General features: G+C 71.9%; 48 protein-coding genes and 1 riboswitch (2 of these 49 cut by a window edge). Of the genes, 29 read left to right on the plus strand and 19 right to left on the minus strand.

What is annotated here, in order from left to right:
- The 3 genes in view from ACIP67_RS12730 to ACIP67_RS12740 are tightly spaced (at most 49 nt apart) and all read left to right on the plus strand, a layout consistent with a single transcriptional unit that may run on beyond the window.
- Window positions 1-159, plus strand: partial view of a bifunctional polysaccharide deacetylase/glycosyltransferase family 2 protein gene (locus ACIP67_RS12730; RefSeq protein ID WP_401691182.1) — the 3' portion only. Its footprint begins 2,178 nt before the window's first position; only the last 159 of its 2,337 coding nucleotides appear in the window; the start codon falls outside the window, past its left edge; the stop codon is at window positions 157-159.
- Entirely contained in the window at window positions 159-1,724 is a 1,566-nt protein-coding gene (locus tag ACIP67_RS12735) for an acyltransferase family protein (protein ID WP_401691184.1), read from the plus strand. Before ACIP67_RS12730 ends, ACIP67_RS12735 begins: the two co-directional genes overlap by 1 nt.
- 49 nt (window positions 1,725-1,773) lie before the next feature.
- Complete coding sequence (locus ACIP67_RS12740) at window positions 1,774-2,469, plus strand: demethylmenaquinone methyltransferase (RefSeq protein ID WP_389513068.1); 696 nt, start codon at window positions 1,774-1,776, stop codon at window positions 2,467-2,469.
- Here the strand turns inward: ACIP67_RS12740 and ACIP67_RS12745 are convergent.
- Window positions 2,456-2,800: a PASTA domain-containing protein gene (locus ACIP67_RS12745; RefSeq protein ID WP_401691187.1), complete on the minus strand. Its 345-nt coding sequence runs from the start codon at window positions 2,798-2,800 to the stop codon at window positions 2,456-2,458. The genes ACIP67_RS12740 and ACIP67_RS12745 overlap by 14 nt on opposite strands.
- Window positions 2,801-2,895: 95 nt before the next feature.
- Complete coding sequence (locus ACIP67_RS12750; RefSeq protein ID WP_401691189.1) at window positions 2,896-3,420, minus strand: GNAT family N-acetyltransferase; 525 nt, start codon at window positions 3,418-3,420, stop codon at window positions 2,896-2,898.
- A 98-nt stretch (window positions 3,421-3,518) separates the two neighbouring features.
- On the opposite strand from ACIP67_RS12750, the gene ACIP67_RS12755 reads away from it, so the two are divergent.
- The gene (locus tag ACIP67_RS12755; protein WP_389513074.1) at window positions 3,519-4,814 is read left to right on the plus strand and encodes a geranylgeranyl reductase family protein; all 1,296 of its coding nucleotides are present in this window, start codon (window positions 3,519-3,521) and stop codon (window positions 4,812-4,814) included.
- 147 nt (window positions 4,815-4,961) lie between these two features.
- Here ACIP67_RS12755 and ACIP67_RS12760 read toward each other — a convergent pair whose 3' ends face one another.
- Window positions 4,962-5,786, minus strand: coding sequence for a C40 family peptidase (locus ACIP67_RS12760; RefSeq protein WP_401691191.1), 825 nt, complete (start codon window positions 5,784-5,786; stop codon window positions 4,962-4,964).
- A 712-nt stretch (window positions 5,787-6,498) separates the two neighbouring features.
- Between ACIP67_RS12760 and ACIP67_RS12765 the strand changes: the two genes are divergently transcribed.
- The 14 genes from ACIP67_RS12765 (at window position 6,499) to nuoN (ending at window position 22,849) form a co-directional block, all read left to right on the plus strand.
- A complete protein-coding gene (locus ACIP67_RS12765) occupies window positions 6,499-6,858 on the plus strand; it encodes an NADH-quinone oxidoreductase subunit A (protein WP_030494815.1) in 360 nt (119 codons plus the stop codon).
- Between the two features lie 13 nt (window positions 6,859-6,871).
- On the plus strand, window positions 6,872-7,426 hold the full coding sequence (locus tag ACIP67_RS12770; RefSeq protein WP_055635348.1) for an NADH-quinone oxidoreductase subunit B family protein: 555 nt from the start codon (window positions 6,872-6,874) through the stop codon (window positions 7,424-7,426).
- A 242-nt stretch (window positions 7,427-7,668) separates the two neighbouring features.
- Window positions 7,669-8,421, plus strand: coding sequence for an NADH-quinone oxidoreductase subunit C (locus ACIP67_RS12775; protein WP_401691576.1), 753 nt, complete (start codon window positions 7,669-7,671; stop codon window positions 8,419-8,421).
- Window positions 8,418-9,740, plus strand: a complete 1,323-nt coding sequence (locus ACIP67_RS12780) for an NADH-quinone oxidoreductase subunit D (RefSeq protein WP_401691194.1) — start codon at window positions 8,418-8,420, stop codon at window positions 9,738-9,740. Before ACIP67_RS12775 ends, ACIP67_RS12780 begins: the two co-directional genes overlap by 4 nt.
- Window positions 9,737-10,609: an NADH-quinone oxidoreductase subunit NuoE gene (nuoE, locus tag ACIP67_RS12785; protein WP_401691196.1), complete on the plus strand. Its 873-nt coding sequence runs from the start codon at window positions 9,737-9,739 to the stop codon at window positions 10,607-10,609. Before ACIP67_RS12780 ends, nuoE begins: the two co-directional genes overlap by 4 nt.
- Window positions 10,606-11,955: an NADH-quinone oxidoreductase subunit NuoF gene (gene nuoF / locus ACIP67_RS12790; RefSeq protein ID WP_401691198.1), complete on the plus strand. Its 1,350-nt coding sequence runs from the start codon at window positions 10,606-10,608 to the stop codon at window positions 11,953-11,955. Before nuoE ends, nuoF begins: the two co-directional genes overlap by 4 nt.
- The gene (locus tag ACIP67_RS12795) at window positions 11,952-14,456 is read left to right on the plus strand and encodes an NADH-quinone oxidoreductase subunit G (RefSeq protein WP_401691200.1); all 2,505 of its coding nucleotides are present in this window, start codon (window positions 11,952-11,954) and stop codon (window positions 14,454-14,456) included. The genes nuoF and ACIP67_RS12795 overlap by 4 nt, the downstream gene beginning before the upstream one ends.
- On the plus strand, window positions 14,453-15,814 hold the full coding sequence (nuoH, locus tag ACIP67_RS12800) for an NADH-quinone oxidoreductase subunit NuoH (protein ID WP_401691202.1): 1,362 nt from the start codon (window positions 14,453-14,455) through the stop codon (window positions 15,812-15,814). The genes ACIP67_RS12795 and nuoH overlap by 4 nt, the downstream gene beginning before the upstream one ends.
- On the plus strand, window positions 15,807-16,448 hold the full coding sequence (gene nuoI, locus ACIP67_RS12805; protein WP_401691204.1) for an NADH-quinone oxidoreductase subunit NuoI: 642 nt from the start codon (window positions 15,807-15,809) through the stop codon (window positions 16,446-16,448). Before nuoH ends, nuoI begins: the two co-directional genes overlap by 8 nt.
- Entirely contained in the window at window positions 16,445-17,323 is an 879-nt protein-coding gene (locus ACIP67_RS12810) for an NADH-quinone oxidoreductase subunit J (RefSeq protein WP_401691205.1), read from the plus strand. Before nuoI ends, ACIP67_RS12810 begins: the two co-directional genes overlap by 4 nt.
- Window positions 17,320-17,619 (plus strand): NADH-quinone oxidoreductase subunit NuoK, encoded by a 300-nt coding sequence (gene nuoK / locus ACIP67_RS12815; RefSeq protein WP_003998919.1) that lies wholly within the window; start codon window positions 17,320-17,322, stop codon window positions 17,617-17,619. Before ACIP67_RS12810 ends, nuoK begins: the two co-directional genes overlap by 4 nt.
- Before the next feature lie 15 nt (window positions 17,620-17,634).
- A complete protein-coding gene (nuoL, locus tag ACIP67_RS12820) occupies window positions 17,635-19,626 on the plus strand; it encodes an NADH-quinone oxidoreductase subunit L (RefSeq protein ID WP_401691208.1) in 1,992 nt (663 codons plus the stop codon).
- A gap of 5 nt (window positions 19,627-19,631) precedes the next feature.
- On the plus strand, window positions 19,632-21,203 hold the full coding sequence (locus ACIP67_RS12825; protein WP_389513088.1) for an NADH-quinone oxidoreductase subunit M: 1,572 nt from the start codon (window positions 19,632-19,634) through the stop codon (window positions 21,201-21,203).
- Entirely contained in the window at window positions 21,200-22,849 is a 1,650-nt protein-coding gene (nuoN, locus tag ACIP67_RS12830; protein WP_401691210.1) for an NADH-quinone oxidoreductase subunit NuoN, read from the plus strand. Before ACIP67_RS12825 ends, nuoN begins: the two co-directional genes overlap by 4 nt.
- A 75-nt stretch (window positions 22,850-22,924) precedes the next feature.
- Here nuoN and ACIP67_RS12835 read toward each other — a convergent pair whose 3' ends face one another.
- A complete protein-coding gene (locus tag ACIP67_RS12835; RefSeq protein WP_401691212.1) occupies window positions 22,925-23,527 on the minus strand; it encodes a Uma2 family endonuclease in 603 nt (200 codons plus the stop codon).
- Window positions 23,528-23,727: 200 nt separating this feature from the next.
- Here ACIP67_RS12835 and recQ point away from each other — a divergent pair, with 200 nt between their 5' ends.
- Window positions 23,728-25,734 (plus strand): DNA helicase RecQ, encoded by a 2,007-nt coding sequence (gene recQ, locus ACIP67_RS12840; protein ID WP_401691214.1) that lies wholly within the window; start codon window positions 23,728-23,730, stop codon window positions 25,732-25,734.
- Window positions 25,735-25,898: 164 nt separating this feature from the next.
- Here the strand turns inward: recQ and ACIP67_RS12845 are convergent, their stop codons facing one another.
- The 8 genes from ACIP67_RS12845 to fahA form a co-directional block, all read right to left on the minus strand.
- A complete protein-coding gene (locus tag ACIP67_RS12845) occupies window positions 25,899-28,751 on the minus strand; it encodes a fumarate reductase/succinate dehydrogenase flavoprotein subunit (RefSeq protein WP_401691577.1) in 2,853 nt (950 codons plus the stop codon).
- A gap of 11 nt (window positions 28,752-28,762) precedes the next feature.
- Complete coding sequence (locus tag ACIP67_RS12850; protein ID WP_401691216.1) at window positions 28,763-29,608, minus strand: ATP-binding cassette domain-containing protein; 846 nt, start codon at window positions 29,606-29,608, stop codon at window positions 28,763-28,765.
- A complete protein-coding gene (locus ACIP67_RS12855; protein WP_401691218.1) occupies window positions 29,592-30,494 on the minus strand; it encodes an ABC transporter permease in 903 nt (300 codons plus the stop codon). The genes ACIP67_RS12850 and ACIP67_RS12855 overlap by 17 nt, the downstream gene beginning before the upstream one ends.
- Entirely contained in the window at window positions 30,491-31,831 is a 1,341-nt protein-coding gene (locus ACIP67_RS12860; protein WP_401691220.1) for an ABC transporter substrate-binding protein, read from the minus strand. The genes ACIP67_RS12855 and ACIP67_RS12860 overlap by 4 nt, the downstream gene beginning before the upstream one ends.
- Window positions 31,832-31,845: 14 nt before the next feature.
- Window positions 31,846-32,073, minus strand: a complete 228-nt coding sequence (locus ACIP67_RS12865) for a ferredoxin family protein (RefSeq protein WP_030790138.1) — start codon at window positions 32,071-32,073, stop codon at window positions 31,846-31,848.
- 121 nt (window positions 32,074-32,194) lie between these two features.
- Window positions 32,195-32,983, minus strand: a complete 789-nt coding sequence (locus ACIP67_RS12870) for a GntR family transcriptional regulator (protein ID WP_389513099.1) — start codon at window positions 32,981-32,983, stop codon at window positions 32,195-32,197.
- Window positions 32,984-33,142: 159 nt separating this feature from the next.
- Window positions 33,143-34,081 (minus strand): M56 family metallopeptidase, encoded by a 939-nt coding sequence (locus ACIP67_RS12875; protein ID WP_401691223.1) that lies wholly within the window; start codon window positions 34,079-34,081, stop codon window positions 33,143-33,145.
- 155 nt (window positions 34,082-34,236) lie between these two features.
- On the minus strand, window positions 34,237-35,448 hold the full coding sequence (fahA, locus tag ACIP67_RS12880) for a fumarylacetoacetase (RefSeq protein ID WP_401691579.1): 1,212 nt from the start codon (window positions 35,446-35,448) through the stop codon (window positions 34,237-34,239).
- Window positions 35,449-35,860: 412 nt separating this feature from the next.
- Here fahA and ACIP67_RS12885 point away from each other — a divergent pair, with 412 nt between their 5' ends.
- The 5 genes from ACIP67_RS12885 to ACIP67_RS12905 all read left to right on the plus strand — a co-directional run bounded on the left by ACIP67_RS12885 (window position 35,861) and on the right by ACIP67_RS12905 (window position 43,742).
- On the plus strand, window positions 35,861-37,264 hold the full coding sequence (locus tag ACIP67_RS12885; protein WP_401691225.1) for a DegT/DnrJ/EryC1/StrS family aminotransferase: 1,404 nt from the start codon (window positions 35,861-35,863) through the stop codon (window positions 37,262-37,264).
- A complete protein-coding gene (locus ACIP67_RS12890; protein WP_401691227.1) occupies window positions 37,257-39,935 on the plus strand; it encodes a lipopolysaccharide biosynthesis protein in 2,679 nt (892 codons plus the stop codon). Before ACIP67_RS12885 ends, ACIP67_RS12890 begins: the two co-directional genes overlap by 8 nt.
- A 227-nt stretch (window positions 39,936-40,162) precedes the next feature.
- A complete protein-coding gene (locus tag ACIP67_RS12895; protein WP_401691229.1) occupies window positions 40,163-42,073 on the plus strand; it encodes a glycosyltransferase in 1,911 nt (636 codons plus the stop codon).
- Window positions 42,070-42,495, plus strand: coding sequence for a hypothetical protein (locus tag ACIP67_RS12900; RefSeq protein ID WP_389513108.1), 426 nt, complete (start codon window positions 42,070-42,072; stop codon window positions 42,493-42,495). The genes ACIP67_RS12895 and ACIP67_RS12900 overlap by 4 nt, the downstream gene beginning before the upstream one ends.
- Entirely contained in the window at window positions 42,492-43,742 is a 1,251-nt protein-coding gene (locus tag ACIP67_RS12905) for a glycosyl hydrolase (RefSeq protein ID WP_401691231.1), read from the plus strand. Before ACIP67_RS12900 ends, ACIP67_RS12905 begins: the two co-directional genes overlap by 4 nt.
- A gap of 45 nt (window positions 43,743-43,787) precedes the next feature.
- Here the strand turns inward: ACIP67_RS12905 and ACIP67_RS12910 are convergent, their stop codons facing one another.
- The 3 genes from ACIP67_RS12910 to ACIP67_RS12920 all read right to left on the minus strand — a co-directional run bounded on the left by ACIP67_RS12910 (window position 43,788) and on the right by ACIP67_RS12920 (window position 47,516).
- On the minus strand, window positions 43,788-44,564 hold the full coding sequence (locus ACIP67_RS12910; RefSeq protein ID WP_401691233.1) for a polysaccharide deacetylase family protein: 777 nt from the start codon (window positions 44,562-44,564) through the stop codon (window positions 43,788-43,790).
- A 356-nt stretch (window positions 44,565-44,920) separates the two neighbouring features.
- Entirely contained in the window at window positions 44,921-46,252 is a 1,332-nt protein-coding gene (locus ACIP67_RS12915; protein WP_401691235.1) for a glycosyltransferase, read from the minus strand.
- A 190-nt stretch (window positions 46,253-46,442) separates the two neighbouring features.
- Window positions 46,443-47,516 (minus strand): GNAT family N-acetyltransferase, encoded by a 1,074-nt coding sequence (locus ACIP67_RS12920; RefSeq protein ID WP_401691237.1) that lies wholly within the window; start codon window positions 47,514-47,516, stop codon window positions 46,443-46,445.
- A gap of 248 nt (window positions 47,517-47,764) precedes the next feature.
- On the opposite strand from ACIP67_RS12920, the gene ACIP67_RS12925 reads away from it, so the two are divergent.
- Complete coding sequence (locus tag ACIP67_RS12925) at window positions 47,765-48,592, plus strand: HAD family hydrolase (RefSeq protein WP_401691239.1); 828 nt, start codon at window positions 47,765-47,767, stop codon at window positions 48,590-48,592.
- Window positions 48,593-48,645: 53 nt separating this feature from the next.
- Here ACIP67_RS12925 and ACIP67_RS12930 read toward each other — a convergent pair whose 3' ends face one another.
- A complete protein-coding gene (locus ACIP67_RS12930; RefSeq protein WP_401691241.1) occupies window positions 48,646-49,131 on the minus strand; it encodes a transglycosylase SLT domain-containing protein in 486 nt (161 codons plus the stop codon).
- A 5-nt stretch (window positions 49,132-49,136) separates the two neighbouring features.
- Window positions 49,137-49,315: riboswitch (cyclic di-AMP (ydaO/yuaA leader) on the minus strand.
- A 984-nt stretch (window positions 49,316-50,299) separates the two neighbouring features.
- Here ACIP67_RS12930 and ACIP67_RS12935 point away from each other — a divergent pair.
- The 4 genes from ACIP67_RS12935 (at window position 50,300) to ACIP67_RS12950 (ending at window position 54,949) form a co-directional block, all read left to right on the plus strand.
- Window positions 50,300-51,310, plus strand: a complete 1,011-nt coding sequence (locus ACIP67_RS12935) for a polyprenyl synthetase family protein (RefSeq protein ID WP_401691243.1) — start codon at window positions 50,300-50,302, stop codon at window positions 51,308-51,310.
- A 285-nt stretch (window positions 51,311-51,595) separates the two neighbouring features.
- A complete protein-coding gene (locus tag ACIP67_RS12940) occupies window positions 51,596-52,810 on the plus strand; it encodes an outer membrane lipoprotein carrier protein LolA (protein WP_401691244.1) in 1,215 nt (404 codons plus the stop codon).
- Between the two features lie 185 nt (window positions 52,811-52,995).
- The gene (locus tag ACIP67_RS12945; RefSeq protein ID WP_401691246.1) at window positions 52,996-54,063 is read left to right on the plus strand and encodes an ABC transporter ATP-binding protein; all 1,068 of its coding nucleotides are present in this window, start codon (window positions 52,996-52,998) and stop codon (window positions 54,061-54,063) included.
- Window positions 54,050-54,949 carry an ABC transporter permease gene (locus tag ACIP67_RS12950; protein WP_401691248.1) on the plus strand — a complete coding sequence of 300 codons (900 nt, stop codon included), beginning with the start codon at window positions 54,050-54,052 and terminating at the stop codon, window positions 54,947-54,949. The genes ACIP67_RS12945 and ACIP67_RS12950 overlap by 14 nt, the downstream gene beginning before the upstream one ends.
- Here ACIP67_RS12950 and ACIP67_RS12955 read toward each other — a convergent pair.
- The 3 genes from ACIP67_RS12955 to ACIP67_RS12965 all read right to left on the minus strand — a co-directional run.
- Window positions 54,939-55,616, minus strand: a complete 678-nt coding sequence (locus ACIP67_RS12955; protein WP_401691250.1) for a flavodoxin family protein — start codon at window positions 55,614-55,616, stop codon at window positions 54,939-54,941. The two genes, ACIP67_RS12950 and ACIP67_RS12955, sit on opposite strands and share 11 nt — an antisense overlap.
- 46 nt (window positions 55,617-55,662) lie before the next feature.
- Window positions 55,663-57,066 carry an amidase family protein gene (locus tag ACIP67_RS12960; protein ID WP_401691251.1) on the minus strand — a complete coding sequence of 468 codons (1,404 nt, stop codon included), beginning with the start codon at window positions 57,064-57,066 and terminating at the stop codon, window positions 55,663-55,665.
- 95 nt (window positions 57,067-57,161) lie between these two features.
- Window positions 57,162-57,671 carry the 3' portion of a DUF6668 family protein gene (locus tag ACIP67_RS12965; RefSeq protein WP_401691253.1) on the minus strand. Its footprint extends 21 nt past the window's final position, so the window shows 510 of its 531 coding nt (coding positions 22-531); the start codon falls outside the window, past its right edge; the stop codon is at window positions 57,162-57,164.

The following is a 57,671-nucleotide window of genomic DNA, read 5'->3' on the forward strand; positions in this document are numbered from 1 at the left end:
CGCTACCTGCTGATGATGCCGCTCCAGCAGCTCGCCTACCGCCAGATGATGTACCTCGTCCTCATCCACTCCTCCATCACCGCCCTCACCGGAGGCCGTCTGCGCTGGCAGAAGCTGAAGCGGACGGGCGAGGTGGGAACCCCGGCCGGGGTGAGCTGATGAGCTGGGAGCAGCAGGGCCAGGGACAGGGGCAGGGGTACGGCCAGGGCCACGGTCACGGCCAGGGCCAGGGCTACGGCCAGGGCCAGGGCTACGGCCAGGGCCAGGGCCAGGGCTACGGCCAAGGCCAAGGGGGCGGGCAGGAGGGCTGGCCGCAGCAGGGCTGGCCCGCCCAACCCCACCAGCAGCCGTACCCGCAGGGGTACGAGGGCGGCTACGGGTCCGGCTACGGGCAGCAGCAGTACACGCAGCAGCAGTACACGCAACAGCCGTACGCGGGGCAGGGGCAGCCGTATCCCCAGCAGTACGCGGGGCAGGGGCAGCCGCCGGTCCAGGCGCCGCCCCGGCCCCAGCCGGTGGAGCAGACGGCACCGCTGCCCGCGGTGGCGGTGGACGAGCCGGCGGCGGCGGACGACCCGGCCGGGACGGGCGAGTCCGCCGGGGCGGGCCGGACCGGTTCCGGCGGCGCCGCGGAGCCCGGCAGCCCCGCGGCCGCGGCGGAGGGGGAGAAGCCCTCGGGGGCGCCCAGGGCGGGCGTCCGCGACCGCTACTTCGACACCCTGCGCGCCCTGGCGCTGATCCGCGTCGTCACGTACCACACCTTCGGCTGGGCCTGGTGCGGCATGGTGTTCCCGTCGATGGGCATCATGTTCGGCCTGGCCGGCACCCTGATGGCGAAGTCCCTGGAGCGCCCCGCGCTCAAGGTGGTCAAGAGCCGCATGCGCCGGCTCCTGCCGCCGTTCTGGTTCTGGGGCGTCTTCGTGGTCGTCGCGATGATGATCCACGACTGGATGCCGGGCTGGCAGATCGTCTACTGGATCGTGCCGCTGGGGGACCCGCCGGGCAACGCCTGGGGCGAGCAGGCCTGGGAGATCCTCTGGTACCTGCGGACCTACCTCTGGTTCGTCCTGCTCTCCCCGCTCCTGCTCCGGGTGTTCCGCCTCGCTCCGATCCCGGTCCTGGTGCTGTCCCTCGTCCCGATCATGGTCCTGACCTTCGTCTGGGCCGGTCCCGACAACCGCGTCGGCACCGCCATGTGGGACCTGTCGACGTACCTCTTCTGCTGGATCCTCGGCTTCGCGCACCGCGACGGCGTCCTCCAGCGGATGAAGCCCGCCCTGGTGGTCGTCCTCTCGCTCGCCGCGATGGTCTACGGCGGGTGGTACGCCTTCGGGCACCAGGCCGAGTTCGGCACCTACGACCTCGACGAGATCCCGATCGCCCAGGCCTTCTGGTCGGCCGGTTTCGTGATGCTGCTGATGTGGGCGAAGGCGTACTTCGGCATCGACTTCGCCTGGCTCACCCGCTACCGGCGCACGAACCGGATCGTCACGGTCTTCAACGCGCGCGCCGTGACCATCTACCTCTGGCACGAGATCGCCCTGGTGCTGGCGGTTCCGCTGATCGACCAGTTCTGGAACGTACCCGCGTTCGAGAAGTACCTGCCGCTGAACAGCATGTGGTTCATGTTCGGCGTCGGCTGGGTGCTGATCGTGCTGTTCGTGCTGCTGTGCGGGTGGGTCGAGGACGTCGCGGGGAAGAAACGGCCGCGGATGCTGCCGTGAGGCGGCACCGGCCGGGCCGCGAGAACGGCGGGGCTGCAAGAATGGCGGGGTGACCCGCGCTTCCCTGAACAAGCAGCCGCACGAAGTCGCCTCGATGTTCGACGACGTGGCGGAACGGTACGACCTGACGAACGACGTCCTCTCGCTCGGTCAGGACAGGAGATGGCGCAAGGAGGTCGCCCGCGCGGTCGACGCCCGTCCCGCGCAGAAGGTCCTGGACCTGGCGGCCGGGACGGCCACCTCCTCCCTGCCGTTCGCCCGGACCGGCGCCTACGTCGTCCCCTGCGACTTCTCCCTCGGCATGCTCCAGGTCGGCAAGAAGAAGCACGCCTGGCTGCCGTTCACCGCGGGCGACGCGACGCGGCTGCCGTTCAAGGACGACACCTTCGACGCCGTCACGATCTCCTTCGGGCTGCGCAACGTGCAGGACTTCGACTCCGCCCTGCGCGAGATGCACCGGGTGACGCGGCCGGGCGGACGGGTCGTGATCTGCGAGTTCTCGCACCCGACCTGGGCGCCCTTCCGCACCGTCTACACCGAGTACCTGATGCGCGCCCTGCCGCCGGTGGCGCGCGCGGTCTCCTCGAACCCCGACGCCTACGTCTACCTCGCCGAGTCCATCCGCGCCTGGCCCGACCAGCCCGCCCTGGCCGAGCACCTGCGGAAGGCCGGCTGGTCGAAGGTCGCCTGGCGCAACCTGACCGGCGGCGTGGTGACCCTGCACCGGGGCTTCAAGGAGAGCTGACCGGCTCGAAGGCGTCTCCCGGCCGGTCCAGTTCGCGCTCCAGCCCGCCCCCGCCCGGTCTCGGCAGCCGGGGTTCGCGGACGCCCGCACCCCCGCCGCCCTCGCCGTCGGCGAAGTCGAACCACACGGTGACGACCGCCCCGCGCGGTACCTCGGCCCCGGGCGGCGGGTACTGCCGTACGACGTAGTCGACGACGGTGCGGTGGAAGTCGGGCCGGTCGGGCGCGGCCAGCAGCACCCCTTGGGCCGTGGCCGTCTCGCGCGCGTCCATGGCCATCAGGCCGACGAGTTTCGGCACGCGCACTTCGGGTGTTTTGGGCTGTATGAGCACAGATGTCACCCCCAGTGGTACGGGAAGGGTAGCCGTACGGCGGCGCCATCCGGAAGTGTTCGGTGCCTATCCGTAGTAATTTCCGCGGCTGTTGACTACACAGGGTAGTCATCGGTGAGGTCGAGCCGGTAGCAGTGCCCCTGCCGCCCGGTCCCCGGTGTCGTGAAGACCTCCGCCAGCCGCATACCGAGCCGCCGGGTGACCGCGATCGAACGGGCGTTGCGCGCGTCGACCATGGCCACCACACCCGGCACCCCGGCCGCCCGCACCCGCTCCAGCGTCATCCGCGCGGCGGCGGTGACATACCCCTGGCCCCAGTGGTCCCGGCCGAGCCGCCAGCCGATCTCGATCTCCCCCGTGGGTCCCCACTCCCGCTCCCAGGGCTGGGCGCCGGTGAAGCCGACGACCCGACCCGACGCGTCGAGCACGGTCCACAGGCAGAAACCGCGCTCGGCGTCGTGCCGGCGCTGGCGGGCGGTGAGCTCCTCGTAGACGGACAGCCCTGCGGGCCTGCCGCCGTGGAACTCCATGACGTCCGGGTGGGCGAAGGAGCGGTGCCAGGCCACCGCGTCCTCGTCCGTGGGGACCCGCAGCCGTACGACGGGGAGAACTCGGTTCACGGAGGCAGCCCTTCAGCCGGGTGATCAGTACCGCTGAATAGACTGCCCATGTCCAGTGCCGGCCAGCACACAGATGTCGAACTTGGGGAGATCCCGCCGTGACCGTCGAGACCGAGCCCCTCTCCGGAAACGCCGCCGACGTGATCGTCGTCGGGGCGGGCCCGGCCGGATCCACGACCGCCTACCACCTCGCCAAGGCCGGACTCGACGTACTCCTGCTGGAGAAGACCGAGTTCCCCCGCGAGAAGGTGTGCGGCGACGGTCTCACCCCGCGCGCGGTCAAACAGCTCGTGGCCATGGGCATCGACATCTCCGAGGAGGCCGGCTGGCTGCGCAACAAGGGCCTGCGCATCATCGGCGGCGGAGTCCGCCTCCAGCTGGACTGGCCGGATCTCGCCTCCTTCCCCGACTACGGACTCGTCCGCAAGCGCGACGACTTCGACGAACAGCTGGCGCGCCAGGCACAGAAGGCGGGCGCGCGGCTGTACGAGCGCTGCAACGTCGGCGCCCCGATCGTCGACGACCGCACCGGCCGCATCACCGGCGTGCGCGCCAAGCTGGGCGAGGAGAAGCGCGACGTCACCTTCCACGCCCCGCTGGTCGTCGCCGCCGACGGCAACTCCACCCGGCTGTCCCTCGCCATGGGCCTGCACCGTCGTGAGGACCGTCCGATGGGCGTCGCGGTCCGCACCTACTTCACCTCCCCGCGCCACGACGACGACTACCTGGAGTCCTGGCTGGAGCTGTGGGACCGGCGGGGACCGGGCGAGGACCGGCTCCTGCCGGGCTACGGCTGGATCTTCGGCATGGGCGACGGCACCTCCAACGTCGGCCTGGGCGTCCTCAACACCTCCGCCTCCTTCAAGGAGCTGGACTGGCGCGAGGTCCTCAAGGCCTGGTGCGCCTCCATGCCGGAGGACTGGGGCTACACCCCGGAGAACATGACCTGCCCCATCCGCGGCGCCGCCCTGCCCATGGCCTTCAACCGCAAGCCCCACTACACCAAGGGCCTGCTCCTCGTCGGCGACGCCGGCGGCCTGGTGAACCCCTTCAACGGCGAGGGCATCGCCTACGCCATGGAGTCCGGTCAGATCGCCGCCGACGTCATCGTCCAGGCGCACGCCCGCGCCACCCCCGGCCAGCGCGAACTGGCCCTCCAGCGCTATCCGCAGATCCTCAAGGACACCTACGGCGGCTACTACACGCTGGGCCGTGCCTTCGTGAAGCTCATCGGCAACCCGAAGGTCATGAAGATCGCGACCCAGCGCGGCCTGACCCACCCCCTGCTGATGAAGTTCACCCTGAAGATGCTGGCGAACCTGACCGACCCGACGGGCGGCGACGCGATGGACCGCATCATCAACGGCCTGAGCAAGGTGGCGCCCAAGGCGTGACCGGCTCGACCGGCTCGACCGGCTCGACCGGCGTGACCGGCTCGACCGGCGGGGGCGAGACCCCCCGCGGTCCTGAGGGAAGCCCGAAGGGCCGCTGCCCCCGAGCGGCAGCGGCCCTTCGTCCCGTGTGCCGGGCGCGGTGGCGTGTCAGAGCACGCGCACCGCACCGGACGCCGGGTAGCCGGAGAGGTCCTGGATGACGACGCCCTTGGACGGGTTGGCCGCGTCCAGGTACTGGCCGTCGCCGATGTACACGCCCACGTGGTACGCGGAACCCTTGCCGCCCCAGTAGAGGATGTCACCGACCTGGAGGTCGGACAGGGAGACATCGGTGCCGGCCATCGACTGGTCCTGCGAGACACGCGGCAGGTCGACGCCGACCTGCCGGAACGCGGCCTGCACGAGCGAGGAGCAGTCCCACGCGTTGGGCCCGGTGGCACCCATGACGTAGGCGTCGCCCACCTGCGCCTTGAGGAAGGCGATGACCGTCGCCACGCTGCCGCTGGCCGGGGCGGAGGCGGTCGTGGCGGAGGCGGTCAGGGTGGTCCGCTCCTCGGAGCGGGAGACGGCGGCCTCGGCGGCGGCCTTGCGGGCCTCCTCGGCGGCCTTCTTCTTCGCCTCGGCCTTCTTGGCGGCGGCGAGGTCCTTCTTGGCCTCCGCGGCCGCCGCGGCGGCGGCCGCGTCACGCTCGGCCTCCAGCTGGTAGTTCGCCGCGGCCTGCTGCGTGGCCTCGGCGGACTGCGCGACCTGGGCGGCCAGGTCTCCCGTCAGCACGGGCAGTTCGAGCGTCTGCGTCACCGGCTCGGCGGCGTTGGCCGATCCTGACGCCGTGGCGACGGCCAGCGTGCCGAGAACACCACTGGCGACTCCGGCCCGCATCGCGATCGTGGACGCGCTGCGGCGGGGCTTCCGGTGGCTGCGTATGTGAGCGGTGTGGGACATGAGTACAACCGGTACCAGGGGCTCCTTCATACCTACAAGAAACGTGTGCTGCGCCACAATTGCTCAACGGCACCCCTGAATACCTGGTCGGGCGCTCCTTATTGACGCCTTAGCGGGCAATGCGGACGCGGGTGCCCAAGCCTGTGATCATGGGCTTTCGCTGTTACGCCCGAATTGCCCCGCGCCTACCACCGGTTGGGACCGTTGGCCAAGCCCGGCTTTCGGGCGTCGTCTGTCGGTGTGGCGGAGGTCACGGAACGGTCGCCGATGCGCCGGCGTTCCGGGCGGGCGGGCCGCCGGGCTCCGCTCGTGAACGCGTGCACACGTCCACACCCGGCCCCTGGACTCCTTCCGGCGTGTGAACGCGCCCTCTATCAGGCACCCGCGTCCAACGCCAATTTGCATGCAAGGGAAGTTTCTTGATATTGAGACGCACCCCGCCGCCTGCGGTGACGAGCGTAAATGTCACCTCTTGTGATCACTCCGACGCTTCTTGTACGAAGATCACTGCTGATATGACTTCATGATCCATCGTCAGGTGGTGGAGATCACAAAGCTTGTGGAATACCCCGTGTCGCAGATCACAGAGCGGCAGGCATAGGATGCGAGGCAGTTGGGCTTGTGACCTGCTTCACATGTTCGCGATCTTCGCCGGGACGGGCGGGACTCGTGAGCCGGGTGGGGCGCGAGTGAGCCCACGCCATCGCCAGCAGTCAGTGCCGACTGAGAGGAGCGAGGAGCGGTGAACGCGTATGCGCCCATCCTCGTACTGGGAGCCCTCGGGGCAGGCTTTGCGATCTTCTCCGTGGTCATGGCCACGTTGATCGGGCCGAAGCGGTACAACCGCGCGAAGCTCGAGGCCTACGAGTGCGGAATCGAGCCGACCCCCACGCCGGCCGGCGGCGGGCGCTTCCCCATCAAGTACTACCTGACGGCGATGCTCTTCATCGTCTTCGACATCGAGATCGTCTTCCTCTACCCCTGGGCCGTCACCTTCGACGCCCTGGGGCTTTTCGGGCTCGTGGAGATGCTGCTCTTCGTGCTCACCGTCTTCGTCGCCTACGCGTACGTGTGGCGGCGCGGCGGCCTGGAATGGGACTGAGGGGCCTTTAGTCATGGGACTCGAAGAAAAGCTGCCGAGCGGCTTCCTGCTGACCACCGTCGAGCAGGCCGCGGGCTGGGTGCGCAAGGCGTCCGTCTTCCCCGCCACGTTCGGCCTCGCCTGCTGCGCCATCGAGATGATGACCACCGGCGCCGGCCGCTACGACCTGGCGCGCTTCGGCATGGAGGTCTTCCGCGGTTCGCCCCGCCAGGCGGACCTGATGATCGTCGCGGGCCGGGTCAGCCAGAAGATGGCGCCGGTGCTCCGGCAGGTCTACGACCAGATGCCGAACCCCAAGTGGGTGATCTCCATGGGCGTGTGCGCGTCCTCGGGCGGCATGTTCAACAACTACGCGATCGTCCAGGGCGTCGATCACATCGTCCCCGTCGACATCTACCTCCCCGGCTGTCCGCCGCGCCCGGAGATGCTGATGGACGCGATCCTCAAGCTCCACCACAAGATCCAGAACTCCAAGCTGGGCGTGAACGCCGAGGAGGCGGCCCGCGAGGCGGAGGAGGCGGCGCTCAAGGCCCTGCCCACGATCGAGATGAAGGGGCTGCTGCGGTGAGCGACGCGAACGGCACCCACGGCGGGAAAGCGGCGAACGGGCCCGGCGGATCGTCCGGCACCCCGGGCGGGTCGGGCACCCCGAGCGGGCCGGAGAAGACGGGCGGGTCGGGCGCGGCCGGCGGGTCGGGCAAGGCCGGCGGGCCGGAGACGGTGAACGGGTCGGGCAAGGCCGGCGGGCCGGAGACGGCGAACGGGTCGGGCAAGGCCGGCGGGCCGGAGAAGGCGAACGGGTCGGAGACGGTGAACGGGTCGGGCAAGGTGGACGGGGCGAACGGGGCGAATCCCGAGAAGGACCTCTCCGCCTCCAACCTCCCCGGCCAGCGCGGCGAGGGCGGTGAGGAGGTCCGCGTCCAGCGCGGCATGTTCGGCGCGAACAACGGCGGCGACACCTCCGGCTACGGCGGCCTGGTCCGCTCGGTCCGCCTCCCGGGACCGGCGAGCCGGCCCTACGGCGGCTGGTTCGACGAGGTCGCCGACGAACTGGAGGGCGCGCTGGAGGAGCAGGGTCTCCTCCCCGAGAACGCCATCGAGAAGACGGTCGTCGACCGCGGCGAACTGACCTTCCACATCGAACGCGAACACCTGCCGCGTGTCGCCCGCACCCTGCGCGACGACCCGGCCCTGCGTTTCGAGCTCTGCACCGGCGTCAGCGGCGTCCACTACCCGAACGACAAGGGCCGCGAGCTGCACGCCGTCTACCACCTGCGCTCGATCACCCACAACCGGCTGATCCGCCTCGAAGTCAGTGCCCCGGACACCGACCGGCACATCCCGTCCCTCGTCCCGGTCTACCCGACCAATGACTGGCACGAGCGCGAGACGTACGACTTCTTCGGCATCGTCTTCGACGGTCACCCGGCCCTGACGCGGATCATGATGCCGGACGACTGGCAGGGACATCCGCAGCGCAAGGACTACCCCCTCGGCGGCATCCCCGTCGAGTACAAGGGCGCCCAGATCCCGGCTCCGGACCAGCGGAGGTCGTACTCGTGAGCACTTCGCACGCCTCCCCTCGGGAGACCACCGAGGGCACCGTCTACACCGTCACCGGTGGTGACTGGGACGAGGTCGTCCAGTCCGCGTCCCGCGCCGACGACGAACGGATCGTCGTCAACATGGGTCCTCAGCACCCCTCCACCCATGGGGTGCTCCGCCTCATCCTGGAGATCGAGGGCGAGACCGTCACCGAGGCCCGCTGCGGCATCGGCTACCTCCACACCGGCATCGAGAAGAACCTCGAGTTCCGCACGTGGACGCAGGGCACCACGTTCGTGACGCGCATGGACTACCTGACGTCCTTCTTCAACGAGACCGCCTACTGCCTCGCCGTCGAGAAGCTCCTCGGCATCGAGGACCAGATCACCGAGCGAGCGAAGATCATCCGGGTGCTCCTGATGGAGCTGAACCGGATCTCCTCCCACCTGGTGTGCATCGCCACCGGCGGCATGGAACTCGGCGCCACCACGATCATGATCTACGGATTCCGCGATCGTGAACTGATCCTCGACATCTACGAGCTCATCACGGGCCTGCGGATGAACCACGCGTACATCCGCCCCGGCGGACTCGCCCAGGACCTGCCGCCCGGCGCGGTGGACCAGATCCGCGAGTTCGTGAAGAAGATGAAGAAGAACCTCCCGGAGTACGACAAGCTCGCCACCGGGAACCCCATCTTCAAGGCCCGCATGCAGGACATCGGCCACCTCGACCTGGCCGGCTGCATGGCCCTCGGCGCCACCGGCCCGATCCTGCGCTCCACCGGCCTGCCGCACGACCTGCGCAAGGCGCAGCCCTACTGCGACTACGAGACGTACGACTTCGACGTCCCGACCACGGACTCCTGCGACGCCTACGGCCGCTTCCTGATCCGGCTCGAGGAGATGCGCCAGTCCCTCGGGATCATCGAGCAGTGCCTGGACCGGCTCCAGCCCGGCCCGGTCATGGTCGGCGACAAGAAGATCGCCTGGCCGGCCCAGCTCGCCCTGGGCCCGGACGGCCTCGGCAACTCCCTCGACCACATCAAGAAGATCATGGGCACCTCCATGGAGGCCCTGATCCACCACTTCAAGCTGGTCACCGAGGGCTTCCGCGTCCCGCCGGGACAGGCGTACGCGGCCGTCGAGTCGCCCAAGGGCGAGCTCGGGGTGCACGTCGTGTCCGACGGCGGCACCCGCCCCTACCGGGTCCACTTCCGCGACCCGTCCTTCACCAACCTTCAGGCCATGGCGGCGATGTGCGAGGGCGGCCAGGTCGCCGACGTCATCGTCGCCGTCGCGTCCATCGACCCCGTGATGGGAGGCGTCGACCGGTGACCACCTCTTCTTCGGAGCGGGCCGTCAGCCTGGGCATGCCCGAGCTGCCCGCGCCCGCCTACCCGGACGACGTCCGGGCCCGGCTCGAGCGGGACGCGCGCGAGGTCGTCGCCCGCTACCCCGACTCCCGTTCCGCGCTCCTGCCGTTGCTGCACCTCGTGCAGTCGGAGGAGGGACACGTCACGCGCACCGGGATGCAGTTCTGCGCGGACGTGCTCGGACTGACCACCGCCGAGGTCACCGCGGTCGCCACCTTCTACACCATGTACCGGCGCCGGCCGAGCGGTGACTACCAGGTCGGGATCTGCACCAACACCCTCTGCGCGGTGATGGGCGGTGACGCGATCTTCGAGGAGCTCCAGGAGTACCTGGGTGTCGGCAACGGCGAGACCACCGACGACGGCAAGGTCACCCTGGAGCACATCGAGTGCAACGCGGCCTGCGACTTCGCGCCGGTCGTGATGGTCAACTGGGAGTTCTTCGACAACCAGACCGTGGAGAGCGCGAAACGCCTGGTCGACGACCTGCGGGAGGGACGTACCGTCTCGCCCACGCGCGGGGCGCCGCTGTGCACCTTCAAGGAGACCGCCCGGATCCTGGCGGGCTTCCCCGACGAGCGCGACGGCGCCGTGGAGGCGAGCGGCAGCGCGGGACCGGCGTCGCTGGTGGGCCTCCGCCTGGCCAGGGGAGAGACCGCACCCGCGCGCGTGGTCCACCCCCGCGACGGCGGACCGCACGACGAACCGCGCGACGGGGCCGTGCACGAGCCCTCGCCGAGCGCCCACCTCAGTTCGCACGACGCGCCGCAGGAAACGTCGGCCTCCGACCCCGCCCACCCGGCAGGGCCCACCGCCGAGGAGGGGGAGTGATGACCTTGGCACCCGAGCTGAAAGGCAGCAGCCCCGAGAAGCTGCTCGCACCCGTGCTGTCGGCCTTCTGGGACGAGGACCGGTCCTGGACTCTGGACGTCTACCGGAGGCACGAAGGGTACGAGGGGCTCCGCAAGGCGCTCGCCATGTCCCCGGACGACGTGATCGCGTACGTCAAGGACTCCGGTCTGCGCGGGCGCGGCGGCGCGGGGTTCCCGACCGGAATGAAATGGCAGTTCATTCCGCAGGGTGATGGAAAACCGCACTATCTAGTTGTCAACGCCGACGAATCGGAGCCGGGAACCTGCAAGGACATCCCGCTCCTGTTCGCGAACCCGCACAGCCTCATCGAGGGCATCGTCATCGCGTGTCACGCCATCAGGTCGTCTCATGCCTTCATCTATCTGCGGGGTGAAGTCGTCCCAGTTCTGCGGCGGTTGCACGAGGCCGTACGTGAGGCCTACGCGGCGGGCTACCTCGGCGAGAACATCCTGGGCAGCGGACTCGACCTCGAACTCACCGTGCACGCGGGCGCGGGCGCGTACATCTGCGGTGAGGAGACCGCGCTGCTCGACTCGCTCGAAGGCCGCCGTGGTCAACCGCGGCTCCGTCCTCCTTTCCCTGCTGTCGCGGGCCTCTACGCGTGCCCGACTGTGGTGAATAACGTCGAATCGATCGCGTCAGTTCCCGCGATCCTGAACAACGGCAAGGAATGGTTCAGGTCGATGGGCAGCGAGAAGTCCCCGGGCTTCACGCTCTACTCGCTCAGCGGCCATGTCGTCGGCCCCGGCCAGTACGAGGCCCCGCTCGGCATCACCCTCCGTCAGCTCCTGGAGATGAGCGGCGGCATGCGACCGGGCCACCGCCTCAAGTTCTGGACGCCGGGCGGCTCCTCCACCCCGATGTTCACCGACGAGCACCTCGACGTCCCCCTCGACTACGAAGGAGTGGGCGCCGCGGGTTCCATGCTCGGCACGAAAGCCCTCCAGTGCTTCGACGAGACGACCTGCGTCGTCCGCGCCGTCACCCGCTGGACCGAGTTCTACGCCCACGAGTCCTGCGGCAAGTGCACGCCGTGCCGCGAGGGCACGTACTGGCTGGTGCAACTGCTGCGGGACATCGAGGCCGGCAAGGGCGTCATGTCCGACCTCGACAAGCTGAACGACATCGCCGACAACATCAACGGCAAGTCCTTCTGCGCCCTCGGCGACGGTGCCGCCTCGCCGATCTTCTCCTCGCTCAAGTACTTCCGCGAGGAGTACGAGCAGCACATCACGGGCCGCGGCTGCCCGTTCGACCCGGCCAAGTCGACGGCCTGGGCCGACCGCACGGAGGTGAACGCATGACCGTGACCACCAGCGCGCCCGCGGGCGGGGGAGAGGCGGCGGTCCCGCCGGAGGACCTCGTCACGCTGACCATCGACGGCGCGGAGATCAGCGTGCCCAAGGGCACCCTGGTCATCCGGGCCGCCGAGCAGCTCGGCATCGAGATCCCGCGCTTCTGCGACCACCCCCTCCTCGATCCGGCCGGCGCCTGCCGCCAGTGCATCGTCGAGGTAGAGGGCCAGCGCAAGCCCATGGCATCCTGCACGATCACGTGCACGGACGGCATGGTGGTGAAGACCCACCTCACCTCGCCGGTCGCCGAGAAGGCCCAGCACGGCGTGATGGAGCTGCTCCTCATCAACCACCCGCTGGACTGCCCGGTCTGCGACAAGGGCGGCGAGTGCCCCCTGCAGAACCAGGCCATGTCGCACGGCAACGCCGAGTCCCGCTTCGAGGGCCGGAAACGGACCTACGAGAAGCCCGTCCCCATCTCCACGCAGGTCCTGCTCGACCGTGAGCGGTGCGTGCTGTGCGCCCGCTGCACCCGCTTCTCCAACCAGGTCGCGGGCGACCCGATGATCGAGCTGATCGAGCGGGGCGCGCTCCAGCAGGTCGGCACCGGTGAGGGCGACCCGTTCGAGTCCTACTTCTCCGGCAACACCATCCAGATCTGCCCGGTCGGCGCGCTGACCTCGGCGGCGTACCGCTTCCGCTCCCGGCCCTTCGACCTCGTCTCCTCGCCGTCGGTCTGCGAGCACTGCGCCGGCGGCTGCGCCACCCGCACCGACCACCGGCGCGGCAAGGTCATGCGGCGGCTCGCCGCCGACGACCCCGAGGTCAACGAGGAGTGGATCTGCGACAAGGGGCGGTTCGCGTTCCGGTACGCGCAGGCGCGGGACCGGCTCGAGACGCCGCTCGTGCGGGACGCCGAGGGCGCACTGGTACCGGCGTCCTGGCCGGAGGCGCTGCAGATCGCGGCTCAGGGACTGCTCGCCTCGCGCGGCCGGACCGGTGTCCTGACCGGCGGCCGGCTCACCGTCGAGGACGCCTACGCGTACAGCAAGTTCGCGCGCGTGGCGCTCGACACCAACGACATCGACTTCCGCGCGCGCGTGCACAGCGGCGAGGAGGCCGACTTCCTGGCGGCGAGCGTGGCCGGACACGGCCGCGACCTCGACGGTACGGGCGTCACGTACGCCTCGCTGGAGAAGGCGCCCGCCGTCCTGCTGGTCGGGTTCGAGTCCGAGGAGGAGGCACCGGGCGTCTTCCTGCGGCTGCGCAAGGCCTGGCGCAAGCGCGGACAGCAGGTGTTCTCGCTGGCCACGCACGCCACCCGAGGCCTGGAGAAGGCGGGCGGCACGCTGCTGCCGGCCGCCCCGGGCACCGAGACCGAGTGGCTGGACGCGCTGGCCGGCGGCGTCGGCCTGGAGGACGCCGGCAGCCGGGCCGCCGAGGCGCTGCGCGCCGAGGGCGCGGTCATCGTCGTGGGAGAGCGGCTGGCCTCCGTGGCCGGCGGGCTCACCGCCGCGGTACGGGCCGCGAACGCGACCGGCGCAGGGCTGGTGTGGATTCCGCGCCGGGCCGGGGAGCGGGGCGCGATCGAGGCCGGCGCGCTGCCGTCGCTGCTGCCGGGCGGACGCCCGGCCATCGACGCGCGCGCGCGGGACGAGGTCGCGGCCGCCTGGGGTCTTGCCGTGCTCCCGCCCCGCTACGGCCGTGACACCGGGCAGATGATCGAGGCCGCGGTGGAGGGTGAGCTGCAGGCGCTGCTCGTCGCGGGCGTCGAGGTCGCCGACCTGCCCGACCCGGCACGCGCGCGTGAGGCACTCGACGAGGTCGGCTTCGTGGTCTCGCTGGAGCTGCGGCCCAGCGAGGTCACCGAGCGCGCCGACGTCGTCCTGCCCGTGGCCGCGGTCGCCGAGAAGACGGGCGCCTTCCTCAACTGGGAGGGCCGGGTGCGTTTCTTCGAGGCCGCGCTCAAGCCCGACCAGATGACCCGCCGCCCGGCGCAGTCCGACGCGCGGGTGCTGCAGATGCTGGCCGACGCCATGGACGTCCACCTGGGCCTGCCGGACCTGCGGACCGCCCGCGCGGAGCTGGACCGGCTCGGCGCCTGGGCCGGGCCGCGGGCCGTCGAACCGGCGGAGAGCGCCGGCGTCCTGCCGCGGCCCGCCGCCGGTGAGGCCGTGCTCGCCGGGCACCGGCTGCTGCTCGATCAGGGGCTCCTCCAGCAGGGCGACGAGGCGCTCGCCGGGACCCGGCACGCCGCCCACGCGCGCGTGTCGGCCGCCACGGCCGCCGAAGCCGGCGTCGACGACGGCGGCGTTCTCGCCGTGACCGGTACCGCCGGCACGGTCGAACTGCCCCTGCGGATCACCGAGATGCCCGACCGCGTGGTGTGGCTCCCGCTGAACTCCGTGGGCGGGGGCGTCGCCTCCGACACCGGGGCCCGGCCCGGCTCCCTCGTCCGCATCGGCCCGGCGACGACCGCCGCGGCAGCCCCCCAGGAGGTGGAGGCATGAGCCCGTACCTCGCCGCGGAAGACCTCTCCATGTTCGGCCGCGACCCGTGGTGGCTGGTCGTGGTCAAGGCGGTCTTCTGCTTCGCCTTCCTGATGGTGACCGTGCTGTTCTCCATCGTCTGGGAGCGCAAGGTCGTGGCCTGGATGCAGCTGCGCATCGGCCCCAACCGGCACGGCCCCTGGGGCATGCTCCAGTCGCTCGCCGACGGCATCAAGCTGATGCTGAAGGAAGACGTCATCGTCAAACGCGCCGACAAGGTGGTGTACGTCCTCGCGCCGATCGTCGCGGCCGTCCCGGCCTTCATGGCGATCGCGGTGATCCCCTTCGGCCCGGCCGGCAACGAGATCTCGATCTTCGGCCAGCGCACCACGATGCAGCTCACGGACCTGCCGATCGCGATGCTCTACATCCTCGCGGTCGCCTCGGTCGGCATCTACGGCATCGTCCTCGCCGGCTGGAGCTCCGGATCCACCTACCCGCTGCTGGGCGGGCTGCGCTCCTGCGCGCAGATGATCTCCTACGAGATCGCGATGGGCGCCGCCTTCGCCTCGGTGTTCCTCTACTCCGGTTCCATGTCGACGTCGACGATCGTCGAGCAGCAGCAGGACCGCTGGTACATCCTCCTGCTGCCGGTCTCCTTCGTCCTCTACATCGTCACGATGGTCGGCGAGACCAACCGCGCCCCCTTCGACATGCCGGAGTCCGAGGGCGACCTGGTCGGCGGCTTCAACACCGAGTACTCGTCGATCAAGTTCGCGATGTTCATGCTCGCCGAGTACGTGAACATGGTGACGGTCTCGGCCGTGTCGGTGACGCTCTTCCTCGGCGGCTGGCGGGCCCCCTGGCCGGTCAGCACCTTCTGGGAGGGCGCGAACCACGGCTGGTGGCCGATGCTCTGGTTCACCGTCAAGGTCCAGCTGCTGCTGTTCTTCTTCATCTGGCTGCGCGGCACGCTCCCCCGCGTCCGTTACGACCAGCTGATGAAGCTCGGCTGGAAGGTACTCATCCCGGTCTCGGTGACGTGGCTGATGCTCGTCGCGACCGTGCGGACGCTGCGCAACGAGAACTACGACTTCGCCGACATCGCCCTCTACGTCGGCGGCGCCGTCCTGGTCCTGCTGCTGCTCTCCTTCGTCGCCGACATGTTCCGCGACCGCGGCAGGCCGGCCGAGGCCCCCGCCGAGCCGGCCGGCTTCGACCCGATGGCGGGCGGGTTCCCCGTTCCGCCGCTGCCCGGACAGGAGCTGCCGCCGGTACCGAGGCGCCGCCCGCGCCGGGAGCGGGAGCTGATTGTCAGTGGTGGGTCCGATACTCACAGTGACGGAACTCTGGATGGAAAGGAGGCGTCCGATGGCTGAGGAGCCCCAGGAGACCAAGCCCGGTTTCCAGAACCCGGTGGCCGGCTTCGGCGTGACCTTCAAGGCCATGTTCAAGAAGCGGCTGACCGAGCAGTACCCGGAGCAGAAGAAGACCACGGCTCCGCGGTTCCACGGACGGCATCAGCTCAACCGCCATCCGGACGGCCTGGAGAAGTGCGTCGGGTGCGAGCTGTGCGCCTGGGCCTGTCCCGCCGACGCCATCTACGTCGAGGGCGCGGACAACACCGAGGAGGAGCGCTACTCGCCGGGCGAGCGGTACGGCCGCGTCTACCAGATCAACTACGCCCGCTGCATCCTGTGCGGCCTGTGCATCGAGGCGTGCCCCACGCGCGCGCTCACGATGACCAACGAGTTCGAGCTCGCCGACTCCAGCCGCGCCAACCTGATCTACACCAAGGAGCAGCTGCTGGCCGGCCTCGAGGACGGCATGGTCGACACACCGCACGCCATCTACCCCGGGACGGACGAGCAGGACTACTACCGGGGCCTGGTGACGGAGGCCGCGCCCGGCACCGAGCGGCAGGTCGCCGTCTCCGAGGGCGAGGCGCCGCAGGAGGCCGCCTCGACCTTCGGTGAGGGCGAGCCCGCCGCGGGGGAGGTGATCGGCCGATGAGCGCGCAGCTCGCCGCCCACTCCTCCGTGCAGCTCGCCGCCTACTCCACCTCCACCGGCGAGGCCTTCCAGTTCTGGGTGCTCGGCACCGTCGCGGTGATCGGCGCCCTGGGCACCGTCTTCATGAAGAGGGCCGTGCACAGCGCGCTCTGCCTCGCCGCAACCATGATCGTCCTGGCGGTGTTCTACCTCGCCAACGGCGCCTACTTCCTGGGCATCGTGCAGATCGTGGTCTACACCGGCGCGATCATGATGCTGTTCCTGTTCGTGGTGATGCTCGTCGGCGTCACCGCGGCGGACTCCCTGAAGGAGACCATCAAGGGCCAGCGCTGGCTGGCCCTCCTGTGCGGCCTCGGCTTCGGCGTCCTGCTGGTCGCGGGCATCGCCAACGCCTCCCTGACGGAGTTCGACGGCCTCGCGGCGGCCAACGCCGGTGGCAACGTGGAGGGACTGGCGGCCCTCATCTTCACCAAGTACGTCTTCGCCTTCGAGATCACCGGCGCCCTGCTCATCACGGCCGCCGTCGGCGCCATGGTGCTCACCCACCGCGAGCGGACCGAGCGGGCCAGGACCCAGCGCGAACTGGCCGAACAGCGGGTGCGCGAGGGCAAGCACGTGCCGCCGCTGCCGGCCCCGGGTGTGTACGCGCGGCACAACGCCGTCGACATCGCGGGCCTGCTGCCCGACGGCACCCCGTCGGAGCTCACGGTCAGCAGGACGCTCCGTGAGCGCGGCCAGATCCGTGACGTGTCCGCCGAGGCGCTGAGCGACCTCAAGGCGCTGGAGCGGCGCGCGGAGGAACGCCTGGAGCGGTCCGCGATCGAGCCGCCGCACACCGGGCGGAACTCCCGTCGCACCGAGGAGGCGTCCCAGTGAACCCGGTCAACTACCTGTACCTCGCGGCCCTGTTGTTCACGATCGGCGCGACCGGCGTGCTGATCAGGCGCAACGCGATCGTCGTGTTCATGTGCATCGAGCTGATGCTCAACGCCTGCAACCTCACGCTCGTCGCCTTCTCCCGGATGCACGGCAATCTCGACGGCCAGATCATCGCCTTCTTCACGATGGTCGTCGCCGCCGCGGAGGTCGTGGTCGGACTCGCGATCATCGTGTCGCTGTTCCGTTCCCGCCACTCGGCCTCGGTCGACGACGCCAGCCTGATGAAGCTGTAAGGGGTCGGAAGAATCGTGGAGAACCTGATTGCGCTGCTGATCGCGGCGCCCCTGCTCGGAGCGGCCGTCCTGCTGGTCGGCGGCCGCCGGCTCGATGCCGTCGGCCACTGGATCGGCACCCTGCTCGCGGCCGTCTCCTTCGTGATCGGCCTCGTCCTCTTCGCCGGTCTGCTCGGCAGGGACGCCGACGACCGGACGCTGACGCAGTACCTGTTCAGCTGGATCCCGGTCGAGGGCTTCCAGGCGGACGTCACTTTCCGCCTCGACCAGTTGTCGATGACGTTCGTGCTGCTGATCACGGGCGTCGGCTCGCTGATCCACCTGTACTCGGTCGGGTACATGGAGCACGACGAGCGGCGCCGCCGCTTCTTCGGCTACCTCAACCTGTTCCTCGCGGCGATGCTGCTGCTCGTCCTCGCCGACAACTACCTGCTGCTGTACGTCGGCTGGGAGGGCGTCGGGCTCGCCTCCTACCTGCTCATCGGCTTCTGGCAGCACAAACCCAGCGCCGCCACCGCCGCGAAGAAGGCCTTCTTGGTCAACCGCGTCGGCGACATGGGTCTGTCGATCGCCATCATGCTGATGTTCACCACCTTCGGCACCTTCGCCTTCGGCCCGCTGCTCGGCACGCACGAGGAGGCGGGGCTCGCCGGTGACGCGTCCGAGGGCCGGCTCACCGCCATCGCCCTGATGCTGCTGCTCGCGGCCTGCGGCAAGTCCGCCCAGGTGCCGCTGCAGTCCTGGCTCGGGGACGCGATGGAGGGCCCGACCCCGGTCTCGGCCCTCATCCACGCGGCGACGATGGTGACCGCGGGCGTCTACCTGATCGTCCGTTCCGCGGCGATCTTCGACCTGGCGCCCGACGCGCAGCTCGTCGTCACCGTCGTCGGCGCGGTCACGCTGCTGTTCGGTGCCATCGTCGGTTGCGCGAAGGACGACATCAAGAAGGCGCTGGCCGGCTCGACCATGTCGCAGATCGGCTACATGGTGCTGGCCGCGGGCCTCGGCCCCATCGGCTACGTCTTCGCGATCATGCACCTGGTCACGCACGGCTTCTTCAAGGCCGGCCTGTTCCTCGGCGCCGGCTCGGTCATGCACGGCATGAACGACGAGGTCGACATGCGCAGGTACGGCGGCCTGAGGAAGTACATGCCGGTCACCTTCGTCACCTTCGGCCTCGGCTACCTCGCCATCATCGGCTTCCCGGGCCTGTCCGGCTTCTTCTCCAAGGACAAGATCATCGAGGCGGCGTTCGCCAAGGGCGGCACCGAGGGCTGGATCCTCGGCGGCTGCGCGCTGCTGGGCGCGGCCATCACCGCGTACTACATGACGCGCGTGATGCTGATGACGTTCTTCGGCGAGGAGCGCTGGAGGAACCGGCCCACGCGCTCGCCCGAGGCGCCGAGCGCGGAGCCCGCGGCCGCGCACCACGGCGAGACCGCTTCCGGTCACGCCGCTGCCGCCACGGCCGAACCGCACCCGCACGAGTCGCCCAAGATCATGACCGTCCCGATGATCGTGCTGGCCGTCGGATCGGTCTTCGGCGGCGCGTTCTTCAGCATCGGCGAGCGCTTCGTGCACTGGCTCGAGCCCGTCACCGGGTTCGAACACGGCCACCCGCCGGTCAGCGCCCTCACGATCACCCTGTCCACGGTGGCGGTGATGGTGATCGGGGTGGCCGTCGCCTACGGGCAGTACGGGCGCCGCCCGGTCCCCGCGGTCGCCCCGCGCGGGTCGCTCCTCACCCGGGCTGCCCGGCGCGACCTGCTCCAGGACGACTTCAACCACGTCGTCCTGGTCCGCGGCGGCGAGCACCTCACGCGGTCCCTGGTGTACGTCGACCACACCCTGGTGGACGGCGTCGTCAACGGCACGGCGGCCTCGGTCGGCGGCCTCTCCGGACGCATGCGCAAGCTGCAGAACGGCTTCGCGCGGTCGTACGCGGTCTCGATGTTCGGCGGTGCGGCGGTCCTCATCGCCGCGACCCTGCTGATGAGGGCGGTCTGATACCGATGTCCTTTCCTCTCCTGACAGCGACGGCGGCGCTCCCCGCCATCGGGGCGGTCGCCACGGCCGCCGTGCCGGCCGCGCGGCGCAACGCCGCCAAAGCGCTGGCGCTGCTGTTCTCGCTCGCCACACTGGTCCTGGCGATCGTCGTCCTGGTCCGCTTCGACCCGGACGGCGACCGCTACCAGCTCACCGAGTCCCACTCCTGGATCGCGGACTTCGGCGTCCGCTACGAACTGGGCGTGGACGGCATCGCGGTGGCGCTCATCGCGCTCACGGCACTGCTGATCCCGTTCATCGTCCTGGCGGGCTGGCACGACGCCGACCCGCTGGAGACGGGCAGCAAGCGGTGGCGCCCGACCCAGGGCTTCTTCGCGCTGATCCTCGCCGTCGAGGCGATGGTGATCCTCTCCTTCGAGGCCACCGACGTCTTCCTCTTCTACATCTTCTTCGAAGCCATGCTGATCCCGATGTACTTCCTCATCGGCGGCTTCGGGGACCGGGCCCACGAGCACGGCGAACAGGCGGCCGCCACCCAGCGGTCGTACGCGGCCGTGAAGTTCCTGCTCTACAACCTGGCCGGCGGGCTGATCATGCTGGCCGCGGTGATCGGGCTGTACGTGGTCGCCGGGAGCTTCTCGCTCACGGAGATCGCCGAGGCCCGGGCCAACGGTTCGCTCGACATGGCGACGACCACCGAACGCTGGCTGTTCCTCGGCTTCTTCTTCGCCTTCGCGGTGAAGGCGCCCCTGTGGCCGCTGCACACCTGGCTGCCCAACGCCATGGGGGAGTCCACCGCCCCGGTCGCCGTCCTCATCACGGCGGTCGTCGACAAGGTGGGCACCTTCGCGATGCTCCGCTTCTGCCTCCAGCTCTTCCCCGAGGCCAGCAAGTGGGCGACGCCCGCCATCCTCGTCCTCGCCCTGATCAGCATCATCTACGGGGCACTGCTCGCCGTCGGGCAGCGGGACATCAAGCGGCTGGTGGCGTACGCGTCCATCTCGCACTTCGGCTTCATCATCCTGGGCATCTTCGCGATGACCAGCCAGGGCCAGTCGGGCGCGACGCTCTACATGGTCAACCACGGCATCTCGACGGCCGCGCTGATGCTGGTCGCCGGCTTCCTGATCTCGCGGCGCGGCTCCCGGCTCATCGCCGACTACGGCGGGGTGCAGAAGGTCGCCCCGGTGCTCGCCGGCACCTTCCTGATCGGCGGCCTGGCGACGCTGTCGCTGCCCGGCCTCGCGCCGTTCGTGAGCGAGTTCCTCGTCCTGGTCGGCACGTTCGCGCGCTATCCGGTGATCGGCATCATCGCCACCTTCGGCATCGTCCTCGCCGCGCTGTACACCCTCGTCCTCTACCAGAGGACGATGACGGGCCCGGTGAAACCCGAGGTCTCGGCGATGCCGGACCTCCGCGCGCGGGAGCTGCTGGTGGTCGCCCCGCTGATCGTGCTGCTGATCTTCCTGGGCGTCTACCCGAAGCCCGTCACGGACATCGTCGACCCGGCGGTGCAGCAGACGCTGTCCGACGTACAGAAGAAGGACCCCCAGCCCGAGGTGGAGGCGGCCAAGTGAGCGCAACAGCCGTCCACAGCCTGTGGACAACAGCGGCCGATCCGATCACGAAGATCGACGCGCCGAAGATCGAATACGCGCAATTGTCACCCACCCTGATCGTCGTCGGCGCGGCGGTCGTCGGGGTGCTGGTCGAGGCGCTCGTACCGCGCAAGCACCGCTACCACGCCCAGCTCTTCGTGTCCGTCGTCGCCCTGGCCGCCGCGTTCGCCGCGGTGGTGGCGCTGGCCGCCGACGGGTACGGCACCACCAAGGCGCGCATCGCCGCGATGGGCGCAATCGCCGTCGACGGACCCGCCCTGTTCCTCCAGGGCACGATCCTGCTGGCCGCCCTGGTCGGCCTCTTCACCTTCGCCGAACGGCGGCTCGACCCGGTGGCGCACGGCAACCGTGTCGACTCCTTCGCCGCGCAGGCCGCGTCCGTGCCGGGCAGCGACAGCGAGAAGGCCGCGGTCAGGGCCGGTTTCACGACCACCGAGGTCTTCCCGCTGCTGCTGTTCGCGGTCGCCGGCATGCTGGTGTTCCCGTCGGCCAACGACCTGCTGACCCTTTTCATCGCCCTGGAGGTCTTCTCCCTGCCGCTGTACCTGCTGTGCGCCCTGGCCCGCCGCAAGCGGCTCATGTCGCAGGAGGCCGCGGTCAAGTACTTCCTGCTCGGCGCCTTCGCCTCCGCGTTCACCCTGTTCGGCATCGCCCTGCTCTACGGCTACGCCGGCTCGGTGTCGTACGCGACCATCGCGCAGGTCGTCGACGGCACGGTCACCGGCGTGACCCCGGCGCTCGCCGACACCATGGGCAACGACGCGCTGCTGCTCGTCGGCGCCGCGCTGATCGTCATGGGGCTGCTGTTCAAGGTGGGCGCGGTCCCGTTCCACATGTGGACGCCGGACGTCTACCAGGGCGCGCCGACCCCGGTCACCGGCTTCATGGCCGCCGCGACCAAGGTGGCCGCCTTCGGCGCGCTGCTGCGGATCCTGTACGTCGTGCTGCCCGGCCTGCGCTGGGACTGGCGGCCGGTCATGTGGGGTGTCGCGATCGTCACCATGCTGGGCGGTGCGATCGTCGCGATCACGCAGACCGACATCAAGCGGCTGCTGGCCTACTCGTCCATCGCGCACGCGGGATTCATCCTCGCGGGTGTCATCGCCACCACGCCGGACGGCGTCTCGTCCGTCCTCTTCTACCTCGGCGCGTACTCGTTCGTGACGATCGGGGCGTTCGCGGTGGTGACCCTGGTGCGGGACGCGGGCGGCGAGGCGACCCACCTGTCCAAGTGGGCGGGGCTCGGCCGTCGCTCACCGCTGGTGGCGGCCGTGTTCGCGGTGTTCCTGCTCGCCTTCGCCGGCATCCCGCTGACCTCCGGGTTCGCCGGGAAGTTCGCCGTGTTCAAGGCGGCGGCGGAGGGCGGCGCGGCACCGCTCGTCGTGGTCGGTGTGATCTCGTCGGCGATCGCGGCGTTCTTCTACATCCGCGTCATCGTGCTGATGTTCTTCAGCGAGCCGAGGCCCGAGGGCCCGACCGTCGCCGTGCCGTCGCCGCTGACGACGACGGCGATCGCGGTGGGCGTGGCGGTCACCCTGGTGCTGGGCGTGGCGCCGCAGTACTTCCTGGACCTGGCGGGACAGGCGGGGGTGTTCGTGCGCTGAGCGCCGTCCACGGCGCGGGCCGGCCCGGCACCCGTTCACGGGGTGCCGGGCCGGCCCGCGCGAGGGGCTGTACCGCTATTCGCTCTTCTCGCGCCGCACCTTGATCTGGGTGAGGTCGAGATCCAAGGAGAACGGGACGTCCATCTTCATCCGCTCCCGGAAGATTCCCACGCTGGTGTAGGTCCCCGTGGTCGGCTCCAGTTCGAAGGCGTGCACCGCGGCGCGGCCTTGTTCGTTCTCGACCCGCCAGTAGTGGGGGATCTTCGCCCGCGCGTACTTCAGCGGCTTGGTCTCACGGTCCCGGGAGACGGAGTCCGGGGAGACGACCTCGATCGCGAGCACGACGGCCTCGACAGGGAAGCGTGTCTGGTCAGGATCCTCGACGACATCCCCGCGCACCACGACCACGTCCGGCTCGGGGCGGTTCTGCGGGTCGAGGTCGACGGTGAACTCGCGGAACACCTCGAATTCCTCGGGCGCCAGGGACTGCAGCTGCCACTTGAAGTAGTCGATGGCGCGTTCGTGAAAAATCGTCTGCGGACTCACGAAGACGAGGCTCCCGTCGATCAGTTCCGTGTGCGGAGGGAGATCCGGAAGCCGGTCCAGGTCGTCGGCGGTCCAGCCCCCCTCGGGCGGGGTCGGCCAAACGGATGCGGACGCCTTCGGTGCGACGCTCATGAGTGCTCCCATGGGACGGAGTCTCGCCGGTGCCATCAGACTATCCGCCGGAAACGGGACAGGGCTCCCTCGAACGTGCGAACGACTGTCGTGTCCTTGACGCGCGTACACGGAGCCGCCCTGTGGATAACTCCGACGCTGTCGGTCCGGGCCCCTATCGTGGAGGCAGTGGTCGAAGGACGACGTACGGGGGCCATGCGATGGGCGGGACGGGCGGAATCAAGGAGATGACAGCGATCACCGGGACATTGGGGACGACAGACAGCGAGGCGCTGGCCACGCTGCACCGCGTCTTCGGCTACGACGCCTTCCGCGGCGAGCAGGAAGCGGTCATCGAGCACGTGGTGGCCGGCGGTGACGCCGTCGTCCTCATGCCGACCGGTGGCGGCAAGTCGCTGTGCTACCAGATCCCGGCCCTGGTCAGACCGGGTACGGGGATCGTCGTCTCGCCGCTGATCGCGCTGATGCAGGACCAGGTGGACGCCCTGCGGGCGCTCGGCGTGCGCGCCGGGTTCATGAACTCCACGCAGGGCTTCGACGAGCGGCGCGTGGTCGAGGCCGAGTTCCTGGCCGGTGAGCTGGACCTGCTGTACCTGGCGCCGGAGCGGCTGCGCCTGGACTCCACGCTGGACCTGCTCTCCCGCGGGAAGATCGCCGTCTTCGCCATCGACGAGGCGCACTGTGTCTCCCAGTGGGGCCACGACTTCCGCCCCGACTACCTCACCCTCTCCCTGCTCGGCGAGCGTTGGCCGGACGTCCCGCGGATCGCGCTCACGGCGACGGCCACGCACGCCACGCACCAGGAGATCACCCAGCGGCTGAACATGCCGGCGGCCCGGCACTTCGTGGCCAGCTTCGACCGGCCCAACATCCAGTACCGGATCGTGCCGAAGGCCGACCCGAAGAAGCAGCTGCTGAGCTTCCTGCGGGAGGAGCACGCGGGCGACGCGGGCATCGTGTACTGCCTCTCCCGCAATTCGGTGGAGAAGACCGCCGAGTTCCTCTCCCGCAACGGCATCGAGGCGGTGCCCTACCACGCCGGCCTGGACGCGGGCACGCGCGCGGCGCACCAGTCCCGGTTCCTGCGGGAGGAAGGCCTGGTCGTGGTGGCGACCATCGCCTTCGGCATGGGCATCGACAAGCCCGACGTGCGGTTCGTCGCCCACCTCGACCTGCCCAAGTCCATCGAGGGCTACTACCAGGAGACCGGCCGCGCGGGCCGCGACCGGCTGCCGTCGACGGCCTGGATGGCCTACGGCCTCAACGACGTCATACAACAGCGCAAGCTGATCCAGTCCGGAGAGGGCGACGAGGCGTTCCGGCGGCGGGCGGCGGCCCACCTGGACTCGATGCTGGCGCTGTGCGAGACGGCCCGGTGCCGCCGAGGGCAGCTCCTCGCCTACTTCGGCCAGGAGCCGGACCCGGCGGGCTGCGGCAACTGCGACACCTGCCTCACCCCGCCGGAGACCTGGGACGGCACGGTCGCGGCGCAGAAGGTGCTGTCGACCGTCGTACGGCTCCAGCGGGAGCGGGGGCAGAAGTTCGGCGCGGTGCAGATCGTCGACATCCTGCTGGGCAAGCGCACCGCCAAGGTGATCCAGTTCGACCACGACCAGCTGTCGGTGTTCGGCATCGGCGAGGAGCTGACCGAGGGCGAGTGGCGCGGCGTGGTGCGGCAGCTGCTGGCGCAGGGACTGCTCGCCGTCGAGGGGGAGTACGGCACGCTGGTGCTGACGGAGGCCAGCGGGGCGGTGCTGCGGCGCGAGCGGGAGGTGCCGCTGCGCAAGGAGCCGAAGAAGCCGACGACCGCGAAGACGGGCTCGTCCTCGTCCGGCCGCGGGGACCGCAAGGCCAGAACGACAGCCGCGGAGCTGCCCGAGGCACTGCTCCCCGCCTTCGAGGCCCTGCGCGCCTGGCGCGCGGAACAGGCCCGCGAGCAGGGCGTCCCGGCGTACGTCATCTTCCACGACGCCACGCTCCGGGAGATCGCCACGGTGTGGCCGGCGTCGGTGCGCGAGCTCGCCGGGGTCAGCGGAGTCGGCGAGAAGAAGCTGGCGACGTACGGGGAGGGCGTGGTCGCGGTGCTGGCGTCGCTGGACGGACCCTCCGGCCCGGCCCCGGGCGCCTCCCCGGCAGCGGAGGGCCCGGACGGACTGGAGGACTGGCCCGAGATGGAGGCGGAACCGGAGCCCGAGGACTGGATGTAGACGGCCGGACATCGTGACATGGCCCGGGCCGCGGCGGGCTGAGGGCGACGGCTCTCGGCCTCCGCAGCCCTCGGCCCTGCGCGGCCCTCGGCCCTCCGCAGCCCTCGGCCCTGCGCAGCCCTCGGCCTCCGTGGCTCTGGTGGTCCGCAGGCGGCCACGGCCCGTCAGTGGCCTCGTGCCGCGTACGCCCTGACGTCGGCGTCGGAGTCGGTCGTGGCCGTGGCGAGGGCCGCCCGGGCGCCCTCGGAGGCGCGGTGCCGGGTCAGGGCGAGGACGGCGGCCTTGCGGACGTCCGCGTTGGGATCGGCCAGTGCCTTGGAGAGTGCCGGGACCGCGGTGTCGGGGGAAGCGGCGGCCAGGGCCGTGGCGGACCCGGCGCGCACCTGCCACGCCGGGTCCGCCAGGGCGGTCACGGCGCGGGCGGCGAGCGGCGCCGGGCAGCCGACGGCGCCCAGCGCCCCGTAGGCGGCGGCGCGGACCAGGGCGTCGGCGTCGGTGGTGAGGGTGCTCAGCGCCGTGTGGACAGGGGTCACGTCGAAGGCGGTGCCCGTGTCCGTGCCGGGGCCGGTCGCGGAGGCGGCGTCCAGGTGTGCCGCGGTCACCGTGGCCAGCGCCTTGGCCACGGTGACGCGCACCTCGCGGTACGGGTCGGTGGATGCCGTGCGGGCCAGTTCGTCGGCGGCGCCCACGGAGACCAGGGCGCGGACGGCCTCGATGCGGACGGCGATGTCGGTGTCCGTGAGGGCGGCCGTGAACAGGTCGGCGTCGCCCAGGCGCAGGGCGCGCAGTACGTCGAGCGCGGCGGCGCGGACGACGGGGTCGGGCTCGACCAGCGCTGCGGCGAGGCCGTCGCGCAGGGCCGGCTCGGGCGGCAGGGTTTCGACCAGCTCGCGCAGTGAGGCCGCGGCGGCGGCACGCACCTCGGCGGCGGTGTCGCGCAGCGCTTCGGCGAGCGCGGGGCCGCTGCCCGGCGGCACGGTCTCCGTGAGGACGGTGACCGCCTCGCGCCGCACGGCGGGGGCCGGGTCGCTCAGGTAGGGCCGCAGGGCGTCGAGGCCGGGCTGCTCGTCGGCGAGGGCGACCAGGGCTAGCAGACGGGACGAGGACTGCTCGGCGGAGGGCTCTGACTCCGCAGGGAGGAGAGGGACGGAGCCGACGGGAACGCTCGCCTGGTCCGGTCCGGTCCCCGGAGCGGGGGACGCCACCGGCGCCACGTCGCGTGAGCCGGCCGTGGCCACGTTCTCGGCACGGACCTCGCCGAGACGCCGGGACGGACCGCCGACCGGGGTGAACTCGTCGACCGGAACCAGATAGGGAGCCACGGGGCGGGCCGTGAACTCCATCGCACCGGAGGGGGACTTGTGCAGATCGAGGTGGTGGAACCAGGACACGTCGTCACGGCGGGGGTGGTCGAGGCGGTCGTGGTAGAGACCCCAGCGGGACTCCGTGCGGGCCAGCGATGCCCGCGCGGCCATCTCCGCACAGTCACGGATGAAGGTGACCTCGGCGCAGCGCATCAGCTCGTGCGGGGTGGCGGCCCCCATCGCGGCGATGTCGTCCCGCATCCGCTCGAACGCCTCCAGGGCGAGGGAGAGACGGGCACCGGACTTCGGCGGCGCCACGTAGTCGTTGACGAAGCGGCGCAGCTTGTACTCGACCTGGGTCTGCGGCGGGCCGTCCGGGTTGCGCAGCGGCCGGTAGACCAGTTCGTGCGCCTCGCGCAGCTGATCCTGCGGCAACTCGCCCTCGTAGGGCTGGTACCGGGCGGCGTCCGCGCCCGCGAGGTCCCCGTACACGAACGCGCCGATCATGTAGTTGTGCGGCACGCACGCGAGGTCGCCGGCGGCGTACAGACGCGGGACGGTGGTGCGGGCGTGGTCGTCGACGCGGACGCCGGAGGCCGAGTGGCCGCCGCACAGACCGATCTCGGAGATGTGCATCTCGACGTCATGGGTGCGGTAGTCGTGGCCGCGGCCGGAGTGGAAGGTGCCGCGGGTGGGGCGCTCGGTCGAATGCAGGATCGACTCCAGCGCCGAGACCGATTCCTCGGGAAGATGGCTCAGCTTCAGGTAGACCGGGCCGCGGTCGGAGGCGACCTCCGCCGCGAACTCCGCCATCATCTGGCCCGACCAGTAGTCGGAGTCGACGAAGCGCTCGCCGTGCCGGTTGACCTGGTAGCCGCCGAAGGGATTGGCGACGTAGGCGCAGGCCGGGCCGTTGTAGTCCTTGATCAGCGGGTTGATCTGGAAGCACTCGATGCCGGTCAGCTCGGCGCCCGCGTGGTAGGCCATGGCGTAGCCGTCGCCCGCGTTGGTCGGGTTCTCGTACGTGCCGTAGAGGTAGCCGGAGGCGGGCAGGCCGAGCCGGCCGCAGGCGCCGGTGGCCAGGATCACCGCGCCCGCGCGGACGGTGACGAACCGCCCGGTGCGGGTGTGGAAGCCCGCCGCCCCCACGGCCCGCCGGTCGGGGCCCTCGCCCGCCGTCAGCACCCGCACCGGCATCACACGGTTCTCGATGCGGATCCGCTCCCGCATCTCGCGCCGCCGCAACTGCCGGTACAGCACCTTCTTCACGTCCTTGCCCTCCGGCATCGGCAGGACGTAGGAGCCGGAGCGGTGGACCTGGCGGACCGCGTACTCGCCGTGTTCGTCCTTCTCGAACTTCACGCCGTACGACTCCAGCCGCTGCACCATGGCGAAGCCGCGGGTCGCGGTCTGGCGGACGGTGGACTGGTCGACGATGCCGTCGTTGGCGCGGGTGATCTCGGCGACGTAGTCGTCGGGCTCGGCACGGCCGGGGACGACCGCGTTGTTGACGCCGTCCATGCCCATCGCGAGGGCGCCGGAGTGGCGGACGTGCGCCTTCTCCAGCAGCAGCACGTCCGCGCCGCGCTCGGCGGCCGTCAGAGCCGCCATCGTGCCGGCGGTGCCCCCGCCGATGACCAGGACGTCGCAGGTCAGCTCTTCGGCGTCGGTGAGCGCGGGGATCTGCACAGGGGTGTTGACGGGGGTGGCCACCAGGGTGCCTTTCACGTGCCGAGGGAGGTGAGGACGTCGCGGCGCAGGGCCACGCGGGCCGGGTCGTCGTGGGCGGCGCGGTCGCGCGGGCGGGGGACGTTCCGGACGGCGAGGAGGCCGTCCGCGCCGAGCAGGGCGACGCGGTCGCCGAGGAAGAGGGCCTCGTCGACGTCATGGGTGACGAAGACGACGGTGGCGCCCGTGCCGTGCAGCACTTCCACCAGCAGGTCCTGCATGCCGGCCCGGGTCTGGGCGTCGAGCGCGCCGAACGGTTCGTCCATGAGGACCGCGCGCGGCCCGGCGGCCAGGGCGCGGGCCAGCTGGGCGCGCTGGCGCTGTCCTCCGGAGACACGATGGGGCAACTGCCGGGCCACGTCGGCGAGTCCGACGCGGTCGAGCCAGGAGTCGGCCTGCCTGCGGCGTTCCGCGCGCGGCCGGCCCCGCACGGCGAGGGCCAGCTCGACGTTGGCGCGCAGGGTGCGCCAGGGCAGGAGTGCGTCCTCCTGGAAGACCAGCGCGCGGTCCGCCGCCGGTCCGGTGATCCGGTGGCCGTCCTGCTCCACCGTTCCGGCGAGGGCGGGCAGCAGACCGGCCAGGGTGCGCAGCAGGGTCGACTTGCCGCAGCCCGAGGGGCCGACGACGGTGAGGATCTCCCCCGGGACCACGTCGAGATCGACGCCGGTCAGGGCGGGGGCGTCCGGGCGGCCGAGTGCGGCGGCGCGCAAGGTGAGCCGGGTACCGCGGACCGGCGCGGGTGCGGCCGTGTCCGGGCCGGCCGGGAGGGGGCGGGTCTTCTCCGCGCCGGTGGCGGTCGCGCCGGACGTGCGGCGCCGGGACGTCTCAGACGAGGTGCTCATCGTGTGCCTCCTCGGCCTCGGATACGGGTACCCCGCCGACGGGGGAGGCAGCGGACGGTACCGGGGCCGCGGCCCGTGCGGCTCGCGGCCGGGCCACGGGAACGTACGAGGTGCGGGGCAGCCAGTGGGTGAGGCGGCGGCCCAGGAGTTCGACGGCCGTGGACGTCGCCCAGCCGAGGATGCCGATGGTGACCATGCCGACGAAGACGCCGGGGTAGTCGACGACCGTGTAGTCCTGCCAGGTGCGGTAGCCGACGCCGTACTGGCCGGAGATCATCTCTGCGGAGATCACGCAGATCCACGACACGCCGATGCCGACCGACAGGCCGCCGAATATCCCGGGCAGCGCGCCCGGCAGGACGACCGAGCGGAGGACGCGCCATCGGCCGCCGCCCAGGGTGAGGACCGCTTCCTCCCAGACGGGGGAGAGGGCGCGGACCGCGTGCCGGGTGGAGACCAGCACGGGGAAGAAGGCGGCGGCGAAGGTGATGAAGACGATGCCTTGTTCGTTGGAGGGGAAGAGGAGGATCGCCACGGGGACCAGGGCGATCGCCGGGATGGGGCGGATCACCTCCAGGAGCGGGCCGAGCAGGTCCTCGGCGAGCCGCGAGCGCGCCACGAGCACACCCACGGCCACGCCCAGGACGGCGGCCAGCAGGAATCCCGCGAGGATGCGGGTGACGCTGTCGGTGAGGTCCGTCCAGTAGTCGCCGCCGGTGAGCCGGTCGGCGAAGGCGCGGGTGACGTCGGTGACGGTGGGGAACTGCGAGAAGCGCAGCCAGAGGTCGATCTTCAGGCTGGTCACCAGTTGCCACAGGCCGAGGGCGGTGGCGAGGGAGAGCAGCCGTAGGGCGTAGCGGCCGAAGCGCGGCGCGGGCCGGGTCACGCGGCACGCTCCAGGGCTTCGGCGTACGAGACGACGCGGGCGCCGCCGTGGGCGTCGGTGTAGGCCTGCGCGGTCGCCGGGGCGACGAAGGGGAGCAGCGTCGAACCGTCCGCCACCCAGACCGCCTTGTCGGCGAACCAGAGGGTGCCGGTGTCGGCGTCGGGGACGTAGGCGGCGCGGATGCCGTCGGGGTGCGCGGCCACGTAGGCCAGCAGGTCGGCGGGTGAGGTGAAGGCCTGGGTCTCGGTGGCGCCCTTCGGCCAGACCTCGCTCCGGGCCGGTGGGGGCGTGGCGGCGAGCTGCTCGTCGTACGAGGAACCGAGGGCCTTCTTCACGTACTGGTCGTCGACGAAGGCGTCCACGTCGATGTCCCCGGTCAGTTTCGCCGCCTTCAGGATCGACACGTCCTTCTTCAGGGCGGCGACCAGCTGCGGCTTGACGGACGGGTCGAAGGTGGCGATGCCGTGGGCGCCGTTGTAGAGGTAGACGACCTCGGCGGGCAGGTCAGTGGCCTTCGCGACCTTCTCGGCCGCGGCGACGGGGTGTGCGGAGAGGTATGCGGTGGCCTCGGCCTGCGCCTTCAGGAACGCTTCCAGCACGGTCGGCCGTTTCTTCGCGAAGTCCTCGCGGGCGGTGACGCCGTGGAAGGTGGGCAGGTCGAGCTGGGCGCCGTCGTACAGGGCCTTCGCCTTGCCCTGGTGGACGAGCAGGCCGGGCCAGGCGACGAACTGGGAGAGGGCGTCCGCGCTGCCCGCCGAGAGTGCGGAGGCACCCACCGCGGGCTGCTGGTTGAGCTTCTCGATGCCCTTGTCCGGGTCGATGCCGGCGCGTTGCAGGGCCCGGACGAGGGTGCCGTCGGCGGCCGAGCCCACGCTGGTGGAGACCTTCTTGCCCTTGAGGTCGGTGAGGGAGGTCAGTTGGGAATCGGGGGCGGTGACGATGGTGTTGAGGCCGCCGCGCAGGTTGTAGCCGGTGACCGAGACCAGGTGGGTGGGGCGGCCGAGCTGCTTGCCGCGCGCCGCGTTGATGAGCAGGGGGAAGTCGCCCATCGAGCCGATGTCGATCTTGCCCGCGGTCATCTGGGCGGTGATGGGGGCGCCGGTGGCGAAGTCCTGCCACTGCACCTTGTAGGTGGTGCCGTCGTCGAGGGAGTTGAGCTGCTTCTCGAAGTAGCCGAGGGAGCGCAGGAGGGTTCCCGCGGTGACGGTGTTGATCGTCTTGGACTGGTAGCCGACGGTGACGGTGACCGTGGAGCCGTCACCGGCCTCGGCGTTGCCGCCGCAGGCGGTGAGGGGCAGCAGGAGGGTGGCGGCGGTGGCGGCCGCGATGCGTTTCATGGGGAGCGGACCTTTCACCGGAGCAGGTAGGGCATGTTGACCGTGACGGCTCCGGTGGGACAGCGGGCCGCGCACGGGCCGCAATACCAGCACTCGTCGACGTGCATGTACGCCTTGCCGTTGCTCTCGTCGATGGCGAGGGAGTCCAGCGGGCACATGTCCACGCAGAGGGTGCAGCCGTCGATGCACTTCGACTCGTCGATCGTCACGGGCACGTCGGCCCGCTGGGGCACCAAGGGCATGGCTGTCTCCAGGGAAATCGCGTGGGAAATTCCGCGAGGCGGTGAACCGGTCGGACCCTGCCGAACGATGAAGGGGTGGGACGCGAGGGAGCGAAGGGGGCGAGGGCCGGTGCGGTGGGTGTCAGCGGGAGCGGTGCAGCAGACCGCTCATGGAGATGCGGTCGCCGCGGAAGCGGATGAACTCCAGGTCCACGGGGCGGCCGTCGGCGAGGTGGGTGAGGCGTTCCAGCATCAGGACGGCCGCCCCGCGCGGGGCTTCCAGGACGGCAGCGGAGTGGGCGTCGGCGCTGACCGCCTCCAGGGTGATCTCCGCGTGCCCGAGGCGTTGGCCGGTGGCGGCTTCCAGGAGGCGGAAGACGTCGGTGTTCTCCAGGTCGGCGCCGAGCAGGTCGGCGCCGATGTCGAGCGGGATGTAGGTCAGGTCGAGAGACAGGGGGAGACCGCCCAGGCGGCGCAGACGTTCGATGTAGAGGACGTCGGCGCCGGGCGGGACGTGGAGGCGGTCGGCCACCGGAGCCGGCGCGGGCACGGGGGCCATGGTGCGGACCTCGTTGGTGACCTGGCCGTGTTCGTGCAGCGTCTCCGCGAGGCCCATCAGCCGGTCGAGACCGTGCGGGTACTTCTGGGCCACGACCACCGTGCCGACACCGGGCAGGCGTTCCACGAGCCCCTCCGCCCTCAGGAGGTCGAGCGCCTGGCGGACGGTGTTGCGGGAGGCGCGGTAGTCGGTGGCGAGGGCGGACTCGTGGGGCAGCGTGCCGGCCGGGAAGCCGCCCGTGAGGAGCTGGCGGCGGAGGAGGTCGGCGAGCTGGCGGGCCTGGTCCGCGCGCAGCCGGCGACGTGCGCGGTGGGCGGCGACGGTGGTCGCGCCCTGGCCGGCGTGGTCTCGGACGCGCTCGGTGGATGGCATGTTCTGGACCATACCGAGGGGGGTGAGGAAGTGGTGTTGCTGAAGTATTGCGCCACCTGACGAGGAGGCAGCAACCCTTCTGAGCTGCTGATTTCCGGTGCGCGCTGGAAAGATCTGCCACCCCGGTCCGGCGCCGGGCGAGGGCTGCCGACGGGGTGTTCAGGCCAGCGCCGTCAATCCCGGGGCGAAGGTGATCAGGAGGGGCAGCAGCGGGACCAGCGCGGCGACCGTCGTCGTCAGCGCGCGGTGCCGGCGGAGCAGCCTTGGGGGCGGCTGGAGGAGGCGGTCCACGCGTTCACCCAGGAGCCGGCGGCTCGACGCGCAGGACAGGACGCCCCGGTGCTGATTCAGCTCGATCAGGGCCAGGGCCGTCGTCAGATGGCCGCAGCGGCGGGACGCCGTGTCGTCGGCGGCGAGTTCGACCAGCCGGTGGGTCTGGTCGCAGAAGTGCGCGAACAGCGGAACGCGCGGGAAGCCGGTCGCCAGGGCCGTCGACAGGTGCAGCAGCCAGTCGTGGTGGGCCCGGGCGTGACCGCGTTCATGGGTGAGGACCGCGTCGAGTTGATGGGAGGTGAGGCGGTGCAGGGCACCGGTGGTCACGATCAGCTGGGGAGGGTTGCCGGGCATCCACCAGGCGTCCGGGTACTCGTCCTCCAGGACGAGCAGCGGGCCCCGGGCCGCGGGCAGGCCCGCGGGGAGGTCGGGGGCGCGCTCCCGCAGGTGGGCGCGGGCCGTGGTGCGCCGTCGGCGGGCCTCGGCCACTTCACGGGCGAGCATCGCGGTGGTCCAGGCCGCCCCGCAGGCCAGCAGCAGGGTGAGGGCGGTCGCCCACACCGGGGCGGTGGACAGGTCGTACGCCTCGGTCACCGCCGGCGGGGCGGGGGCGAAGACCTGGGCGCGGACGGTGTGGAAGACGGCGGCGGCACCCAGCACCAGGGCCGTCAGACAGCACAGCAGGACCGTGGCGACCAGGCACTGCCACACCCACAGGGCGACCACCGGCTCCCGCTCGGTCCACTCGGCGCGGGTGAGCGCACGTGGGGCCGGCACGGCGGCCGCCAGCGCGACGGCGCTCAGCAGGAGCAGGCAGAAGGTCATGCCACGGGCTCCGGATCCTGGTCGGAGGAGACGGGGAGAGGAGAAGGCGGACCGGACGGACGCGCTCCGGGTGCGCCCGCCCCGAGGGCGTGCGTACGGCGGGCCCGGTACGGGGACCGTGCCCGCCGCCAGTATGACGGCGACCGACGCCGGAGTCAGCCCGCGAGAACCCGCCCGCTCACCTCGCCCAGACCCACGCGCAGACCGTCCGGTCCCGGAGCCCAGGCCGACAGGGTCACCACGTCACCGTCCTCCAGGTACGTGCGCTTGCCGCCGGGCAGCTCCAAGGGGTGACGGCCGTTCCAGGTCAGCTCCAGCAAGGAGCCGCGCTGGTGTGCGGCCGGTCCGCTCACCGTGCCCGAACCGTACAGGTCACCGGTGCGTACGGAGGCGCCGTTGACCGTCAGATGGGCGAGTTGCTGGGCGGCCGTCCAGTACATGGTGGAGAAAGGGGGTTCGGAGACGATGTGACCGTTGACGGCGACGGAGATGCGCAGGTCGTAACCGGCGGGTTCGGTGGACGTGTCGTCCAGGTAGGGGAGCAGGGGATGGGTGCGCTCCGGGGGCGGGACCCGGGCCGCCTCCAGCGCCTCCAGCGGGGTGATCCACGCGGAGAGCGACGTGGCGAAGGACTTGGCGAGGAACGGGCCGAGCGGCACGTACTCCCAGGCCTGGATGTCGCGGGCCGACCAGTCGTTGAGGAGGCACAGTCCGAAGACGTGCTCGCGGAACTCGGCCAGCGGGACCGGCCGGCCGTGCCGCGACGGCACGCCCACCACGAAGCCGACCTCGGCCTCGATGTCGAGCCGTGCGGACGGGCCGAAGACGGGGGCGGCGTCGGCGGGTGCCTTGCGCTGGCCCGACGGGCGGACGACGTCCGTGCCGGAGACCACGACCGTGCCGGCCCGGCCGTGGTAACCGACGGGCAGGTGCTTCCAGTTGGGCAGGAGGGCGTCCCCGGCGTTCGGGCGGAAGATGGCGCCCGCGTTACGGGCGTGGTGTTCGGAGGAGTAGAAGTCGACGTAGTCGGCGACGTCGAACGGCAGGTGCAGGGTCACCGACGAGAGGGGGTGCAGGAGCGGGGCGAGGCTGTCGTGGCGGGAGGGGTCCGTGAGCCACTCCGTCAGCGAGTTCCGCACCTCGGACCACGCGCCGCGCCCCGCCGCCAGCAGGGGGTTGAGGGTCGGGCGGGTGAGGAGGGCGGCGTGCGGTGAGCCGCAGGCCCGGGCCGCCGCGCCCGCGTCCAGGACGTGCTCGCCGAGCCGGACGCCGATGGTCCGCCGCTCGGAGCCGGGGCGGGAGAAGACACCGTAGGGGAGGTTGTGCGGGCCGAAGGGGTCGTCCTCGGGAAGGCCGAAGGGGGGCAAGGGGGGCATCGGGTGCTGCCTCGCTTTCGTGCTCGCCGTGGATGCGCCGCGTGTGCGCCGCGCATGCGCCTTTGCGCACATGTGTTCGTCGTGGCCGGGGGCGCTACGGGTGGGTGTCCGCGGGTGTTCGACCGGCGGTCCGCGGGGTGGTGCGCGGGTGTGCCCGGCCGTCGATCACGTTACGGCTGACCTCGCAGGAGGGACACCGCGGCGCCGCGGAAGGGATGACGAAAGTGACACGGGAGGTGACGGATGAGGTGGCCGACTCGCAGCGCTCCGCTGTCACGCGGGAACGGGAAGTTGTCCACAGGCGGGACCGCAATCTTGACGGAGCGGTGCGAAAAGGGAGACTCTGGGCGGGTGCTGGAAGGCCTCGGGGAGGGGGCTTTCCCCTGGCACACCTGGGGGGCGGATGGCCATTGGGGAGGCCGGCCTCGGGTCGGCGCGGCGTGGTGCACGGCCGAAGCGGCTGGAAGCCACCATGCGCGGCAGACTCGGCCGGGAATGCGTGTACGTGCCGTCGTGCCGGTTCGGGCTGTTCGTGGCCTTGCGCCACTGGTGTCCGCCCGGTGGGCGGGTGCTGATGTCGCCCGTCAACGACGACGTGATCTTCTTCGTGGTGCTCGCCGCCGGTCTGCGGCCGGTGCAGGCACCGTTGAACCCGCTGGACGCGTCGATCGACGTCGACGCGGTGCCCGACGACGTGTGGGACTCGCTGTCCGCGGTGCTCACGACGAACCTCTACGGCAATCCGGACGACGCGCCGCGGCTGCGGGAGAAGTGCGACGCGAGGGGAATCCCCCTGTTCGAGGACGGTGCGCACGCCATCGGCAGCGAGGTGGGCGGCCGGCCGGTCGGAACCTGGGGGGACGCCTCCGTCTTCAGCTTGTCCAAGCACGTCGGGGCCAAGGCCGGGGGCTTCCTGACGTGTGCCGATCCCGGTCTGCGCGAGGCCCTGGAGAAGACCGGCGAGGACCTGCTGCTGCCCGGGCGGCTCGGCGCCGAACTCGCCTTCGCCTTCCGCCCGTACGCGGAGGCGGCCGTGCGGGGGCTGCGGCTGCGGAGTGCCGCATGGGCCGCCATGCGGCTGCTCGGGCTGATGGAGCGCGAGGAGATCAGGATGCCGTTGCGCGCGGACGAGCTGGCGCGGGCGGTCGACACGGCACCGGACCTCACCGCGCACGACTCCTGGGTCCGCGTCGACATGCACGACTACCGGCTGCGATCCGGGCCGGTGCGCCTCGGCCGTATCGAAAGGAAGCTGGACCGTCTGGACGAGGTGCTGGACACCTGCCGGGCGGGAACGCGGTTGCTGCGGTCGACGCCTTGGGCGAGACCGGTGCCGCCGCCGGACGCCCGGCAGGCCCCCGGGGCCCCGGCCGACGCGCCGACCAGCCATCACCCCGGCACCGGCGCTGGTGCCGGCACCGGCACGGGAACCGGCGCTCGGACCGGTGCGGCGACCGGCTCACGGAGCGGTGCCGCGACCGGTCCCCGGACCGGCTCTCCGGCCGACGGTGCGCAGGGCGTCCAACCGCTCTTCCGGGTCCCTCTGTTCGTCGCCGACCGGGATGCCGCGATCGCGGCACTCGCCCGGCGGGGCATCGTCGTCGGGTACCTCTATGACCCGCCCCTGGACGACTACGCGGGGGCGGCGTTCACCGACCCCTCGCCCGATCCCGCCGGGGCCCGCTGGTTCGCGCGGCACGCGCTGCCCGTGGATCCGCTGCGGGCACGCCGGGTCATCGACGTGCTCCAGGAGTCCGGCGTCCGGCCGGCCGAGGCACCGGGAGGGCTGGAGCCGACGCGTGGCTGACACACGGGCCGGGACACAGGCCGGAACACACACGGAGGCGGAGGCCGGGAGCCGGAGCGGCCCGGCGGCCGGCGGACGGACGGGGGTCCAGGCGCACGAGCCCGTCGCACCGCCCGCCGGCCGGCCGGGCCCCGCCGGGGGCGCGGCCGGTCCCACGCCGGAGGCGAGCGACCGCGGCTCCGACTCCCTCTTCAGGAACGCCTACTTCCTCATGCTCAGCACCGGCGTCTCCGCCGTGCTCGGCCTGGGGTTCTGGCTGGTGGCCGCCCGCTACTACTCCGAGGAGGCCGTCGGGCAGGGCTCCGCCGCGATCGCCGGCATGCGACTGCTCGCCAGCATCACGGCGACGACGATGATCGGCGCCGTCGTCCGCTTCGTTCCCCGCGCGGGACGGGCGACGGGCCCCCTGGTGTGGCGGGCGTACGCGGCGAGTTCGGTGGTCGTGGCGATCGCCGCGGCGGTCTTCCTGCTCACCCTCGACCTGTGGGGGGCGTCGTACGCGCCGCTCGGTACTCCGCTCGCGGGGGCGGCGTTCGTCGTCGCCTGCGTGGCGTGGGCGTTGCTCACCCTCCAGGACGGCGTGCTGACCGGACTGCGCAGATCGGGATGGGTGCCGGTCGGCAACGCGGTGTTCTCCCTCGGCAAGCTCGTCCTGCTGGTCGTGTTCGCCGGCGCGCTGCCGGTGCTCGGCATCTTCGTGTCCTGGGCCGTCGCCATCGCGTTCTCGACACTGCCGCTCGGCTGGCTGATCTTCCGCAGACTCATCCCGCGCCAGGCCGCCGCCGACCGTGACCTGGAGCCGCCGCGGCTGAGGGAGATGGGCCGTTTCCTGGCGGGCGACTCACTGGGCGCGCTGTTCAGCCTGGCGATGATCAACCTGCTGCCGGTGATGGTCGCGGTCCGCTTCAGCGCCGCCGAGAACGGCTACTTCTACGTGGCGTACACCGTCGGCGGGACGATGGAGTTCATGGCCATCAACATGGCCTCCTCCCTCACCGCGCACGCCTCGCACGACCCGCGCCACCTCGCCGACGGCGTGCGCGGGGCACTGCGCCGCATGACGTTGCTGCTCGTGCCGGTGGTGCTCGTCCTGGTGGTGTTCGCGCCGCAGATCCTGCTGCCGTTCAACGCGGACTACGCCGAGCACGGCACCACCGTGCTGCGGCTGCTGGCCGCCGGGGCGCTGCCGCGGGTCGTGGTGGAGCTGTACATCGGAGTGCTGCGCGTGCAGGGCCGCACCGGTGTGCTGGCCGCGCTCCAGGGCGCCATGTGCACGTTGGTGCTGGGCAGCGCGGCCGTGCTGTTCACTCCGGCCGGCATCGCCGGCGCGGGCTGGGCGGTGCTGCTGAGCATGTCGCTGATCGCCGTCGTCTCGGTGATCGGCCTGCGGGCCGCACTGCGCACGCCCGTCCCCGTCGCCGCCGGTCCGTCCGTGCTCCTCGCCGACCGGGCCGCTCCCGCCCTCGCCCCGGTCGACGGGCCCGTCGGGGACGGCGCCCGGCCCGCCCGGCTGAACGCCACCGCCGGATACGGCACGAGCTGGGCGCGCCGGGCGGCGTACGACCGCGGAGTCTCCGACGAGGACACCGTCGCGCTGTTCATAGGACGTCCCGGCTACGAGCGGGAAGCGCTGGAGGCGGACACACTCGCCGTGATCGTCCGGTCCCGCCAGGGAGCCGCCGAGCCCGCCGGAAGCACCGGAAGCACCGGGAGCACCGGGAGCACCGGGAGCACCGGGAGCACCGGAAGCACCGGGAGCACCGGGGCGGCGCGCACGCCGGAGCCCGGCTACGAGGGCGAGGGCATCTGGTCCGAGCGCGGCCAGCGGTGGCTGCGTGCCGGGCTATGGAGCCTGCTCGCTGCCACCGCCGTCGTCTTCTGGACGGCGCTGCGGCACCTGCCGTGGCTCGGCGGCTGGATCGACGACGGTCTGGCCGCGCCGATGAGCGGGGCCGGGATGCTCGGCCGGCTGCCCGCCGCGGCGATCGTCGCCGGGCTCCTGCTGTTCGTGCTGTTCGTCGCCGCCGTGACCCTGAGCGTGCGGCGCGACCCCTGGCTTCCCGGGACCACCCTGGGGGTGATCGCGCTCGCCCTGTACTCCGTTCCCGTCGCCCTCGGCCGGGAACCGAGGGCACTGGGTGGGACGTTCTACCGGGAAACGGCCGCCTTCTTCGCCGAGACACTGGCCCTGCCCGGGCCCGAACCGCTGCTGCGCTGGGTGCCGCCCGTCTGCCAGTTGCTGTGCCTGATCCTCCTGTGGCTGCTGCTCGACCGGGTGGGCGACCGCTTCGGTGACCGGCTGGGCGGATGGCTGCCGTGGGCGGCGCGCTGGGGGATCGTCTATCTCACCGCCGTGGGGGGCTGGGCGGGGAGAGAAGCGCTCGCCCCCGTCGCACCGCCGCTGCTCCTTCTGCTGTTCCTGCTCGTCCTGCTCCTGTCCGTCCGCTGGGCCGAGCCACCGGCCGATGAACTGACCGATGCACTGACCGATGAACTGACCGATGAGCTGACCGGGGCACCGGCCGCACCGGCCGAGGCCGCGTACCGTCCGCGCCACCCGTCGTCCGGGAACGCCCACCCGCACCAGCCGCCGTCCGACAGTACCCGTCCGACCCGACCGCCCGTGCACACCCGTCCCACCGACCGGAACCGAGACCCGTCCAGCGACTGATCAAGCTCAGAGCCGAACGCCAGGGGGGAACCGTCGTGCGTCCGCCAACCACTCCACGGGGCAGATCAGAACCGGAGCCCGTACCGGGCCCGGGAACCGGCGGGGCCTCCGCGTCCCAGCCGGAGCCCGCCTCGGCAACCGCAACAGCGACCGCGACCGCCACCGTTACGGACGTCGCTGCTCCGGTACGCGGTGAGTCCGGTGAGTCCGGTGAGCCCGGTGAGTCCGTGAGCGACCTCTCCGACCTCCCTCCCGCCCGCCCCTGGTGGAACACCGTGTTCCATCCGGGTGTCGCCCTGCTCGTCGCCCTCGCGCTGTGGGTCTGGGCGGTGACCCACACCGACGTTTCCGACCTCGACGACTTCGGCCTGGTCACCGCAGTGCACCCCACGTTCTGGGCGGGGCTGGCCGTACTCACCGCCGGCTTCTGGCTCACCGTGCGCGGCCCGCGCCGCCACCCCGCCTGGGCACCGGCGTACGTGCTCGGTCTGCTGGTGATGGAGCGCGCCACCCAGGCCGTGCTCTACCCGACGCCGCTGTACGCGTGGGCGTGGAAGCACGACGCGATCATCGACCACCTGCTGACGGCCGGCCGGCTGCAGAGCGAGGACGTCCTCGGCGACCTGGCCGTATACGACCAGTGGCCCGGCTTCTTCGCAGCCCAGGCCACGCTGGTCGAACTGCTCGGCGTGGACTCCGCCGCGCAGTTCATGGCCTGGTGGCCGCTGGTCTCCAGCCTGATGCTGCTGCTTCCGCTGCTGCTGCTCTACCGCACGTTCACCGACGACCGGCGCCTGATCTGGACCGCGCTCTGGCTCTTCTACGTCGCGAACTGGGTGGGCCAGGACTACTTCTCCCCGCAGTCCGTGGCCTTCGCCCTGCACCTCGGCGTGCTCGCCGTCGTCCTGCGCCGCTACGGCCGTTCCGGCCGCACGGTGGCGCAGCAGCGTCAGGCGGTGTGGACGGTGCTGCTGACCGTGCTGGTCGTCGCCGTCGTCATCTCGCACCAGCTCACCCCGGGCATGCTGATCGTCTCGCTGGCCGCCCTGTTCCTCGTCCGCCACTACCGGGACAAGGTCCCGCTGATCACCACCGTGGTGATCTTCCTTGCCTGGTGTCTGACGGCCGCGCTGCCCTTCCTCTCCGCGACGATGCCCGAGATGATCCGCTCGATCGGCGACATCGGGCACAACGTCTCCACCGGTTACGGTGCCACCCCGACCGGCACGGGCGCGGTGACGACCTCCTGGGCGGCCCGGCTGCTGTCGGCGTCGGTGCTGCTGCTCGCCGTCGTGGGAGTGTTGCGCCAGCCGGTGCTGCGTCACCGCGCGATGCCGCTGCTGCTGCTCGCCGCCGCACCGCTGCCGATGCTCGGCGCGAGCAGCTACGGCAGCGAGATGATCTTCCGGGTCCTGATGTTCATGCTGCCCGGCGCCGCCTTCTTCGCCGCGGCGGCGCTGCTGCCGCAGGTGCGCACCCTGACGGCGATGGAGAACAGCCGACAGGCCGGCCCAGGCCACGACTCACGCCACGGTTCCGGCCCCGGCCCTATCCAGGGCCAGGTCCAGGGTCAGGGTCAGGGCCAGGTCCAGGGTCAGGGCCAGGGCCAGGGCCGGGGTCAGGGCCGGGGCCGGGGCGAGCGGCGCGAGCCCCGCCGCTACGTCTGGCTGCCGCTGCTCGCCCTCCTCGCCGGCACTCTCGCCTTCGTACCGAGCTACTCCGGCAAGGACCGCATCAGTTACTTCCCGCCCGCCGAAGTGGATCTGGTCCGGCAGGTGTTCGACCAGGCGCCGGACGGCTCCCTGATCGTCGCGCCCGACCGTAACTATCCGCTCGCCTTCGACCAGTACTGGAGAGTGGACCACTACTGGTTCCTCGACGACTCCCGCGAGCACGTCGACCGGATCGTGCGCGACCCGGCCGCCACCCTGGCCCGCGACATGTCCGCCGTGGAATCGTCCGGCCGCGCCTATCTCCTCTTCACCCGCGGTCAGTTCGCGGACGCCGAGATGAACGGGTTCCTCACCGAGGGGCAACTGGACCGCATCGAGGAGTCGATCGCGGCGTCACCCCTGTTCGAGCGGGTGGCCGCCAACGACGCCGGGACGGCGTACGCGCTGAAGGAGGCGGGCCGGTGACCCCGCAGGAGCTCGTCGTCCGGATGCTGCCCCCGTTCGGCGGCTGGCTCGCCCTGTCCGCCCTCGCGCTGCCCGGCGGCTCCCCGCTCAGGGGCGCCGCGATGATCGCCTTCCTGGCGGCGGGCCCGGGCGCCGCCCTGCTCAGAATCTGCGGACCCGCGCTGGCCACGGCCCCCGCCGCCGGCCCGGTCGAACTCCGTGACCCGACCTTCGAACACCACTCCGACCTGCTGGAACGGCTGATGCTGACCGTCTTCGTGAGCGTGGCCGTCGTGCTGCTCGCCGCGACGGTCTTCATCGCCACACATGCCTTCAGCGCGCAGCGCGTCCTGCTCACGCTCACGCTGCTGACCACGGTCGCCGCGTTCTGCCCGCGGCTGCGCGCCTCCCCGCCGAGGACCGGGAAGGGTTCTGCTCTGTGAGGTCGCCCCACCCTTCAGATGACGGCCGCCCGTCCGGTGACGGCCGCCGTCCACACCGCCACCGCCACCGGCGTCCGCGCCGCTTCCCCGTCCCCCGCAGGTCCGCCGGGCCCCACGCGTCCGCTGCCCGGCGATCCGCTGATCCCGCCCCCTCGGGCGGCCCCGCTCCCCGCCCCCGCTACCTCCGCCTGCTCGCGGTCGCCACGGCGCTGTGCGCCGTTCTGACCGCCTGCCTGGTCCTGCGAGACGCCTCCGGCCCGTGGGACGCCGGCTCCGACCGGGACCAGGCTTCCGGGTCCCGGCCCTCGGCCGTCGGCGGGGAGTGCGCCCCGACGGCGCTGCTGGAACCGCCCTGCGGCGCCTGGTTCGGCGCGTTCGTGCCGCACGACAAGAGCAATCTCTCCGAGAAGGTCCGCGACTACGAGGAGCGCGTCGGCCGCACCCTCGACATCGTGTACACGTACCACGACATGTCCCTCGTCGAAGGCGACCGGCTGGAGGGCCAGTTGCTCACGGCGCAGGAGCAGCGGGTCGCCGCGGACGACCACCTGCTGCTGCTGTCCTGGGAGAGCAAGTGGTGGGGTGGCACGGACGCCCAGCAGCCCACCTGGAAGCAGATAGCCGACGGCGACCTCGACGCGTCCGTCATCGACGTCCAGGCCCGGCGCGTCAAGGAGTTCGGCAGGAAGGTGTTCCTCTCCTTCGACCTGGAGATGGACACCCGCACCCCGGCCAACGGCACCCCGGAGGACTACGTCCGGGCCTACCGGCACATCCACGACCGGTTCCGGACCCTGGGCGTGACCAACGTGGTGTGGACCTGGATCACCACCGGCTACCTGGAACACGCCGACGTGATCAAACGGATGTACCCCGGCGACGACTACGTCGACTGGGTCGCCTACAACCAGTACAACTACTTCCGCTGTCACCAGGCGGGCTGGCTGACCTTCGCCCAGACCCAGCAGGCCACGCACGACTGGATCCGCGAGAACATCTCCGACGACAAGCCGCTGATGCTGTCCGAGTTCGGCACCGCGAACGACCCGTCCCGCCCGGGCCGCCAGGCGGAGTGGTACGCGCAGGTGCCGTCGGTCCTCAAGGGGCTGACGGGGGTCAAGGCGGCGCTCCAGTGGAACTACCGCGACCCCGGTCCGCACTGCGATCTGGCGCTGGCCGACGACCAGGCGTGGGACAGCCTGCGCAAGGCGGTCTCCGACCCCTATCTCAACCAGCCCTTGGGGTAGGGAGGCGACGCGGAACCGGAGACCGCCTGCCGAACGGACCGGGACTCAGCCCGCGAACACGGGCCCACGCGCCACGGCGCGGGCCCGCCGGTACCACCGCCACGCGACCGTCTTCGCGCCGTCCCGGTAGGGCGCGACCCGCGCCCCCTCGCCCGCCAGCCAGGCCTCCACGTCGGCCACGGTGTGGCCGCGGCGCACGATGAGCCGGGCGATGCGGTACCGCTCGTCCCGGTCGGAGCTGAGCGCGTGCCGAACGGCGGTGGCGGTCTCGTAGCCGGCGGCGGCCGCGGTACGGCGCACCCGCCCGCTGTTGTAGCCGTGCGGGTAGGCGAGATGGCGGACGCCGTGCCCGAGCGCGTCCTCCAGGACGGCCCGCGAGTCGCGTAGTTCACGCACGAGGTCCCGGGGCGGCAGGGTGTCGAGCTGGGCGTGCGTGACGGTGTGGCTGCCGACCTCCATGCCGCATCGCTCGAGGTCCGCCGCCTGCTCCAGGCGCATCATCGGGGCGGGCGGCAGGAGACTGCGGCCGCCCTGGGAGATGGCGCCGGTGGTCAGGTAGGCGGTGGCGGACAGGCCCCGCCCGGCCAGCGTCTCGGCGGTCGGCCCCGGCAGGTCGGCGAAGCCGTCGTCGAAGGTCAGCAGCACCGGCCGGGCGGGCAGCGGCGCCCGCCCGGCGAGATGGTCGGCGAGCGCGCTGACCGTGACGGGTGTACGGCCGCTGTCCACGACGGCGTCGAGATGCGCCGCGAACTGCCGCGGAGTGACGGTGAACTCCGCGATCCAGTCCGGCGGGTCCTCCATCACGGCGTGGTAGAGGAACACGGGGATGCTCCCCCCGGAGACCGGGAAGCCCGCGCCGGCTCCCGAGCCGTTCGCGCCGGCTCCCGAGCCGTTCGCGCCGGCTCCCGAGCCGTTCGCGCCGGCTCCCGAGCCGTTCGCCCCGGCTCCCGAGCCACTCTCCCCGGTCCCCGAGCCGTTCGCCCCGGCTCCCGAGCCGTTCGCCCCGGCTCCCGAGCCACTCTCCCCGGTCCCCGAGCCACTAGCCCCGGCTCCCAAGCCGTTCGCCCGGGCCCCCGAGCCATTCGCCCAGGCTCCCGAGCCATTCGCCCAGGCCCCCGAGCCGTTCGCCCCGGCCCCGTTACGGCCTATGCCACTTCTGCCGCCGCCCTCGGCCCCCGTCATCGTGACTCCCGGGAGGCGAGAGCCGCCCGCAGAGCCCGCCGGGCCCGCAGGTAGCCGACGGGCCCGTAGAGCATCCCCCGGCGCTGCAACCGGGACAGCCGGCCCGGCCAGGGATGGCTGCGGTCGTCATGGGCGCCGGGTGTACGGGTGCCGTCGGTGTCCGCCTCACGGGTCACGGTCAGGGCGCGGGCGTGGGCGAGGCCGCGGGGCAGCCGGGCCAGGAACGCGGGGAGGAGACCGGGGCGGTTGACGAGGACGGCGGTGAGGTAGGCGGTGAGGCCGGCGCCGTAGCCGTAGGCCTGGGTCTCCAGGTCCCGCCAGGTCTCCCGGTGGTGGTGCCAGACCAGGGCCTGCGGGGCGTAGTGCAGACGGTGGCCCTGGGCGAGGACGCGGACGAACCCGTAGAGGTCGTCGCCCCCGCGCGCGGGCGTGCCGGCGCCGGTGGCCGGGTCGAAGCCGCCGACCGCACGCAGTACGGAGCGGCGGAACGCCATGTTGGCGCCGGAGCCGAACCGGCCCGCCGTGAACGGGAACAGCGACTCGTCGGCGGGCGGGTCGGCCGGGTCGTACGTACGGGCCGTGAAGCCCTTGGCGAAGCCGCCGTGGCTCTCCAGCAGCACCTGGGCGGGGGTGCGCAGCCGGGCCGGCAGGATCAGGCCGGTGACGCAGCCGAGTTCGGGGCCGGCGGTGAAGGGCGCGGTGAGTTCGGTCAGCCAGCGCGGGTCGGCGACCACGTCGTCGTCGGTGAAGGCGATCACCTCGCCGCGCGCGGCCTCGACGCCCCGGTTGTGCGCGACGGCCAGACCGGGCACCGGCTCGGTGACGTACCGCACGCGTTCGGCGTACTTGCGTTCGATCAAGTCCCGGGTCGTGCCGGTCACGGGTGCGTTGTCCACGACGACGATCTCGAAGTCGGGGTGGTCCTGGGCGAGCATCGAGTCGAGCGCGTGGGCGAGCTGCCCGGCACGTTCGCGGGTGGCGATCACGACACTGGTGTACGGCACGGAAGGCGCCGCTCCCGCGCTCGCGGACCGCTCGGCCTCCGCGGCGCCGTTCCCGTTCCCCACCCGCTCCGGGGCGATCCGCTCCCGGGCCAGGCCGGCGAGGACCGTCTTCGGGTCGGCGCCCTCGGGGACCCGTCCCAGGAGCGTGCCGACCGGCCGGCCGTCCCTCCTGACCAGCAGGAACACCTCGCCGTGGGTGACGGGAGGGCTACCGGGACCGGGCCTGAGGGTGGCTCCGGGGCCCTCCAGATCCAGCTCGGCGATCTGTACCGGCCCGATGTCGAGGAACCGCCGGATCTCCTGCTCCACGTGTGCGCGGGACATGAACCCCCCTGCTCTCATGAGCCTTCCCCTGTCATGAAGTCCCCTGCCCTCACGGGCACCTCTCGCGATGGGCCCGCGCCGAACCGGCGTCCGCCCCGCGCCGAACCGGCGTCCGCCCCGCGCCGAACCGGTGTCAGCCCCGCGCCGAACCGGTGTCAGCCCCGCGCCGAACCGGCGTCCGCCCCGCCCGTCACGATCGCCGCAACCGGCGCAACCGCCCCGCGCCCTTCAGCGCCCGCGCCGCCGTCGCCGCCAGCCTCGGCCGGGCCCGTACGAAGTGGTGCGCGCGGCGGGAGGGCTCACGGCTGAGCCAGTGGAACGCGGCGCCCACTCCCGGACGCGTCCACGCCCCCTCGTACACGGGCAGCTCGCCCGTCTTCAGCGAGTCCTTGTACTCGGCCGCGCCCCGCCCCAGATCGAGCAGGCCGATGCCCTCCGCGGCCGACGCCTCGGCCATCCGCAGATGCAGCACCAGCCCCGGCGAGAACTTCGCGAACTCCGGGTCGTAGGCCGGGAACCAGCAGGCCAGGACGGTCGCCGAACGCAGTCCGAAGTGCGCGGCGACGGGCCGCTCACCGGCGTAGAGCACGGACAGCGTGCCGGAGCACTCCGGGGCGCGCGTCTCGGCGAGGGCGTCCACGAGCCGGGTGATCCACTCCTGCGCGAACCGGTCCCGGCGGCCGGTCCTGCGGTACTGCGCCGACTTCCACGCCATGAGCGTGCGCAGTGCGGCCGGGTCGCGCTCGTCGAACACGAACCGCAGCGGCCCGGTCTGGCGGCCCAGCCTGCGTTCCTTCGCGAGCGTCGTCTTCAGGAACTTCGGCGACTGCGCGCGCAGCACGGACTCGTAGGTCTCGTACCCCTTCTCCACGTCGATGACGTAGGAGGCGTACTCGGCGGCCACCTGCGGCAGGAACAGCCCCTGTTCGGCCTCCAGGTTGTCGAAGGCGAAGCTCGACAGGGAACACGCCCGCATCAGTTCGTCCGCGTTCAGCCCGAGGCCCGGGCTCAGTACGGCTCCCTGGGCGTCCGACACGCCGTACGCGAGGGCCTGGCCGCGGCCGAGCCGGCCCCGCTCGTGGGGCAGGAAACCGACCGGCTCGCGCCCCTCGTACACCACCGCCACCCGCGCGCGGGGCCGCACCCGGCCCACGGCGTCGGTGAACTCCGGCTCCATGAACGGATTGCGCGGGACCGTGGACGCGGCGCGCAGCGCGCGCCACCGCTCCCGATCCCCCTCGCCGAGCTCCTCCGGCCCGAGCACACGAACACGTCCACTGCTCAACCTGACCCCCCGATCAAGTCCCCCCTGGACTCTTGGACGGTACCGCTCCAGGCAGTTCGGGCGGTAGGTAGCGGAGCATGTTGTTGCCAATCGGTGCAGAGGCCTTTAACCGCCCTGTACCCGGCGTTGCGTGTGAAAGCCGTTTCCGGCCTCCTTGCCCCGTCCTCCCGCGGATCGGCCTCAGGGGAAGGTGAGTTGGGGACGGCCGGGATCCGTATTCTCTGATCATGGCCGCACCCTTCGCAGATGCCGCGCGCTGCGCCGCGTACTCCCTCATCGCCACCGACCTGGACGGAACGCTGCTCCGCGGCGACGACACCTTCTCCGACCGGTCCCTCGACGCGCTCGCGCGGGTGGCGGCCGCCGGCGCCCGCCACCTGGTGGTGACGGGCCGCCCGGCACCCCGGGTCCGGCCGCTGCTGGCGAACCTGCACAGCCGGGGACTCGCGGTGTGCGGCCAGGGTGCACAGTTGTACGACGCCGGCGCGGACCGCCTGCTGTGGTCGGTCACCTTGGACCGGGACCTGGCGGAGACCGCGCTCGGGAAGATCGAGGCCGAGGTCGGCGAGGTGTACGCGGCCGTCGACCAGGACGGTGTCGACGGGCTGACGCTCATCGAGCCGGGCTACCGGATGCCCCACCCGACCCTGCCGGCCCTGCGCGTCGGGTCGCGCGACGACCTGTGGTGCGAGCCGGTCAGCAAGGTGCTGTTGCGCCACCCCACCCTGTCCGACGACGAGTTGGCGGCGACGGCCCGCTCGGTGGTCGGTTCGCTCGCGACCGTCACCATGTCCGGGCCGGGCACGGTGGAGCTCCAGCCGTGCGGCATCACCAAGGCGACGGGGCTGGCGCTGGCCGCCGAACACCTCGGGCTGAGGCCCGAGGACACACTGGCCTTCGGTGACATGCCCAACGACATCCCGATGTTCGACTGGGCGGCGCGCGGTGTCGCGATGGCCAACGCCCACCCCGAGCTGAAGGCGGTGGCCGACGAGGTGACGACGTCGAACGAGGACGACGGCGTGGCCGTCGTCCTCGAAAGACTCTTCCCCTAGGGCGAGTCCCGCGGGGTGTGTCCCGCAGGGTGTGTCCTGAGCCTGGGTGCAGGTCAGTACGCGCCGAACACGTTGTCGATGGAGCCGTAGCGCGCGGCCGCGTAGTTGCAGGCCGCGGTGATGTTGGCGACCGGGTCGTACGGGTCGTACGAGGTGCCGGGCACGTGGTACGCGGCGAAGGTCGGGTCGATGACCTGGAGCAGCCCCTTGGAGGGGGTGCCCTTGGCCGCGTTGGAGTCCCAGAGGTTGATGGCCTTCGGGTTGCCCGACGACTCGCGGAGGATGTTGCGGTGGATGCCGTTGTACGTGCCCGGGATGCCGCGCTCGGCCATGATCGCGAGCGACTCGCGGATCCAGCCGTCGAGGTTGTCGGGGTACCCGGCGACCGTGGTGACCGACGTCGTGGTGACCGACGTCGGGGCGGCGGCGGAGGCGCTGGTGGCGGCCATGAACGGAAGGGAGAGCACGGCGGCGCCGGTGCAGACGGCGGCGACGGTGCGGGCGAGACGGGTGCGGCGGGGCTGGGCGGCAGCAGACATGGCGGAATTCCTCTCCGGCGCCTGCGGGGTGAGCTGTCGGGTTCGGGCGGGGAGGTGCCCGGCCGGCCGCCGTACGGGTACGGCGGCACGACTTCACCCCTAGCCGGGGCCGTTACGTGCGTGACGTACGGCCCGGCGTCTACCTGGGTCCCCCGCTCCTGCCGTGCGTGAGTGTTCGTCGATGGGTGGTGAAGGGCGGCGGCAGGATTCGGCGTCCGCCCGACTTGTGGCGGGAACGTATGCGAGAGCACATGTCCGGAACAAGTGGCGGAGTCACACCACACCCCTATTGACCATGATCCGCTCGGTATGGGGTGCTTGATCCTTTGCTGTCGTGAAACGTCAACTGGCTTGGCGCAAAGCGGAATCACAGGGTTCGGTGTGGGGGGTGGGGTGGGGGTGGGGAGTGAGCCAACTCACCCGTCATCGCAATAGGTGCCAAACGGACAATGAGCCCCAAGTCCTTTGTAAAAGGGCGTGTTGTGGAGGGGTGGGGGCTGTCCGGCTCCGAACCGGTCGCGGCAGGAGCGGTACCTCGGGAGGCGGTCGGTGAGCCGGCGACGGGGGCAGCGGACTGGGTGTGTCGTGCGGCGCGGCCAGGGCGGCGCGGCCAGGGCGGCGCGGCCAGGGCGGCGCGGTCGGGGTGACGCGGTCGGTACGGCCAGGCCGGCGGCGGCCGCGATCGCCGGGCTGGTGAAGGGCGCCGCGAAGCAGGCGACCGGGACAGACGGCGACCCTGCCGGTCGTCGGCGTCGACGGTGGGGTGGGCCTTCGTGCGCCTTCGTCCGGTCGGGTGAAGGCCCCCGGTCAAGCGAGGGCTCCCGGCCGGGGAGGCGGCGGCCGGGGACGGCGTCGTCGCGCGGAGGGAAGGCCGGTCGGCGGATTCGACGCCTACCCCTGCGCGCTGGACATGAATCACTGCTTCCCGGTCAGTCGATGAATGTCCGTTCGTATCGGCTGATCGGAAACATACCGGTCGTGATCGGAAGCCGCCCGGGCTCATCCGGGCTCCTCTCGTCGTCTCCCGGTCGAGCGACGTGCGGGGCCGGGTGACGTGGGGGCTTATCAGTGATCGAAACGTGACCGGATACGCTGACTCGAGTGATGGCAGCGACCTATCGACAAACCGTGTAACCGCCAGTAGACACCAGCAGACAGGAGACCCCTCGTGACCGTCGTCGGGCCGTTCGGGCTGAGCGTGCGGGACCAGGCTCTGGAAGCCGATGTCCAGGCCGGATTGACGGCTGTCGAGGAAGGCTTGCTCGAGGCCACCAAGAGCGAGGTTCCCTTCATCACGGAAGCCGCCCAGCACCTGGTGCGGGCGGGCGGAAAGCGGTTCCGGCCCCTGCTCGTGATGCTCGCGGCGCAGTTCGGCGACCCGTACGCACCGGGGATCGTGCCGTCGGCCGTGGTGGTGGAGCTCACCCACCTGGCCACGCTGTACCACGACGACGTGATGGACGAGGCGACCGTACGGCGCGGGGTGCCGAGCGCGAACACACGCTGGGGGAACTCGGTCGCCGTCCTCACCGGGGACTTCCTCTTCGCCCGGGCCTCGCACATCCTCGCCGACCTCGGGCCCGAGGCGGTCCGGGTGCAGGCGGAGGCGTTCGAGCGGCTGGTCACGGGGCAGATCCTGGAGACGGCGGGGCCGACGGACGGGCGGGACCCGGTCGAGCACTACCTCGACGTGCTGGGCGGCAAGACCGGCTCGCTGGTGGCCGTCTCGTGCCGGTTCGGCGCGATGATGTCGGGCGCCGACGAGACGGTCGTGGACGTGCTGACGCAGTACGGCGAGCGGCTGGGAGTCGCCTTCCAGCTCGCGGACGACGTCCTGGACATCGCGTCGGACTCCCACGAGTCGGGCAAGACGCCGGGCACGGACCTGCGGGAAGGGATTCCGACGCTGCCCGTGCTGCGGCTGCGGGAGCGGGCGGAGCGCCTGGCGCTGCCCGAGGACGTGGCGCTCTGCGAGCTGCTGGACTCCGACCTGAGCGACGACGCACGGCACGCGGAGGCGCTGGCCGCCCTGCGCGCCCACTCCGCGCTGGAGCAGGCCCGCGCGGACACCGTGCGGTACGCGAAGGAGGCACGGGCCGTGCTGGCGCCGCTGCGGGAGTGCGGGGCCAAGAAGGCGCTGATGGAGCTGTGCGACGCGGTGGTGCACCGGGCCGGGTGAGGTGCCCTCGCCCCAACCCGTCCCGCCTCGCCCCGCCCCATCCCGTCCCATGCTGTTTCGTCGCGCCCACCCACCCCTACGGGTCATCGTCGGCCACCCGCCCCCGTGTCATACCGCAGGCGTAGACGGAGTTGAGTCCTCGGGTTGACGTATGTGGTGGGCCGATTTGGTCAGATGGAGACCACGGAGAACCCCAATCCTCACCGATTCGGGTGAGAATGGCGGCTTGGGGTGGGGTCGTTCGCGACATGACCAGCCGCCGCCGACGACGGAGGTAAGGCACACATGGCACCGTACGCATCCGACGACAGCACACGCGCCGGGGAGACCGACGACGACCCGCGCGTCGGACGGCGCAAGGCCGTTCGGTACGTCGTTCCGGTCACCGTGGCGGGTGTCGCGGCGGCGACGATCGGGCTCGTCCCGGCGTTGGCCGACTCGGGCGACCCCGACCTGCCGAAGATCAGCGCGCAGCAGCTCATAGAGAAGATCGCCGCGTCCGACGTGCAGCAGCTCTCCGGCACCGTGAAGATCAGCACCGATCTGGGCCTGCCCGACCTGGGCGGCCTGGAGACCGGGCTGCTCTCCGGGGCCACCGGGGAGAGCGGCGGCTCGTCCGCCGACCCCTCGGCCAAGCTCACCGAACTCGCCTCCGGTACGCACACCCTGCGCGTCGCCGCCGACGGCCCGGACCGGCAGAAGCTCTCCCTCCTGGAGAACGCCGCCGAGTACAGCGTCATCCACAACGGCACGGACGTGTGGGCGTACGACAGCGCCTCCGACGAGGTCTACCACTCGACCGTCGAGAAGAACGCGAAGGACGACGGCACGCCCGTGCCCGCCACGCCCGGGGAGCTCACCGAGGAAGCCCTGAAGGCGGTGGACGACACCACCTCGGTGACCGTCGACGGGACCGTCCAGGTCGCCGGCCGCGACGCCTACAAGCTGGTCGTCAAGCCGAAGCAGTCCGGCTCGACCGTCGGCGCGATCAGCGTGGCCGTGGACGCCGAGACCGGGCTGCCGCTGAAGTTCACGCTCACCCCGAGCGGGGGCGGCGCGGCCGTCGTCGACGCCGGCTTCACCCAGGTCAGCTTCGCCCGGCCGGCCGCCTCCACCTTCGAGTTCACCCCGCCCGAGGGCGCGAAGGTGACCGAGGGGGAGGCCGCCGACCCGGCCGAGGCGCCCGAGGACTCCGGCGTCCCCTCCGAGGAGGAACTGGGCGAGGACCTGGCCGGCCTCGATGTCCTCGGCGACGGCTGGACGTCCGTGGCCACCTTCGACACCGGCGGCACGGGTGCCGCCTCCGCCGGGGACCTGCCCGACGCGGGCGCTCTCAGCGGCTTCCTGGGCTCCTTCGGCGACAAGGTCACCGGCAAGTTCGGCTCCGGGACCGTCTTCTCCACCCGTCTGATCAACGCCCTGGTCACGGACGACGGCGAGGTCTACGTCGGTGCCGTCACCAAGGACGCCCTGGTCAAGGCGGCCGATTCGGCACGGTGAGCGGCCGACTCGGGCCGGTGAGCGGCCGACGCGGCCGGTCACCGGCCTGACGGCCACCAGTGGACAGCGGATCGGGGGAGCCGATGGACGGCGACGCGGCGGAGGCGCCCGGAACGGTGCCCGGGACGGCGCCAGGAGTGGACCCCGGGACGGTGCCAGGAATGGACCCCGGGACGGTGCCAGGAATGGACCCCGGGACGGTGCCAGGAGTGGACCCCGGGACGGTGCGCGGGGCGGAGCCTGGAACGGTGCCCGGAACGGTGCCGGGAGTGGCGCCCGGCGCGGCGCCCGGCGCGGCGCAGGGCGCGGTGCCGGGCGCGGGCGACCCCGTCATCCACACCCGCGCCCTCACCAAGCGCTACCGCGGCGGGCAACTCGCCGTCGACGGCCTCGACCTGGCCGTCCCGGCGGGCAGCGTCTTCGGCTTCCTCGGCCCGAACGGCTCCGGCAAGACCACCACGATCCGCATGCTGATGGGCCTCGTCGAACCGACCTCCGGCACGGCCCGGGTGCTCGGGCGGCCCATGCCACGGGCCGCCCGCACCGTCCTTCCGCACGTCGGCGCCCTCATCGAGGGCCCGGCCCTCTACGGCTTCCTCTCCGGCCGCGACAACCTCCTGCGCTACGACGCCGCCGACCCGACCGCCGATCCGCGCACCCGACGCCCGCGCGTGGCGGCGGCACTGGACCGGGTGGGGCTGACGGCCGCCGCCGGCAAGAAGGCGAAGGCGTACTCGCTCGGCATGAAACAGCGGCTGGGCCTCGCCGCGGCGCTGCTCCAGCCCCGCCGCCTGCTCGTCCTCGACGAGCCGACCAACGGCCTCGACCCGCAGGGCATGCGCGAGATCCGCGTCCTCGTCCGCGAGCTGGCCGCCGACGGCACCACCGTCTTCCTCTCCTCCCACCTCCTCGACGAGATCGAGCAGGTCTGCACACACGCGGCCGTGATGGCGCGCGGACGCCTCCTCGTCCAGGGCCCGGTGGCCGACCTGGCGGCCCGGGCGCGCGGCCGGCTCGTCGTGACCACCCCGGATCCGGCGGACGCGGCCCGCGTGCTGAAGGAACAGGGGGCGGGTGACGTCGTCGTCACCGAGGACCGGGTGACGGGCGAGCCCGGCGGCCTGGAACTCTCCGACCTGAACGCCGCGTTGGTGACGGCAGGCGTCCGGGTGCGCGGCTTCGGCGTGGAGCGGGCCTCGCTGGAGGAGGCGTTCGTGGCACTCACGGGGGAGGGTTTCGATGTCGCGGGCTGAAACGGCCGCGGCGGTGCGGGCCGAAGGCGTCCGAGGGGCACGCCCGTTGTGGGCCCTCGGCCTCTTCCGCAGCGAGCTGACCGTCACCCTCCGCCGCTGGCGCCCCCTCGCCCTGCTGGCCGTACTGGCGGCCGTGCCGGTCCTGGTCGGGATCGCCGTGAAGATCGAGACGGGGGACGGCGCCACGGCCGGGCGGCGGGGCGGCGGCGGTGAGACGCCGGCCTTCATGGCGCAGATCACCAACAACGGCCTGTTCCTGGTGTTCACCGCGCTGGCCGCCACGCTCCCGTTCTTCCTGCCGATGGCCGTGGGGGTCGTCGCCGGCGACGCGCTCGCCGGTGAGGCGAACGCCGGCACCCTGCGCTACCTCCTGGTCGCCCCCGCCGGCCGCACCCGCCTCCTGCTCGCCAAGTACGCGACGGCGGCGGCCTTCTGCCTGCTGGCCACCTTCGTCGTCACGGTGTCGGCGCTCGCGGTCGGCGCGCTGCTGTTCCCGCTCGGCGACCTCACGACGATCTCCGGCACCCGCATCTCCCTCGCCGACGGCCTGACGCGGGCCCTGCTGATCGCGCTGGTCGTCGCCGTCTCCCTGCTCGGCGTGGCCGCGCTCGGCCTGTTCGTCTCCACGCTCACCGACAGCGGCATCGCGGCGATGGCGACGACCGTGGGGCTGCTGATCACCGTTCAGATCCTCGACCAGATTCCCCAACTGCACGCGGTCCAGCCGTACCTGTTCTCCCACTACTGGCTGTCCTTCGCCGACCTGATGCGCGACCCCGTCTACTGGGAGGAACTGCGCAGGAACCTCGGACTGCAGGGCCTGTACGTGGCCGTCTTCGGCTCGGCGGCGTGGGCGCGGTTCACGACGAGGGACGTCACCGCGTAGTCGGGACCGTCCCCGGCTCGGTTTCTGCCTCGGTCTCCGTACCGGTCTCGGTCTCCGTACCGGTCCCGGTCTCCGTACCGGTCCCGGTCTCGTAGGGGAAGCGCGCCAGGGGCGCCTCCCGGGCGAAGAACGTCTTGGCGCGCGCGAGCGCCTTCGTGTCGTTCAGGACGTCACCGGGCTTGCTGCCGTTGCCGAGCAGCACTCCGCCGAACCGCATCCCCATGTACGCGGCCGAGTTGTGCAGCGCGCCGACCAGCGGGTCGGCGACCACCTGCTCCTCGTGGGCCAGCGCGGTGACCCCCCACAGGGTGCGGCCGGCGAGCGTCGCCTTGAAGTCCAGGCCGGGGGTGCGCAGCCAGCCTGACCAGTAGTCCAGGTAGCGCTTGGTGTGGCCGGAGAGTGTGTACCAGTACAGGGGCGAGGCGATCACGATGTCCGTCGCCGCGAGCGTGGCGTCGAGCAGCAGGCCAGCGTTGCCCTCGGTGGGGCGGACGTGGTCCTCGTCGTGACGCAGGTCCTCGAAGTCGGGCAGCGGGTGCTCGGCGAGTGCGAGCCACCGCTGTCCGACGTCGGCGGGCAGTTGTTCGGCAGCCCGGCGGGCCAGCAGTTCGGTGTTGCCGGCGCTACGGGCACTGCCCAGCAGGAACAGGAAACGGCGGGTGCTCACGGTCTTCCCCCAGGTGCTAGGCGTGCAGCAATAAAACGCCTGTGCATTATATGCGCATGCAATCATACTGCCAGGGCTGATCGGGCGACGCCCCTTCGCCGAGGCCGCCGCCGGGCACCAGGACCCCGGTCGCCGCCTCCGCGCGCGCCGCCAGGGAGAGCAGCAGCACCTCCCGTCCGTGCGGCGCCACGGCCTGGAGTCCCGCCGGGCAGCCGTCCGGTCCGATCCCCGCCGGGAGGCTGAGCGCCGGATGCCCACTGAGGTTGAACGCCCAGGTGAGAGCCGTCGAGTAGCGCGCTCCCGGGCCTTCGTGGCCGTGCGGCGGATGGGGGGTCGTGGGGGTCAGCAGCAGGTCGGCCCGGGCGAAGAACGCGTCCAGCCGGGAGTCGTTGACCCTCCGAACGGCCTCGGCGGAACCGCCGTCACCTCCGCTGCCGGCACCCGCACCCGCACCGCCGCCTGCGCCTGCGCCTGCGCCTGCGCCTGTCGCACGGAGCGCCAGCCACGCCGGGCCGGGGTCCTCCAGCCGCAGCGGCACCTCGGCGCGCAGCAGCCGTACGGCACCGGCGTCCGCGAGGCGAACGGCGGCGGCGCGGGCCAGCGCCACGGGCTCCGGGTCCGGACCGGCGAAGCCGAGGTCGGGGGAGAAGACCGCGGTGGGCGGATCGGCGACGGTCGGACGGGCATCGGTCGGACGGGCGACGGGCGGATCGGCGACGGTCGGACGGGCATCGGCCGGACGGGCGACGGTCGGACGGGCGTCGGTCGGCTCGGCGTCGGTCGGCTCGGGGGTGGACGGATCGGTGACGGGCGCATCGGTGACGGGCGGATCGGACCGGGATGCGTCGAGCGCACCGGACGCTCCCGCCGCCCCGGCCATCACCCGCCAGTAGGCCTCCGCGTCCGCCGCGTACCGCGCGAGCACGCCGGGCGCCGCCAGCCCCGTACGGTCGGCCGACGGGAGGCTGCCCCCGGTGACCTTCAGGCCGAGGATCCCGCACCACGCCGCCGGTATCCGCACCGATCCCGCCCCGTCACTGCCGGTCGCCAGCGGCACCAGGCCGGCCGCGACCGCCGCCGCGGAACCGGCCGAGGAGCCACCCGGCGTGCGGTCGGCACGCCAGGGGTTGACGGTACGGCCGTGCGCTCCGAGCCCCCAGGTCTGCCATGCGGTTCCCGGCCCGGGCACGGCCGTCGCGCCCACCGGCACGCATCCGGCGTCGGTCAACGGCCCCGCCGCCCGCAGCCCGTAACGGCCCTTGACGCCGATCGGCACCCCGGCCAGCGGCAGCCGCTCACCCGCGGCGACCCGCGCGTCGACCTCGGCCGCCGCCGCCATCGCCGCCTCCTCCCACACCTCGACGAAGGCGCACACCGCACGGTCGGCCCGCCGGATCCGCTCCAACGCCCCGGCGACGGCGTCGACGGCCCGCAGCCGCCCCGCCCGCACGGCGTCGGCGATCCCGACGGCGGGAGGCAGCGGAGGGAACGCCGGAGGGAACGCCGGAGGGAACGGCGGCGGGGTCGGCGGCGGACCGGGCGGGGTCAACGGGCCCGCCGGATGGTCGTGCCGGTGAGGCGGCACAGCGGCTCGCTCTCGCGGGGCGGTTCCCCGGACAGGTCGCCGAGGCGCCAGGACGGAACCCAGGGCACGCGGTACACGTCGATGGCCGACTCGATCGGCCGGATCCGCTGGGCGAGCGGCCGGGGCAGGCGGCCCGGGGCGTCCGCGACCAGGACAACCGCCTCCAGGTCGAGCCCGGCCGGCGCCTCCGCGCGCCGGAAGACCTCCAAGGCCCGCAGGGCGGACTCGATGCCGGTCGCGTGCGTCCGGGCGACCAGCAGGACGGAGGAGGGCGCGTCGGGGCCCGGCCAGTCGCGTCCGCAGTCGTGACCGCCGTAGACGGCGGCGAGCGTCGAGGTTCCGGCCCCGCCGTGGGCGGCGAGCCACGAGAAGCGCCGGGGAGTGGCGGTCGGGGCGGCCACGGACTCGTACGGCCCCGGCGCCGGCCCCGGCGCGGCCACCGGTCCGCGGATCCAGATCTCCGGTCCGCG

It is taken from the genome of Streptomyces sp. NPDC088812 (assembly GCF_044750285.1).
Classification (GTDB): Bacteria; Actinomycetota; Actinomycetes; order Streptomycetales; family Streptomycetaceae; genus Streptomyces.

What these genes read in the sequence shown, in the direction of transcription:
- ACIP67_RS12735 (WP_401691184.1), top strand. Translation starts at nt 159, where the DNA reads ATGAGCTGGGAGCAGCAGGGCCAGGGACAGGGGCAGGGGTACGGCCAG.
- ACIP67_RS12760 (WP_401691191.1), bottom strand. Translation starts at nt 5,786, where the DNA reads ATGAAGGAGCCCCTGGTACCGGTTGTACTCATGTCCCACACCGCTCAC.
- ACIP67_RS12770 (WP_055635348.1), top strand. Translation starts at nt 6,872, where the DNA reads ATGGGACTCGAAGAAAAGCTGCCGAGCGGCTTCCTGCTGACCACCGTC.
- ACIP67_RS12795 (WP_401691200.1), top strand. Translation starts at nt 11,952, where the DNA reads ATGACCGTGACCACCAGCGCGCCCGCGGGCGGGGGAGAGGCGGCGGTC.
- nuoH (WP_401691202.1), top strand. Translation starts at nt 14,453, where the DNA reads ATGAGCCCGTACCTCGCCGCGGAAGACCTCTCCATGTTCGGCCGCGAC.
- nuoI (WP_401691204.1), top strand. Translation starts at nt 15,807, where the DNA reads ATGGCTGAGGAGCCCCAGGAGACCAAGCCCGGTTTCCAGAACCCGGTG.
- ACIP67_RS12810 (WP_401691205.1), top strand. Translation starts at nt 16,445, where the DNA reads ATGAGCGCGCAGCTCGCCGCCCACTCCTCCGTGCAGCTCGCCGCCTAC.
- ACIP67_RS12825 (WP_389513088.1), top strand. Translation starts at nt 19,632, where the DNA reads ATGTCCTTTCCTCTCCTGACAGCGACGGCGGCGCTCCCCGCCATCGGG.
- ACIP67_RS12835 (WP_401691212.1), bottom strand. Translation starts at nt 23,527, where the DNA reads ATGAGCGTCGCACCGAAGGCGTCCGCATCCGTTTGGCCGACCCCGCCC.
- recQ (WP_401691214.1), top strand. Translation starts at nt 23,728, where the DNA reads ATGGGCGGGACGGGCGGAATCAAGGAGATGACAGCGATCACCGGGACA.
- ACIP67_RS12850 (WP_401691216.1), bottom strand. Translation starts at nt 29,608, where the DNA reads ATGAGCACCTCGTCTGAGACGTCCCGGCGCCGCACGTCCGGCGCGACC.
- ACIP67_RS12860 (WP_401691220.1), bottom strand. Translation starts at nt 31,831, where the DNA reads ATGAAACGCATCGCGGCCGCCACCGCCGCCACCCTCCTGCTGCCCCTC.
- ACIP67_RS12865 (WP_030790138.1), bottom strand. Translation starts at nt 32,073, where the DNA reads ATGCCCTTGGTGCCCCAGCGGGCCGACGTGCCCGTGACGATCGACGAG.
- ACIP67_RS12870 (WP_389513099.1), bottom strand. Translation starts at nt 32,983, where the DNA reads ATGCCATCCACCGAGCGCGTCCGAGACCACGCCGGCCAGGGCGCGACC.
- ACIP67_RS12875 (WP_401691223.1), bottom strand. Translation starts at nt 34,081, where the DNA reads ATGACCTTCTGCCTGCTCCTGCTGAGCGCCGTCGCGCTGGCGGCCGCC.
- ACIP67_RS12885 (WP_401691225.1), top strand. Translation starts at nt 35,861, where the DNA reads ATGGCCATTGGGGAGGCCGGCCTCGGGTCGGCGCGGCGTGGTGCACGG.
- ACIP67_RS12915 (WP_401691235.1), bottom strand. Translation starts at nt 46,252, where the DNA reads ATGTCCCGCGCACACGTGGAGCAGGAGATCCGGCGGTTCCTCGACATC.
- ACIP67_RS12925 (WP_401691239.1), top strand. Translation starts at nt 47,765, where the DNA reads ATGGCCGCACCCTTCGCAGATGCCGCGCGCTGCGCCGCGTACTCCCTC.
- ACIP67_RS12930 (WP_401691241.1), bottom strand. Translation starts at nt 49,131, where the DNA reads ATGTCTGCTGCCGCCCAGCCCCGCCGCACCCGTCTCGCCCGCACCGTC.
- ACIP67_RS12940 (WP_401691244.1), top strand. Translation starts at nt 51,596, where the DNA reads ATGGCACCGTACGCATCCGACGACAGCACACGCGCCGGGGAGACCGAC.
- ACIP67_RS12945 (WP_401691246.1), top strand. Translation starts at nt 52,996, where the DNA reads ATGGACCCCGGGACGGTGCCAGGAGTGGACCCCGGGACGGTGCGCGGG.
- ACIP67_RS12950 (WP_401691248.1), top strand. Translation starts at nt 54,050, where the DNA reads ATGTCGCGGGCTGAAACGGCCGCGGCGGTGCGGGCCGAAGGCGTCCGA.